Here is a 57,671-nt window from a genome sequence, read left to right on the forward strand (position 1 = left end):
GACCTATCCGGTCAGGCTGTATGTGAGAGCCAACGACCGGGTGGGGCTGCTGGCGGACATCACCGCCGCAGTCAGCCAATGCGACGCCAACATTACATCCATCAACACCCGTTTGGGGGAGGATCAGCAGGCCAATGTGTACCTGATTGTCCAGGTGGCTGGAAAGGATCGCCTGGATGTGGTAATGGCAAGTATCCGCAAGGTCAACTCGGTCACCCTTGTCAGAAGGCAGAGCAGGTAGTTTCTTTCCCGCCGTGTTTTACGGGAAAGGCTGTTTCCATAGTTTAAATACGATGCCGTTATCATTGGTCCCAACCCTCGCATCATGACTCAGTTTCATGCATTAAAGAGGATCGGAGCTTGTTTTCTTCTCAAAGCCAACCGGAAATGAATAACGATCGCCGCATAACCCCAAAAGATATTTTGGATAAGTTCCGTCTTTTGGAAAAGCGCGTCCTGAGAAGCCAGGAAGGTCTGGAGCAGCTTTCTGCGTTTATTGAAGAATTGCCCATCGGCATCCTGGATTTTGACCTGGAAACCAAAAGAGTGGTGGGCCTAAACCGCGCCTTGAGGGATCTTTCCGGGTATGAGGTCCACGAAGCAGCCTCCATGGCGCCCAAGGACTTTCTTGCGCCCGAATGCATGGACCTGATGAAAAACCGGGTGGCGCGAAGTCTGAAAGGCGAAAACATTTCCGAGCATTCCGAATACGCTTTTTATACCAAATCGGGAAAAAAGCTCTGGTGCCAGTTGGCGCAAAGGCTGATTCTGAAAAACGGCAAGCCCTGGCGTATTCTGGCGGTGGTTCAAGACATCACCTACCGGAAGCGTTTGGAAAAGGCCAGGCAGGAAGGGGAGGAGAAATTCCGCAATATCCTGGAAAACACTCAGGATTGCTTCTATCAGACCGATATCCATGGGAATTTGATATGGACAAGCCCCGCCACCGCCAAATTGCTGGATTATGCCTTGGATGAGGTGATAGGCAAGAATGTGGCCCGCACCTTTTACGCCAGACCGGAGGATAGGGAGAGGCTTTTGGAAACCATGCGCAGTTCCGGCAAGGTTTCCGATTATGAGGTGCTTTTGCAGCGCAAAGACGGGACCACCGTTTGGGTGAGCACCAATTCCCAGTATTACACCGACGAGAACGGCGTGATCCAGGGCGTGGAAGGCGTGTTCCGCGACATCTCCGCCCAAAGGCGCGCGGAAAAGCAATTGCGGGAGGCCCACGCCCAACTGGAGCAGAGGGTGGCCGAACGCACCAGGGATTTGGAGGAAATCAACCGGGACCTCAAAGAGGAAATCGCCCGTCGAAGAACCTCGGAAAAGGCGCTCAATGACTCGGAAAACAAATACCGCACCATCCTGGAAAACATAGAGGACGGGTATTACGAGGTGGATCTGAAGGGGAACTTTACCTTTTTCAATGCCGCCATGGCCAGGATTCTTGACTGCACGCCTGACGAACTGCAAAACCTGAATTATCGAAAATTGGCCGATAAGGAAACCGCCGGCAAGGTTTTCCAGGTATTCAGTAAAGTGTTTAAAACAGGCAAACCCTTCAAGTCGGCCGATTATCAACTGGTTAAAAAGGACGGAACCCGGGCCTTGTTAAACATCTCCGTTTCCCTGATTCGCGACATGGACGGCGGAAACACGGGCTTCCGGGGCGTGGTCCGCGACATCAGCGAACGCAATGCGGCCGAGGAGGAAAAAAGGGATTTGGAGCTCAAACTCCTCCAGGCCCAGAAAATGGAGGCCATGGGCACCCTGGCCGGCGGGGTGGCGCACGACTTCAACAACCTCCTCATGGGGCTTCAGGGCAATGTAAGCCTTATTCTGTTGGAGCTTGGCAAGGACCATCCCACCTACGAACGCCTCAAAAAACTGGAAGGCTTTATCAAGGACGCCACCGGCCTGACTCGCCAGCTGTTGGGCTTCGCCCGGGGCGGCAAGTACGAAGTCACCACCACGGACATCAATCAACTGATTGCCAAAACCCTGGAAATTTTCGGCAGAACCCGCAAAGGCATAAGGATTTCCAAAGCTCTCGGCGACGTATGTCCCGTGGACGTGGATCAGGGGCAGATCGAACAGGTGCTGCTTAACCTGTACGTCAACGCCGGGCAGGCCATGCCGAAGGGCGGCAATCTAAAGGTGTCCACCCGGAACGTGCACCTGGATGAAACCTTTGTGGCGCCGCACGGCCTGAAAAAAGGGCGCTTCGTCAAAACTTCGGTGACGGACACGGGCATCGGCATGGATCTGGCCACCCAGCAAAAGGTGTTCGACCCCTTTTTCACCACCAAAGACATTGGCAGGGGCACCGGACTCGGCCTGTCGTCAGCCTACGGCATCATGAAAAACCACGGAGGCGTCATCAACGTGGTCAGCAAGCCGGGCAAAGGCTCCACCTTCAATATCTACCTGCCGGCATCGGAAAGCAGCGTCCAGGAAGCGTCCCCGGAGGCGGAGGGCGTGGAGTACGGCGTTGGAACCGTGCTTTTAGTGGACGACGAAGAGGTGGTCCTGCGGGCCGGCCAGGAGATCTTGAAGATTTTGGGATACACGGCCCTGGTCGCCAACCGGGGGCGAAAGGCCATTGAAATCGTCAAGGCCATGCAAGGGAAGATCGATTTGGTGATCCTGGACCTCATCATGCCCGACCTCCACGGCGGCGAGGTCTTTGACGTCATCCGGGAGATCAACCCCAAAATTAAGGTGCTTCTTTCCAGCGGATACAGCCTGGACGGCCAGGCCGCGGAAATCATGGCCCGAGGCTGCGAAGCATTCATCCAAAAACCCTTCACCGTGGAGGCCCTGTCCCAAAAAATCAAAGCCGTCATTGGATCATAAAAAAAGCGGGTTTGAAGTCCACCAGAGCTCTTGCCCATGTGAAGGGCAAAGCCGGACTTCGCAACCCGGCCTACGGCCCAGCATCCGTGACATACAAGATCGGGTAGAGCCCCGCTAAACCCAACAAAATTAGTGGGATATCTTAATGCGGTTTCACCCGCACAACAACCTATTCAATGCATTAACCAAAAAGGATCGCCATCCCCGTACGGGGCTGCCGCCGGTGGATTTCAGGGACATGAAATGATTTCTGCAAGATCGGAAAAAGCCGCCGGTGAAGAAAGCTGCAATCAGCATCGTCCCTCAAAATCCGGGTTGCGGCTTGACAATGTCAGTCCTTTTTTTCCGTTTTGGAAACCAGAAAAAAACTGATGCTGAGGGCGACGATAACCACGCCTGTAGCCCATACATAAGCCGCCTCCAAATTTCCATAATCAAAAACAATCACCTTGCGGGCGGCGGCCATGAGCGCCGTGGCGACCACCAGTTTAACGTGTATTACCTCCTCCCTGAGATACAAGATGATGTTCATGAAGATTTCTATGGCGATCAAGACGGCGAGAAAACCGCCAAAGGTGTTCAGGATGTCATCCAGCTTGAGAATGCCGTAAGGCGGCGTGATAATATTATTAAAGAGTATCCAGACGACATCCAGAACACTCCAAAGGATCACCAAAGTCATGAGCACAGCCAATGCACGCACCAGGTACAGGATAACTTTGTGCAAAAGAACAACAGTGCGCTCCTCTTCATTAAAATGGTAGCAGAAACTGTTAAATTTATCCGAATGATTCAGTTTGCTGTCGTTGCTGTTGTCAGGCATGATTCCCCCTGGAGATGACGTGACGGGGTCTTTGTTTGACCGTTGACAGGTTCCAAAAGTCAACCAAAGACCTGAACTCTATAATATCATGGCAAAGCGCCGGCTGTGAACCGGCCTGCGTGAAGCTCAGCCAGGAGTTGGGCGTCGTCCTTGATGTCCTGTTCAAAAATGGTCACGTGAACGCCCAGATCCTGGATCAAATGGGCGTCGCTGCCTCCTGTTCCGGGCTTGCCCAGTTTATCCGCCACCTGTGCGGCCAGGGCGTTGTCGTTATCCGACACCTTGCCGTTACGGACCTCAATGGCGTGGACGTACTTGAACACCTTTTTGGCCGCGGCCTGGTCCAGGTTCATTTCCAACTGGCCCACGCCGAAGGTCTTGAAGCCCCGGAACGGATGAGCGGCGATGGCGAAAGCCCCGGCCTCTTCCACGTCCTTCCATAAGGCCCGGGCCGTGACCACGCCCTGGACGTCTTTTTCCAGGCCGAAAACCAGAATGTCGCCCTGGGCCGTGGTGATTTCGTTTCCCCGGAAAATTTTTACGCCATGGCCTGCGGCAAGCGCCTTGACGTCCTCCAGGTCCCAAAGCGCTTGGTGCTCGGTCAGGCAAAAGCCGTCCAGGCCGATCTCCTTGGCTTTCAACACCAGTTCAGCCGGTTCGATCTGACTGCATTGAGACTTGGGCCATGTATGGACGTGTAAGTCGATTATCACCGTTCGCTCCTTTTTCTTGAATGTTCACAGGCCCAACTGGCCGTCCCTCTCGTTCCCATGCTGTCAGCCAGTATCGCAGCAGTTTTTTTGCGATATGGGCTGTCGCGTGGGAATGCAAACGGGAGCCGCCAACTTCCTCAAACGTCAAACGTAGATTTGACCCCATTGCTTATGCGGGCTGCCAGTTTTCCAGGAACGCCTCCTGGTCCAGGCCGGGATCGGTGCACAAGGCCAGGTAAAGATCCCGGGACCTTAAGGCCTGCTCAAAACAGCGGCCGCATTCGATGACGATTTCCGCAAAATGTTCGCATCCCTTGCGGCCGATCTCCTTCATGATGGCTTTGTCCCAATCCTTGGTGCGCAAAGACATTCCCACGGCGGTCTGCAAGACGGGCACGGCCTGGGGGCACACAAAATTGGTGTAGCGCTTCATGTCGCCTTCGATCTTTACGATTTCGCCGTCCGAAATGCGGACGTCCATGTTGATTTCCATATTGTAAATATGGTCCGTCTGGCTTCCGTTGAACCGGATGGTATCGTCGTCTATGAATTCAGCCCCGATGATTTGGCTGCGATTGAATGATATCATGGATTCCTCCCCTGAATGATCATGGAAAGTCGCGTTTTAAAAAACAAGACGGATTACAGGTCCAGCCCTTTCATGATGGGGCTGTCGTCCTGGAACGAAATGCAGCTGCGCACCAGCCTGGGGCTGCTCTTGACCATAGCCCGCACGGCTTCCAGCCTTTCTTCGTCGGTTTCCAGGGCTTCCCCGATTTCCAGACCGGGCCGGGTGAAGTGCAAAATCACCGCGTTGCAGCATTCCAATACCGCTTCGGACAACAGGGACTGGCCTTCCGGGCCGCCCAATACGCCGCGTACGATCTTCCTGAGGCCCGCGCCGATGTTCACGCCTTCCACGTCTTCGATAATCTCGGAAGCGTCCTCCAGGCCCTTGGGAACGAACCTGCCAAGCTCCGCCGTCGCTTCGATGATCTCCAAAGCCGGGGGCTGCACCACCAGGTTGACTTCCATTTTCAGCAGATCATCCGTAAGCCTCCAGGAGACTCTCAGGGTTCCGTCTTTCCGCGGCTCCACTTCCACGACTTTATTTCTCAGGAATTTTACGATCATCTGTCCCTCCTGTGTTTTCAATGGGGTCAAGTCTACGTTTGACGTTTGAGACGTGAGATTGGCGCTCAAACGTCAAACGTAGACTTGACCCCAGTCCTTTTGGTTGGAATTAAGTCGGCCTTTGGGATAAGTCGTAGCAAAGGCCCGGTATGCTTGGCAATGAAAATAGGGTGATTCCCGCATCGAGCCGCAAAACAGGGAGAAATTCCAGCCTGGAAGAGGCGATATCCCCTGATTATCAGCGGGACAGGTGTGACTTTTCTGAATCTGAATTCCTGGGGAGAATATTCAGAATTCACGCCGTACGGCGCCAAGGCCGGTATGGGAAAGCCGAACTCAAGCGTCGTACCAGTCGGGCTTCCACAAGGTGTCGATGCCGGAGAATCCCTTGAAGCGTGTGCCTTGGGTCAGGGTTCCCTTCAGATCCTTCAGAATAACCCGCATAATGGCGAAGGCGAACCACCGGTGCAGGTCCCTTCGGATGGGATGGGGCGAAAACATGCGGCTGAAATATTGCAAAGGCTTTTTGGCCACAAAGTTTTTGTAGCACCATTGGGTGGCTTCGGCCACTTCCTCCCGGGAGCAATGATAGGTGCGCATGGAGGGGTAGAACATGTCGAATTTTTCGAAGTTGGTTTCTTCAACCAGGCCTTCCTTCAAGGCCCAGTCGTAAAACTGAGTGCCGGGAAAGGGCTGGATGGGATGAAAGGCGGCGAAATCCAGGTTGCAGGCGTGGGCGTGCTTTAACAGGCCTTTGATGGAATCCACGGTGTCGTCGGGAAGGCCGGTGATGTAGGTGGCCTGGCGAAACACCTCGGGGTGCTTCTCGGACAGGATTCTAAAGGCCTCCTGGGTCAGGTTGTAATCCTTCAGCCCCTTGTTAACATAGTCCAGGCTTTGCTGGGAGTCGTGCTCGGCGCCCAACAGGGTGTGGCGAAATCCGGCCTTGACCATAAGAGGCAAGATCCCTTTGGCGTCCTGCTCCACCAGTTTGTCGGCCCGCACAAAGGCCCACCAACCGTCCAGTTTGACGCCTCGCCGCAGGATCTCCTCGCAGAACTCCACCAGCCAGTCGTGATCGGCGTTCCAGGTGCCGTCCACCCAGAACAGATAGCGGACGCCGAAATCCCGGTACAGCCATTCAATTTCGTCGGCCATGCGCATGGGGCTTTTGGTCCGGTAGGCCTGATGGGAGACGTACTTGCCGTCCACCAGTTGGGGTCTGCCTTCCTGGATGCGCCAGGAGCAGAAGTTGCAGTTTGCAATGCAGCCTCGGCTGCGTTGCACGGTGATGGCTTTGGGCCACAAATGGCCGAAGGGCTTGTAATAATCCATGCCGGCCAGGTCGTAGGCGGGCATGGGCAGATCGTCCAGATTTTCTATGAGAGGGCGGGCCGGGGTGAGGGCCGGCTCTCCGTTTTCATCCCGGTAGGCGATTCCTTTCACGGACGCGGGCTCTCCGCCGTCCCGAAGGGTGGTCACCAGATCCCGCAGGGTCTCTTCGCCTTCGTACAGAACCACGTAGTCCACGGCCTTGCAGGTATCAAGGGTCCATTGGGGCAGGGCGGTGTACATGACTCCGCCTGCTATGGTCACGGCCCGGGGCGCTTCCTTTTTCACCAGTTCAAAGGCCCGGAACCCTTCATGGTAGAATACGGTTTTCTCTCCAATGGCCACAATATCAGGCTGGGCTTCCCGGATGTATTTTGCCAGGGACTTCCATCCCATTTGCCGCACGCAGCAATCCAGGATGGTGATGTCCACGTCCGGGACGTGCTCCCGCAGGTAGGCGGCCAGGGTCGGATAAGCCAGGGGCAGAAGAAAATTGTCGCTTTCGTTCACAATAGGCCACACGTGGCGCGGAGATCTGACAAACAGTATTTTTATGCGGGATTTTCCTTCGAGAAAATTGACCGGAATATTCATGTCACCTCTTTTTGCGCGGGAAATCAAGCCGTGGGCGGTCAAATAGGGGCGGCTGCAACAGCCTTATTTCATTGGATCATGTTACAACAAACTATGCAGGGAGGCCCCCCACCCATGGGTTCTTCATACAACACTAACGTAAGTTTTTAAACAGTAGAATTTTTTCTAAGGTGTGGAATTCAACGTTTCAGGCGCTTTCTTTAAAATGCGGAATCGTCCGATCTGCTTCACCGGGACAAAGTTTTCGTCCAGATAGCGGGCCATTATCGGAGCGTAATCCTCAAAATTCCGGCCGCTGATTTTTTCCTGCCCCTTCACCCAGACAACGATGTTCACGCCGGATTTTTTTAAAAGAACCACGGTTTCATCAATATAGGGAGGTTGGTTCCATTGCCCGGGCCAGATAATCCGGGACTTGGCCGGGTTGGGGCGCTCCGCCAGATAGTAAACCAAAGGCGCCCACGGGGCGACGAAGATGGGTTCCCCGGGATGGGTCCGGCTTTGGATTTCGGCAATCAGGGCGTTAATTTCCCGGGCGGCGGCGGGGTCGGCTGTCACACCTCCGGCCATATCAGAATCCAGGGGGGATTGGGGCGCAGGTCTGAGGGACGGCCCGGCCAAAAGCAGGCCGAACAGGGTCAGGGTGAAGGCCGCCGCCAGCATTGCTTTAAAAGGGCCAGAGAATTTTCTCAAAAGCTCCGGCAATAATAAGGCGATTCCCGGCGCAGCCAGGGGGATGAGCGGCCTTAAATGCCCTAAATCCGCTCTGGGAAACAATGTGCCGAAAAGGCATAAAGCCAGCAAGGCGTATAGGCGCAAGGCGCCGCCGTTTTTTCGTCCTTTGCCGAAGGACAAAAGAATACAGACAAGAAGCAATACCGGGGCTCCGTAAAAGGCCAGGCCAATGCCGGAAAAATCCGGTTGGGGAGGGGCCAGGGCCAGGCCTTGCACCACGCCGCGGGCTTTGAATGGATAAAGAATAGCCAGATTGAAAAAATCCGGCAGGCTCCCGGCAAAGGCGGAGTATATGATCCATCCCGCCAAAGGAGCGATCCAGCCGCCCAGCCAAATAAATGGGCTCAGGCCGGACCCGCTGTTTTTCCCGGCCTTGTCCATGGCCCAAAGGGCCGCCAATCCAACTAACAGCCACACTCCGAACACCTGTTTGGTTAAAAACGCAGCCCCTCCCAAAAAACCGGAAGCCGCCGTCCAGGAGCCCCGCCCTGTTTGCTCCGCTTGAATGGCACAGCACATCGCCGCCAAACAAAACAGGCTGACGCACCAGGAGTTATGCCAGCTTACGCGCTGGACGACCGCCATGGCGGCCAGCCCCCAGGCTGTCAATCCAGCCAGGGGCGCCTCCCATTTATTCGGATTCTCCCGCAGCATGGCAAGCCGCCGGGCGCAGGCGAAAACCAGAACCATCAGGATGGACAACAATGCCGCCCCGACTATGCGCGCCACAGCCAGGGATTCTCCGAAAATGGCAAAAATCCAACCCAGGCCGTAATAGGATAGGGGGCCTTTGAAGTACCACACGTCTTTGTATAAATGGTCGCCTTGCGCGATCCTGTGCGAAGCGTAAACAGCGGAGCCTTCGTCGTAAAAGGCGTGGTATCCCTCGGGCGTGGACATCCCCAACGGGAGAAGCACAGCCAGGGTCAGGACGAAAATCAGCCCATAGCCCGCCAGGCCTCCGGCGGCATTCTCCGTTCCTGTTCCGCTTTTTTTTAAGTTGCTGGGGTTCATCCCGTCTCGCCTTCGGCGCGCTTTTTAAAAATGAGAGTCAGGTTGCGAAAATAGATAATTAAGCCTCCGGCCTGGCCCACAATAAACACCGGGTCTTTTTTATGAATCGCATAGGCAAGCAGAAAAACGCCTCCTGCCAGGCTCAAAAACCAAAACGCGATGGGAACGGTGCTTTCTTTTTTGATTTCACTGACGATCCATTGGAGCAGAAACCGGCTTCCGAACAAGGCCTGGCCCAGAAAGCCCACCGTCAGCCAAAACCGCACGGATTCGGCGGAGGAAACAGCCAGTATCGAGACGTATTGCATAGCGCCGTCCATCGGGTTTCTCCGTAATATTTTTTGCATGGGAAAAATAGCGGAAGAAAGGCATCCCGCCCCGCACCCTCTTGATTTGTATACAATACTTATATATGTTTGAAAACAGGAGAATCCCGCCGCACCGGGCGCTCCTTTTCCTCTTTTTCACCACGGCCTTGACGCACGCATTCTTTTAAACCTGGGAGGGTTTTTTGCAAAAAATCAAGCTGTTGTCCATAGTCTCTCCCGCATTCAACGAGAGCGCCGCCCTGGCTCGTCTGATTCCGGAAATGGAGTCCGTCATTCCGGTTCTAAAAAAGCGGTGCGAGAAGGTGGAATGGATCGTGGCGGACGACGGCAGCACGGATAACTCGGCGAATATCCTGGATTCGGCCCCGGATTTTGTGCGGCGTTTGCCCCTGGAGCATCAAGGAATGAGCGCGGCTCTATACGCGGGGGTCATGGCTGCGCAAGGAGAGGTGATCGCCGCCATGGACGCGGATTGTCAGAACGATCCCGCCGACTTGCCCGCCATGGTCAGCCTGCTGGAGTCCACGGGGGCGGACATGGTTTGCGGCATTCGAAACCATCGGAAAGACACGCTGGTCAAACGCTTGTCATCCCAAATATCCAATCGAGTGCGGCGGGCGGTGTTAAAGGATACCATCCGGGATGCCGGATGCACGCTCAGGGTGTTCCGGGCGGACGTCCGCCGTCTGTGCTTCTGGCCTATTCATGGCGGGCACCGTTTTGTCGGGCCATTCGCCCAGCTTCAGGGTTTGCACGTGGTTCAGGTAAACGTGCGTCACAGGGAGCGCGTCGGAGGCCGCAGCCGCTTTGGCGTTATGGACCGGGCGCCCGCTGTGATAATGGACCTTGCCGGCGCAAAATGGCTTATGTCCCGGACTATGGCTCCCGAAGGGTCCGGCGAGGCCGGGAAAGGGGAGAACGCCCATGATTGATCTTCGATCCAAAGGCGCCTGGATTCCCCATGCCCTGATGCTTATCCTGGCAGGCGCGATTTTGACGAAAATGCTTGCCAGGCCTTACGCCTTTTGCGATGATCTGACTCACTATTTTCCCCTGCACCAGTATATAAACGGAGGGACGCCCGTTCAGACTCCGGGAGCGGAGGTCTGGGCCTCCCACTCCATGCTCGTCGGAATGAAGGTCATATTCGCCGGGCTCGCCGGTTTTTTTCAAATGCTGGGCGCAAAATACCCCTTTTTAGCCGCTTCCAAATTTTGGGCCATGCTCATGCTGATTTTGGGGTATGCGGTCTGGGTGATTTATTTAAAAAAGCCGTTAGGCGCCGCGCTTGGCGCCTGGGCTGCGCTTGCCATAGTCCTGTTCAACTGCATCAATCATATTATTACCGCCGGGCTGGTCCGCAGCAGCAACGTGGTTTTAATCGGGCTGTGGTGCATTGCGCTGCGAAAACGATCTCCCATGGGGATCGCCCTGGTATTGCTTGCAACGTCCTTTGTATATCCCGTGGTTTTGCCGGTTTTGGGGCTGAGCCTGTTCGCCGCAACAGCCTGGGCCTGGAAGCGGAAAGAAACACTCGTTTTCCGGGCGGGAGTCCTGATATTAGGATTTCTATGCTCCATAGCCTATGTGGCGGGCAAATCCCTTTTCGGATCGCGTCTGATGGATAACCGGCCCATGTCTTTGGCCGAAATGCAAGACATCCTAAATCAGGGGGCGTTTTCCCCCAATCTGGACGTTCCCAGGCTTATTGGGCGGTTGGGCGATCAGTCCATTTTGGAGTGGTTTCAGTTCAACCTGTTCAACCATTGGGAGCCTGTCAGCAATGCATTGACCATAGAGATAGGGTGTTGCTCTCTGGGCGTCCTGCTTGCAGGGGCTTTTTTTTTGAAAAAGCCCGCCCAGGGCCGAAGCCAGGGGGCGGCTTTAGCGCTCTGCCTGATTCCTTTTGCCGGCGGTTTTTTCGCCTTCCGGGAAATGGATTTTTTCCTGGCCGCCTGCTGGACGGCGGCCCTGGCGTCTCTGGGATACTTGTTCGCCGCCGGAGCTCAGGCGGAAAAAGCGCTTCCTTTGGAGCTTAAACTGCTCATCCCGGCTTCCGCCGTCGCGTTTTTACTGGTTCATGCCGCCTGTTACAAGTACTTCGCCCTGGTTCTGGATCCTGGCAGGCAATTGCAAAAGACCTTCGCGATCCTGGCCCCCATTTGTACGGTTTTGTTTGGGGCGGGGATGTTTGAATATTTGAGATTGCAACGAAAAAGAGAAGTTGCGACTATCGCCGGAATAGTTCTGGCCTTGTATTCCTTTTACTCTCTGGACCTGGGCTACCTGGAATATAATGACCAGCAGGCCATGAAAGCCCTGAAGGATCTGCCGCCCAAAGCCGAGATTTTATGTCACCCCCAGACGGCTGACATTGTGTTGATCATGGCCGGAAAGAGCGCCTCAACAGCCCATGAATTAGTGAGAATAGGGGCGCAGCCTTATACAAACAACCTGATTCAATCCTACGCCCGCGACGTGGACCTGGTATACTCCACCAGCCCGGATAAATTAAAGGCGTGGTGCCGCCAAAGGCCGAAGAACGGATACATTTTGGCGGAGCCGGAGATCTACACTCCCCAAGAAATTGCCAGGCTGTTCGGCCCCTATAACAAGACGATGGAACAACGCCGAGGCGAGGGGTATTATTTAAACGGCGAGCAAAACCCGTGCAAAGAACTAATCGGCGCAGAGGTCAGCCTGATCCCGTGCGATTGCCTGCTGCAGGAAAAGGAGGCGGCGAGCTTCCTGTCTGAGGAAAACCAATGAAGTGGCTGCTGGTGAACCCCAGGCCGGACGAGTTTTCGGTTATGGGGAAATTCGAAAAAGTCATGGTTCCATTTATCCCCATGGGGCTTGCCTATCTGGCCGCCTGCCTGGAAGAGGCCGGCGCCGAGGTATCGGTATACGACGGATTCGCCTCGCCTGGGCGTGCTTTATTGAAGACAGCTGTTGACTATCAGCCTCAGGTCATAGGGATTTCATGCCTTACGCCCACGGCCGACGCTTTAAAGAATATGGTTCCCGCTTTGCGGAAGGCCTGCCCCGGCGTGAAGATTGTTTTGGGAAACATCCACGCCACCTTATTCGCCAAGGAATTGCTGGAGCAGGGCCTGGCGGATTACGTGGTTCACGGAGAAGCGGAGCGAACCGTCCAGAGCCTGGACGCCTTTCTGGAAGGGAAAGGCGATTTGGAGGAGGTTCAAGGGCTGAGCTTCATCCAGGACGGCCGGGTTTGGACCAATCCCGAGCCTGAGCCGCTGCAGGACCTGGACTCTTTGCCCTTGCCGGCCTGGCGCCATTTTGACCTGGATCAATACATAGCGCCGCCTTTGTTTGCGTTCAAAAAAAGGCTGCTGCCCGTGCTGGCGTCTCGCGGATGCCCCTACAGGTGCTATTTTTGCGCTCAAAATGTCATGAGCCCGACCCTGCGCAGGCGAGACATGGTGAAGGTGGCGGACGAAATCGAGGCGGTTCATCATGAAACCGGGGTGGATTTATTCTGGTTTTGCGACGCCATTTTTCCTTTGACGCAAAAGGACGCTGAGGGTTTTTGCCGGGAGATGACCAAGCGGGGCCTGCATAAAAAAATCCAATGGATTACGGAAACCCGCGTGGATCTGGTGGATCGCCCCTTGCTGCGCATGCTCAAGCAGGCCGGGCTTTCCATGGTTTTGTTCGGCCTGGAGTCCGGGGACCAAGAGGTGCTTTCCCGGATCAAGCAGGGAGTCACCCTGGAGGCTGGCGCAAAAGCGGTGGCCGCGGCCAGGGCCGAGAGGGTAACCACCCTGGGCCTGTTCATGCTGGGCCTGCCTGGGGAAACCCGGCAAACCATGGAAAAAACCATAGCCTTCGCCCAACGCATCGGCCTGGATTTCGCCAAATTCAACCGGGCCGCGCCTTATCCTGGGTCGAAGTTTTTTGACGACGTCTATGCTGCGGGAGACCTGCCGCCCTGGGAAATGTTTTCGGCCAATTACGAGCCCAGGGATGGAGAGGGAATCGTATACTCGCCGGAAGGCGTTTCGGACGAAGAACTGGTCCGGCTGCATAAAAAGGCCTTTTTCCGGTTTTACGTGCGCCCCGGGCTGATTGCGCGGCATCTGGCATCAGGCAGGATTTCCCCCTGGAACATGGCTAAAGGAGGCGGGGTGATTGTTAAGAGTTTTTTGGAAGAGAATGCAAGGCGCTTGCTGTTCTCCAAATGAGCCGTCGCCTTCCGATAGTTGGAAAGGGCTTTCTGTATGAAGAATTCGCTCCTGAATTGCTGGTGGATGAAAATGCTCCTGTTCGGCGTTTGGATAGGGGGGCTTCTTATGGCGGCGGAGATCGTTGTGAGGGCGCTTTGCGATCCCATGCCCAGGATGAGCGAGTACATCCAGGCCGTGGACGACCCAAGGGGATACGCTTTGAAGCCGGATTCCCATGCGGTTTTCTCCGGCTTAAAGGAGACGTTGCCGGAACCGGTCCAATACAATATCAATATGCAAGGCCTAAGAGAGGACGGAGTAGCGCCTTTGGCTTCCCTGCCGGGAAAGTTGAGAATCGCTGCAATAGGGGACAGCGAGGTTTTTGGCTGGTCCGTGAATCAGCAGCAAACATTTCAAACCCTGATGGAGCAGATGGACGACCGGCTGGATGTCGTAAACATGGGGGTTCCGGGCTATAATGCGGAGAATGTAGGCTGCCACGCAGCAATCATGCTAAAAAGGATTCCCTGTCACGCCGTCTTATATTGGTTTAATCCCAACGATTTTTTTTCCAGGAAAAGCACCGCCTTTTTAAAGGCGCCTGGAAAAATCAAGTCTGAATTGTTGCTGCGAACAATTTTTTATTTTGATCGCTGCAAGGAAAGCAGGGAAAAAGAACGCCGGTACTCGCTGGAGCAAGTCAGCCGAGCAAAAAATGGGCTGCTTAAACTGCATCGGGTTTGCCAGGATGAACACCCCCCTCTATTTCTGGTGTTTTCCCGCCCGAAAGACTATGAGGTCCTGAAAAATGTTCCGGAACTCAAGCCGGTTTTTGTTTGCTGCAAGGTGTTATTCATTGATCAGGTGATAACCACGTTTCCACGATCTGACGGACACCTGTCCGCAGAAGGCCATAAGGCCTTGGCTAAGTTCCTGTACGAAAATGCGGCCCAGCCCCTTCTCGCTCAAGAGAATCTTTTGAGCAAATTTTAAAAGGCGAATGCCGACAATGCCTCCGCTAAGCCTCGGGGGGAAAGACGGCGTCTCGGGCCAGCATGATGGCGCCGTGGGCGAGGTTTTTGATCTCCCGCAGGCTTTTTGAAGCAAACAGCCTGGACGCCATGTACCTGGGATTCATATAAAAGGAGATATAGGCGTCCTTGACCCACCGGTTTATATCTTCCATGGGGATTTCCGTAAAAGAATCGGTTTCCAGGGGGGTTCCGGCTGCGTTGTTATTGTAGTAATAATTAAAGACGTCTTCCTGGCTCAATACGCCTTCACTGCTTTTTCGCCTGAGAAGGGCGGACAAGGGGTCGGGCATGAGCCCGGCGAACAAGGCGTAATCCGGGCGAATGCGTTCCAGCAGGTTCATGGTTTGCCTGACGGTTTGGTCCGTCTCTCCGGGCGCTCCGAACATGATGTAGACCAGGGAGCGTACGCCCGCCTTTTTTAAAGCCCGGACCGCACGTATGGATTGCTCCACGGTGACGGCTTTATTCATGGCGTTCAGCATTTTTTGCGACCCGGACTCCATTCCCAAAGAGACTATATGGCAGCCTGCCAGGGCCATGCGTCGGGCGGCTTCATAATCCAAAAGATCCACCCTGGACTTGCAGGACCAGGCCAGGCCGGGAAAGTCCTTTCCGAGCATGTCTGTCAGTTCAAACAGCCTTTTTCGGCCCGCCGTGAATGTGGGGTCTACAAAATGCACTTCGCGGGCTTTGAATATCCGTTTGGCCCATGCGATTTCCTCCCTGACCCGTTCCACGCTCTTTTGCCGAAGGTCCCTGGACAGGCTGCAGAAGTTGCACTGCCAACCGCATCCCCTGGCCGTTTCCACCAAACAGAGCGGGGGCTTGATATTGAACGGGGGGTGCATGGAGTAGGGCGCCCTGGGCAAAAGGTCCAGGGCCGGCAACGGAAGGGAATTGGGGTCAAGCGGAGAGCCTGGAGGATTTTGCCTGACCCGGCCGTTTTCCCGCCAGATGAGGCCGGGAACCTCTTCAAAGTCCGTTTTGCTTTGGATAGCGCAAACCAATTGCCAAAACGCCTCCTCCCCTTCCCCTTTGATGAAAAAGTCGATTTCCTCTAATTTGCTTCCCAGCATTTCCGGCGGAAACACGACTCCGTAACCGCCCATGATCGTTTTGATTTCCGGGCGAACTTCCTTTAAACGCCGTATGATGGCGTGGGTGTGGGCGATGTTGAATATGGTGGTGGAAAAGCCGACGATGCCAGGATTGCGCTTGAGAATCTCCCATAAGGTTTGATCGGTTGTATGCCGGAGCGCCACGCTGTCCAGAAGTTCGACGTCCAGCCCTTTTTCCCGCAGGTAGGCCGCCAGGGCCGCAATTCCCAAAGGCTGCATGGGCATGATTCCGCTCAGGTTGAAGCGGATGCGTGAAAGAGGGGGAGATACAATGAGAATTTTGCTGTCGCTGATCTTCGGTTTCATAATAATGACTGCGCCTGGAGACTGCAGAAAGATTTCAGGAACGAAAAAAGGAATCAAACATGCTAAGCATCATGGCTTTAAACCCTTTCCACATGACCTTGGGGGAAAGGGAGCCGTTTTTCAGATGATGGACTATCTTGGATGGCCGGATCCAGAAAACGGCCATGGCAAGATGCTGCAACTTAAGCAACTCCTTTTGGGTCATATTTTCCGGCACATGCAGCAGACTGTCCCCCTTTTTGGGGAAGAACCAGGCGCTGAACTTGTGGTATTCCAGGTCTTCCGTTTTTCCGTCCCACCAGGAGTCAAAGAACGGGGTTCCCGGATAAGGCACGGCTATGTTGAATTTGGCGAAGTCCGGGTCCAGTTCCTTGGCGAAGCGAATGGTGTCCCGGCAGGATGCCGCCGTTTCTCCCGGAAAGCCGAGCATAAAGAAGGCGCAAGTGGGAATGCCGGCCTTTTTTGTCAATGCAATGGCTCGCCTTGCATCTTCCAAATGGAATTTCTTTCCAATGTTTTTAAGCGTTTGCTCGTTTCCTGACTCCACGCCGTAGGCTATTTGTATAATGCCGGAGTCCTTCATGGCTTTCAATAGTTCCGGTTCCGCCATGTCCACGCGCATTTCCGTAATCCAGCAGGCTTTTTCCTGAAATCGTTTATCAATGAGGGCCTGGCAAAAATCCAGCCCCATTTTTTTGTTAAGCGGAAACATACAGTCCGCAAGTCCCGTCATGGTCACCCCAAAGCGGTCCACCAGATAACCCATCTCATCCACGACATTTTCGATGCTCCTGACGCGCACGTTCTGGAACGGGGAGGCCTGGGCGCAAAAAAAGCAGCTATAGGGGCAACCCCTGGATGCAATGACAGGAAGGGATATCCCCGATACCCCAAAGAGGGGATGTCATTCGTAAAGATGGTATGGCAATAAGTGCCAGGCTGGATACGGTAAATCATCCAGGTCCGCAATTTGTTCCACGGGTCCTGTCTGAACGCATTGACCGTGATCCGGAAAACTGAGTCCGGGAACGGCCTCCGGGGAAGCCCCGCACTCCAAGGCTTGGGCCAGGCTGGCCATGGCCGATTCCCCCTCCCCATGGACGATGAAATCGCCGATATTTTTGTTGAGCAGGTACTCATGAAAGGCCCATGCGTGGATATTGCCGAGCACAATTGCAGCCTGGGGGAGGTCTTCGCGTATGAGAGAACTTAAAATTTCCACCGAAGGCATGGCGGCGGTCAGGCAAGAAATTCCCACCATCCTGGGCCGGAAGTCTCGCAACAATGAAATGGTTTGCCGGGCAGTCAGTTTTTGGGCGAACTGATCAATGACCAACACCTCATGCTTGTCCCTTTCCAAAACCGCGGCGATATAGGCCACCCCAATGGTGGGAAAAGGCGTCATGGTGTCGGAGTATCGGCCCAAAAGATCCTTCCGGCCGCTTTCCGGTATAATGAGGGCAATTTTCAAAACAGGGACCCTGGCCAATGATTTGGATTGTTGAATCTCAGCAATTGTTCCACCCAATTCCCCTCTATAATACAATACAGGCTTGATTGAAAACCCAAATTCCGATAATTATTGTCTAACCGCTATTTTTCATTGCCTTAGATTGTGTAGCGATTCCCGGCCTAAAGAATTTTCCTGGAAAGGCGACTTAATGATTCTCTATGTTCATCCGGACTCCAAAATGATGCTGCGTTGTATCTTGCCTATGTCGCTTCCTGCGGTAATCAACAGGATTGATGCGCCTGTTTTGGGGCGCTATCATGACGAGTGGACCAAGTATGAGGTGCGGCGAGCGGACGTCATTATTATGGATATCCACTGGTTCACTGCCATGAAGTCCGCTATTGAACTTTCATGCCGATTTAAAAAGATTAATCCAGAGGCGGTGATTATTGCAGGCGGCGTCTCGGCGTCCGTGTTCAGGAAACAGTTGTTAAGGGATTCCAAAATCGACTACTTGATTAGAGGGGACGGGGAAATACCTTTGGCCGAGTTTGTCAGAATATATCAAGAGGGCGGGGACCTATCTTTGGTTCCCAATCTTGCATGTAAGGATTGGGAGTCTGAAAACCAATACTCCCTATCCAAGGAAGATTTCGACGCCAACGATTATCGCGACATTTCGTTTTTTCCATCTCTAAAAAAAATTTTGTTGAGATTGCATAAAACCTGTAATGGGAAGGCTTACCCTACTTATCCCCATTTGATGGTCTTCCGGGGATGTCCCCTGCATTGCCACTGTTGTTACGGGACCCCTGAAAATCAAAAAAGGGTGTTTGGCAGGTCCTGGGTGGTTCGTTCGCCTGAAAGGATTAGGGATGACCTCAGGGCATGGAGCAGAGCGCCTTCCATTCAATACCTGAATATTTTTCATGAGTTCACGGGAACCATGCCCATGGACTACACCAGAACCGTATTGAGTGAAAACTACAATCTTTTCATTGCATGGGACATAGTGGTCCCTCCATCTAAAGAGGCCTTGGAACTCCTGACCCAATCTTTCTTAGGAGGGGCGATCCAATTTTCCCTGGACGCCAGGCATACTACCTCGCAAAAGTTGGAATCCGTTGAATTGCTGATAGATAGGATTCGCCAGGTTCAAAAGACCAAAAGGTTCATGGTGCGTCTGTGCTATGCAAAGAGGTTTTTGGACGCCTCGCCTGAATACGCCCGAGCCCTGCAAAACGTGCATAAAGCCACCAATTGCGCTCTTTGCAGAACCGACTCCTGGTGGGGAGACGACCTGGAACCCAACCCAAACGGATTATGCTCCGAAATGCAGTATCAGCAATGTTTAAAGGATACGGGGAAATATTCACTATGGAATATGATGTACAGCACTGGCGTTGCGACGCATGCACGGCTTCCCAATTTCACCCAAAAAACATCGGAAATCATATACAACCATCTGGGAGATTCTTTTTTTCTCAAAAAACTGATTGCCGGGAAGCATCCTGATTAAAATAATAGTTTCAGCGAATTTATTTTGAAAAAATTTCCGGCGAGATTTCCAGAACGCCGGTCGAGCTTCCTGTGTAAATACGATCTGTTGCAGGGGAGTAGCACACACAGCGCAGCAAAGGGCCTACCTCCAACTCCCCAATTTTTTCCCCGCTGCCTAAATCGTAGACTTCCAACTCCCCTGAAAAATATTTGGCTACGTATATCCAGTTTCGCATGGGGTCATAGTCCAGGCACCGAATCCCAAACCCGGTGTATATTTTTCTTTTTGTCTCCAGGGTTTCAGAATCCAGGATCAATACGCTGAACGCGCCGTTAGTCGCAACCTCGTTTTGCTTGACAATGGGAACCGTCCACATTCCCAACAACAGGAACCTTTCAGCCTTCAATTCCAACGGCCTCATGCTTATGGAGTATAGGCGCCATGGAAAGGAAGGCGCGTAAATTCTGTTTAGCTCCTGGCTAAAGGAAAAGTGGTTATAAATTCCCCATGAAGCTGAGGTGAAACTATTCTCAACCTTATTGCCCTCCCCAAGTGTGAATATGTCGCCTTGAAAGGTGCAAACATATTTTTGCTCCCCTATGGCGCTTCCTATCCTGAATCCATTAAAAACCGGACTCTTTTCCCCATTCAGAGCATTGCCGAAAGGAATCTCTCTTTGCATGCTCATATCTTCAACGCGTACTTCAAACATTTTTCTGTTTGGAGGGCTATCGTAAAAACTGCCGGTATAGAGTTTTTTATTGTCCGGCGAGAGAAAAAAGAAAGGGCGGCGCCCTCCTTCTCGAAAGAAATATTGAAGCGAGTGCGTTTTCAAATTAATCTTATCAATTCGCTTACGGCGTTCGTACGAGATGAGAACGGCATCGTTTTCTATAACGTGAATCATATAGGGATCAAATCGTTTAACAAGTTCCGTTTCACCCATTGGGTAGATGGCCTGAAAACCATCTTCCATTGGAAGGCTCTTTGCCAACCAATTTACTCCAGGACGTTCCAGGCCCGCTCTGTCCCATTTTTCCCGGTCCATATCGTCGTAGGACAAATGCCCCAGGTTAGGGAAAGAAAACAAAGCAATCAGGAAAACAGCAAAATTTATTAAGGAAAAAACATTGAAGCCGATGCGTTTCCCTTTTCGTCTCATGACCGCTTTCAAGAAGATAAAAACGCTGATGGAAGCCGCCAGGAATACGGCTCCCCAAAGCGGGGAGCCTATGAACAGAAAGGCCATTATCGAGTAGGAGAAAAACGCACATGAAAAATATGCTATTGCTGGAATTTCTTTAATAATGAGTATTTTGCTGAGTTTGGATTGATGCACGACAAACGCTAACACTAACAAAAAAATCAGATCTAAAACTGTTTCCTCCCAACCGGCAGCAGCCATCTCCTTTAAGACGAATAGAAAAACTGCTGTAGAAGCGGTAAGGATGAAAAGATATCTGATGATGGATTTAACTATCCTCATTCCCCTGCGCTCCTCCAACCTATAGTTGCTTGTCTCAAGGCGTCATAAATGGGGAGCAGTTTTCCCGAAAGAAGGTTGCTGAGCTCCACATAGGGATAGATAAAGCACCCTTGGCAATCCGTCATGGGCATTCGCCGGAACGCTTCAACAAATCCCAAATCTCTCCCCGAGGGCGCGGCGTCCACGCCCAGGTTGACATGACACCGGCAGACCTGGCCCGAAGGAGTGACGAATCCTCCGTACAAGCCTAATTTGCATTGGGCCTTTTCAATGGTTGCGTTGGGGTATCGCATTAAGGATTCCAGGTAAGATCTTGAGCAGCAAACGGGCTTGCCCCGCCTTTTGGCCGCCTGTAAAAAACGCACGCCCCTTTTGAACTCGTCCAAATCAGGAAGCATGCTTGCCGCCTTTCCGGAACTGACAGCGCAGGGAGTAACGGGCTGAAAAAAGCATTGGGCGCCCATGTCTTCCGACAGGCGAAGTACATGCGGGATTTGATTTGTATTGTCTTTGGTCACGACCATGGCGAAGATCAGCTTCTTCCCAGCCTTGAGCACGGCCTCTCCCCCCTGGACGGCCCCGGCATAGGCTCCTTGCCCCCTGAGACCGTCATGAACCTCTTGGTTTCCATCCAGGCTGATCACCGCCGCGTCCACCCATTTTAAAAGATCCTTCCTTTCCGGAAGAAGCAGGCCGTTGGTGTTCAAAGTGACCAGGGCGTTGCCATGGGCCGCCTTAAGCAGCCGGTCAAGGTCCTGCCGCAAAAGAGGCTCGCCTCCGCTGAACCCCATGCGCAGAGTTCCCGCCTGTAAAAAAGCATGGATGGCTTCCAGCCATTGGTCTGCGTCCATTTCGTCGGAGGGCAGATCCGGAAAGCCGCAATAGGCGCAACGCAGGTTGCATCGATGGGTGACGATCATGCCAATGGAGGCGGGGAAGCGCCTTCCAAGAACTCTGGCTGTCATCAGCCTGGCAAGCGAAATGGGCGTCCGCCTTTTCACATCACCCCCTCAAGCCCGCCTCGAAGCACCCACAACACCAGGAGCCCAAGGCCCAGAATAATGTTCGAAAACCGGAAGAAAAGGCGCATTTGTGCAAGGTCCCTCTCTCGGGAGTACAAGCTCATCAACCCTATTTCAAAAACTGAAATCGCCGAGATTAAAAGCGCATCCCCCGCCATGAGATATCCGGGCCAAAAACCAATCCATCCAAGCAAAGCGCGAAACAGGGCCAAAAGCCTCATGCACCCGATGGTTTTATTCTTTCCCGCTTTCACGGCCACTGTTTTAACGCCAGCCTTTAGGTCGCTATCCCTGTCCTGAATTTCGTGGGCCAATTGGGGTATCAATATGCTGGGGCAAAAAACAAGAGCCATAAAAAGGCCGCCATTAGCCGTCCCCCCTGAAGCCACCATGCCCAGCGTAAAAATGGGTATGAAGATCAGACAGTTCGTCAGACTTCCGGCGATGAAAATCCGTTTAACCTGAACCGGGCCGGAATATAGCCAGGAAGCCAGGTACATGCCCGTTGCAAGCAGGCCCGCGGGAACGGATACCAGCCAGGAAAGGACCCAGCCTGCAAGGCCCGCCGACAGCGCCAAACAACGGGCTTGGTTTAAGGGAATGCGGCCTGCCGTAATCGGGTTTTTCGCCGGAGCGTCCAGTTCTCTGTCAAATAAATTGTTGTAGCCGTATGTGAAAGAAAGGTAGGCGCAGCAACAGCCGAACCCTGCGTAAAAGGCAGCGGTCATGGGAATTTTTCCGGCGGCGTACACCGCTCCCAGCAGGTAAAGCCCCAGAAAATGGACCCAACCTCCCACTCTAAAAAGGTTCAATACACTGAAGAGCGCTTGCATGGCATTCCCCAGGCGGGAGCCCAAAGCAGGGCTTTGGGCGGGCGCGGCGTGTGCTGGCATGTTTCCCCCTCCAAGACGCTTTAACTTCGCTTGAAAAAGATATAACAGCGGCATGAATGCAAGTCAATGGATCTCATGGACGCATGGATCGGCATGCTCGCAGGCGGGGGCGGCAAAACACTGCTTTTGCCTGTGCATTCTAAGATTATACAATCGTAAAACTTCATCGGCCGGAATTATTTTATGGACTTTTAGAACCAAAGGGGCGTATAATTCCGTTACTTTTCACAAGGCAAATTTTTAGGCCCATTTTTTCCCAACACAAGACCTATTCCCCAAAAATTTCTTACAATAAGGAGCAATGGTAATGGAACTTATCAAAGGCTTTCCCGCCACTAGTCAGGACAGGTATCCCTTAAATGTAACCAACATTATTAAACATTCCGTTAGAAATTACGGTCCCCAGGAAATCGCCAGCAGAAGGCTGGACGGCAGCATGTTCCGCTACACCTATAACGACGCTTACGAACGCATGCAGCGCTTGGCCAACGGCCTGACCAAGCTGGGCGTCAAGGTGGGCGACCGGGTGGGCGTGCTGGCCTGGAACTCCAACGAAAATTATGAAGTGTATTTCGGCGTGCCCGGAATGGGCGCCGTCATGCTGCTTTTGAATCTGCGGTTGACTCCCCAGGATCTGGCCTATGTGGTGGAGCACAGCGGCTGCGAATACATCATTGTGGACGAAACCCTGCTGCCCATCGCCCACGCCCTGGCCCCGCTCTGCCCGCAGATCAAAGGCTACGTGGTGATTACCATGCCGGGCAAAAAAATGTCCGACGTGGAAACGCCCCTGGAAAACACCCACTCCTATGAAGAACTGCTGGCCGAATCCGACCCGGTTTTCGACTGGCCCATGATGGAGGAAACCTCGGCCTACGCCGCATGCTACACCACGGGCACCACGGGCAAGCCCAAGGGCGTGTATTACTCCCACCGCGACGTCTACCTGCATTCCATGTGCATCGGCATGAACACGGGCATGAACGTTAAGGACACCTGCTGCCAGATCGTCCCCATGTTCCACGCTCTGGGCTGGGGCCTTCCCCAGGCGGCCACCCTGGTGGGATCGCGCATCATCCTGCCCGGCATGTACACCCTGGAAACCCTGGACTCCCTGAGCAAGCTCATCGTGGATGAAGGCGTGACCATGAGCGCCGGGGCCCCGGCCATTTTCATGCCCTTGCTTGAGTACATCAGAAACCTGGAGAAAAAACCCGACCTCACCGGCGTGCGTCTGCTTTCCGGCGCCACCGAACCCCCGGTCTCCATGATGAAGGGATTCTGGGACATGACCGGCGCGGAAATCATCCATGCCTACGGCGCCACGGAAACCACCCCGCTGGTGACCATCAACCGCCTCATGCCCTGGCTGGAGGAATCCCTTTCCGAAGACGAAAGATGGAGCCTGAAAAAGAAGCAGGGCTACGCAGTGGGAGGCCTGGACGTCAAAGTGGTGGACGCCACTCTCAAGGAAGTGGCCCACGACGGCAAGACGCCCGGCGAAATCCTCATTCGCGGCCCCTGGATCACGGGCGCCTATCACAACGCTCCAGGCTCCGAAACCTCGTTTACTGAAGACGGCTTCTGGCGCTCCGGCGACGTGGGAACCATGGACGAAAACGGCTACCTGAAGATTACGGACCGGGTCAAGGACGTGATCAAGTCCGGCGGCGAATGGATCAGCTCCGTGGATATGGAAAACGAAATCATCTCCCACAACGACGTACTGGACGCCGCCGTCGTTGGCGTGGAGCATCCCAAATGGCAGGAAAGGCCCCTGGCCCTGGTGGTCCTCCGGGATGACGCCAAAGGCAAGGTCAACGCGGACGACATCCGGGCGCATTTAAGCAATGTGTTCGCCAAATGGCAGTTGCCCGACGACGTTTTGTTTGTGGATGAAATCCCCAAGACCAGCGTGGGCAAAACCGACAAAAAGGTCATCCGCGCCGAGCACAAGGACATGTATACTTCCTGATGTTAACGTAAAACCAATCGCTTACAAAAGGGTGCCCCGCCAAAGCAGGGCGCCCTTTTTGCCCCTCATGCCGGTGCCCGCCGCTGAAGTAAACAAACGCAGGCTTTGCGTCTTGAAATTCAAAGCGAGCGCTCGAAAAATTTTCTTCATTATTTCAAATAGGATGGAGCACTTCCTCAAAAATCTGCGATTTTGTCGCTTGACTCCATTCAAAAATCCAAAATATGATGCCCGAACTCTGGTTGAATCTCCTCCCCAAGTAGTTTATTTGAAGGGATGGGAGTATTTCGCCGTCACCTTTTTCGGTTACGCGCCGACTTAATTCAAAAGGGCTTGCTCGAAGGCCTTATTTGAACCTGAAGAAGCCGGCGCTGCAATTCCACCGGAGATCCGGTTTGGAAGCATGGAAAGCAAAAAAGCGGAGAAGGAATAATGAATGTCCAGTCACACGACATTGCAGATAAGCAACGCATCCTCATAGTCGACGATGAACCCCAGGTCTTGAAGGTCATGAAGCGCATGCTGGAGTTTTCCGGCTATACGGTGACGGCCATGGACGACAGCGTGGAGGCCCTCCAAACCTTTGGCGAAGCCCCGGACTCTTTCAACGCGGTGTTTACGGATATGTGCATGCCCCAGATGAACGGGGATGTGCTGTCTTCGCGCATGAAGGAAATCCGCCCGGACATCCCCATCATTATGTGTACGGGGTATTCCGAGCTGTTTTCCGAGGATAAAGCCCGGGAAGCCGGTTTAGCCGGTTATCTGCAAAAACCCATCTATCACAAGCAAATGGTCGAAACGCTGCGTCAGGTGTTGAATTATCCGAAATAACTTGAGACTTAGCCTTAATGAATGTAAGGTTGGGCCATAGTAAATCATAACCCGAGGATGGGCTGAAAACGCCCTGGAGGAGGATACTGCATGGCCTTGAAACTGAGTCTGGAACTGAACGAAACAATCGACCTGCCTTGCAGCTTTGATAAGGCTTTCGATTTTTTCATGGACGTGAATGCAACCGGAAAATGCTTCACCAAGGTGGAGGAAATCAAAGACCTGGGGGACGACAAATACCATTACATCATGGCGAAGGAAGGCGTGGGCAAGTATTCCGTCCAGGTGGAATACGCCGCCAAATATTCCTTTGACCGGGATAAAGGCATTGTGGAATGGACGCCCGTCAAAGGCATAGGAAACGGCGTGTGCAGCGGCAAGTCCGTGGTAACGGAAAGCGGCGGCAAAGTGAAGGTGGATTTTTCCACCACCATGAATCTGGAGCTTCCCCTGCCGGGCCTGGCCAAGCCCATCATCAAGCCTTTCGTCAACCGGGAATTTGAAAAATCCATGGAGCAGTTCCGGGATAATGTCGTGAAAGCGCTAAGCTGATTTTACGGACTTGAGTCCGGCAAATAACAACGCCCGCAAGAATAATTTCTTGCGGGCGTTGTTAGCTGGCCGGGTTATTTGCCGACAAAAAGCCCCAAGGCTTAAAGCCTTGGGGCGTATATTCTCAGGCGCCGGAGGTGAACCGCCGGGCGCCGTTGTGTGTAGATGGGACGCGGTATATTTTACGCGCGGGCTTTTTTCTTGGCCGGAGCTTTTTCCTTTTCCCCCGGAGCGCCTTCCTTCTGCAACTCCTCCACCTGTTTGGTAAGCGCGGTCACCTGTTTTTCCAACTCCTCCACTTGCTCGGCGGAAACCAGGTTCATCATGCCTAAAACTTCGTTCACCCGCTGGTCGATTTTTTCGGATATCCAACCCTTGAGATTGGAAGCGTAACCCATGACTTCGCTTTTAAACCGGCTGCCTTCGGACTCGGATAATTCGTTGTTTTTCACCATGCGGGAGACGACTTTGTCCAACTCTCCCTCCGCCATGCTCATGGCGCCCTGCCACAAAGAAACGAACTTGCGAGCCGACAACAGGGTTCCCTGTCCTTTTTGCAAAAGCTGCATAAGCACCCCCGAGGGCACGCCCTTGTCCCTGGCTAAAAGCTGAGACATGGTTGCGGCGGTCAGGTCTTCGCCTGTCTTGGAGTCCTGAATGAACACCTCCTCGCCGGCGCGGACCAATTCGGAGACCCGGGCCAGAGATATATATTGCTTGTCTTCGGTGTCATAGAGTTTGCGGTTAGAGTATTTTTTTATCCTGCGCATGGAGTGCCTTTTATGCTCGGAGTGGTTGTCAAAGGCGGCCCAGCCCCCTTTCAAGGGGACTGGGCTGCGGCCTGTGCCTTTCCCTGCTCCGGGCGGCGGTTGTCTGCGCACTATTTGGAGGCCAGGGCCGTCACTTTGGAAGTCAGAGATTTCACTTTGCCGGGTATAGGAAGCCGTGCGGCGATTTTCTTGCCGTTTTCAGCCATAACGCCAAAGGTCTCCAAAGCGACCATCCCCATATCTTCAACTAGATCGGTTCCGGTTTCAAGGGTTTTTTTGCCCGACTCCAGAGCTTTCTTGACGTATTTCTCGTTGTACTCAAGCGCGGTAAGGGTCGCCGTGTCCGCCGCGGTCTTCACTTTGCCCTGAATTTTAGCCTTGCGTTCGTTGACCAAAGCCTTGCCGAGGTCCACGTAAGCGGAGGCGGTCGTTGCGGCGTTCTTGGACATTTCCTCAACAAAATCCACGCCCGTGGTCACAGCGGCCAGGATCTTGTCATTGTATCCGGAAACCGGAGCAGGCAGGCTGTCCGCAACCTTTTTGGCGGTGTTGATGACATAAATCGCCTTGGGGTTCTTTTCCGGCGCCTTGGGAGCTGCAGCCTTGGGAGCCGCTTTCTTGGGAGCCGCTTTCTTTGCAGCAGTCGTTTTGGCTGCGGCGGCTTTCTTGGCCGGAGCTTTCTTCGCCGCGGCTTTCGCTTCAGTCTTCTTGGCGGCCGCTTTGGGCGCCGCTTTTTTGGCCGGAGCCTTCTTGGCGGCGGTCTTTTTAGCAGCGGTTTTCTTGGCGGGCGCTTTTTTCGCCGCAGCCTTTTTGGGGGCGGCCTTGGCTTTTACTTCCTTGGCCTCCTCAGCTTTTGCTTCCACTTTTTCAGCCGCCGCTGCGGGCGCTTCTTTGGCGGTTTCGGGTTTTTCCTCCACTGCCGCTTCAGGCGTTTTGCCGTCTACTTCACTCATTGTTCTTCTCCTCTTCATATGGCGATGTTAAAAGATGTAAAAAAAGTTGAAACCCTAAAAAATAAATCCCGGAGATAATTCCCAGGGCCATGCATGCTCAGTATGTCAACCACAATATGACGCAGCGCGTCAATTTGTCAAGGCTTTTTTTTCACAACAAAAAATTCATGCTGTTCAAACACGATTCAAACACCGTCCTAAAGGGCTGGAGTCTTTTTTACTTTGCTCGATAGGGCTTTATCTTGACGGAAAAGAATGATAATCTTGACGGAGAAAAATAGAGGGGCAGGGCGGGGTTAATTTATTTTTTACAAAGCAGGGTCAAAATGGTCTCCCGAACCGGCAAAAAGCGTGATAAAGACAGTTTTACTCCTCCTGAGCCTCGGGTTTTCAGGTACGAACTCCCCGGGGGCTGGGAGGTGCTTGCCGGCAAAACCGATGAGGACAACGACCTTTTGAGCCTCAAGACGGCCAGGCCCAACGACTGGTGGTTTCACGTGCGCGGCATGCCGGGCAGCCATGTGGTTTTACGGGGCAGGGAAGGGGAGAAGCCGGACTCCCAGGTTAAAAAGCAGGCTGCGGCCATTGCCGCCTATCACAGCAAGGCCCGGAACGGCGGGATTGTGCCTGTGTCGTGCACTCAGGCGTGTAATGTGACCAAACCCCGGGGCGCCAAGCCCGGGACCGTGCATATAAAAAAAGAAGTGGTTTATAAAGTCAGGCCCTCAACCGGAGAGGAATAACGCCGGATGATTCAAGATACTTTTTGCGGAGGCGCTATGAAGGCAATCAGGGTTCTTTGCGTGGTGTTGGCTGTTTTATTGAGCCTGGGGGCGTGCACCCCCAAAGATGAAAAAGCCGGAGAAGCGGCGAAAGCGGATGCGGCGGTCAAGTCAGAGGAGGCAGCCCCCGCCCAAGCGGCGCCAGCGGGGCCTTCGCCCGAAGTCCTGGTAAAAACCTCCATGGGCGAATTCGTCGTGGAGTTGAGGCCCGACCTGACCCCCGTCACCGTGGAGAACTTTCTCAGCTACGTGGACGAAGGCTTTTACGATGGTAAGATTTTTCATCGGGTGATTGACGGGTTTATGATCCAGGGCGGCGGCTTTGATGCGGACATGAAACAGGATGCGACCCGCGCACCCATAGTCAATGAGGCGCCCAAGGGGCTGGAAAACCTGGCCGGAACCATCGCCATGGCCCGGACCGGCGAGATCGACAGCGCCACGGCCCAGTTTTTCATCAACGTGAAGGACAATTATTTCTTGAATCATGTGCCCGGCAATCAGAAGAAGTTCGGCTATGTCGCGTTTGGCAGGGTGGTTCAAGGAATGGATGTAGTCTACCGAATAGCCAAGGTGGAGACCGGGGTCAAAGGATATTATAGAGACGTGCCCCAGACTCCCGTAATCATTGAAAGCGTCACGCGGGTCGGCGCAGCCGATTAAATCATATTGCAGTTTATGTTTTGTCCATGGTCGGGACCAATTTCGACATGACTGAATCCACCACGCAAAACCCTGAAAAAAAATGCTCCGCCCCGGCGGGGCGCGATCCGTCCTCTCCGGAAGACTTTTCCTCCGGGGAAGACGACTGCGGTCTTAGCGACCACGATATTGAACAGGATTTTTACAAGCATTATCTGCCGAAGTCCGCAGGCCTGAAAGGCTTTCTCAAGCGGGCTTTCCATCGTTTTCTCGCCATTCGGGGAACCCCCCGGGAGTTGGCCCTTGGCCTGGCTTTGGGCGTTTTTGTGGGGATGAGCCCTTATATGGGGGTGCATACGGCCGTGGCCGTATTGTTTGCGGCCATCTTTAAGTGGAGCAAGATTTCCGCCGCCGTGGGCGTGCAGATTTCCAACTTCGGAACCGCGCCCTTCGTCTATTGGTTCACCTATCACGTGGGCAAGTTTTTTTATACGGCCCGGGTGCCCTTCCAGCTTCCCTCGGAATTCAGCTTCCACGGCTTCATGGAAATGCTGAAACAAACTCCGGAAATGCTATGGATTCTCACCATCGGAGGGGTGGTTGCGGGAATCCCCCTGGCCTTCATTACGTACTGGATCGCGTTTAAAGCCGTGACCAAATACCGGGAGGACATCAAGGAAAAGATTGCAGCTCATAAGCGCAAGCTGTTAAGAAAAGCCAGACGCAAACGATGATCCATGGGTTTGACAAAACTGGTAAATCTGATAAACGACCTGATATTGAATTGCTCGCAGATTGCCGCATTGCGGCTTTCAGGACGCCGGATCGGGCCGGAGCCTTGGCCCGGGACGTAATTGCCGCCCAAAAGGAGGGGACATGCGCAGAGTGGTTTTTAATCAAAAAGGGGGGGTGGGAAAATCCACCATAGCAAGCAATCTGGCCGCCATGGGCGCCAGCAAGGGAAAGCGCACCCTGCTGGTGGACCTGGATCCTCAAGGCAACGCCACCCAGTATCTGCTGGGAAACGGAGACCTGGACTCCCGGGAGACTCTGGCCGAGTTCTTCCAGGACATGCTTAGGATCAGCCTCAGGCGAAAAGGCGTGGAAGCATACATCCACCATACGCCTTTTGACAACCTGGACGTTCTGCCCGCCCATGGGGAAATGGCGGACCTGAGCTCCAAGCTGGAGGCCCGGTACAAAATTTACAAGCTCAAGGAGGCCCTGGACCAGATACCTTATTACGACGCGGTATTCATGGACACGCCTCCGGCCCTGAACTTTTTCACCCTGTCGGCCCTGATAGCCGCGGACTCATGCCTGATTCCCTTTGACTGCGACGATTTTTCCCGCCGCGCCCTGTACACCCTCATGGGAAGCGTGCAGGAAATCAGGGAGGATCACAATCCCAAGCTGCGGGTGGAAGGCATTATCGTCAACCAGTTTCAGGCCAGGGCCAAGCTGCCCAACAAAATAGTCAACGAGCTGAAAAGCGAAAATCTGCCGGTGCTGGACGCCTTTTTGTCCCAGTCCATCAAGGTGCGGGAGTCTCACGACAAAGCAACGCCCCTTGTGCACCTGGCGCCCAAACATAAACTGTCCCAGGAATACCTGGCTTTGTACGAGATGCTGAACCCATGACCCAAGAAGTGGACAACAAGCTGGTTCCCGTGCTCACCGAAGCGGTGGGCGTGGTGAAAATGGCCGTATTCAAAAAGCTCAAAGAGCATTTTTCAAAAAACTACCCGGATTGGGAGGACGCCTTCGCCAATATGATGGCCGGCGCCATCATCAACGACCTGTTCTGCACCCCCAATCTGGACCCCCATTTCGTGGATTTCGTGCGCACAAATCGCCCGGTGATCGCCCAGTACGTGCGATCCCTGGCGACGCATGAGGATTTCACCCCCTTGCTGCCCCATATCACGGACGCCCTGCGCGTCTCCTTCATGTGCGATCACAACCAGGGGACGGATACGTCCTTTATCCTCACCCGAGCCTTGCAAATGGGAATCCTCATGGAAGAGCGCACCATACCCCTGCCCAGGCATTTTATCGATTCGGTCAAAATCCTGGGAGACTCCCTTGGTCTGGTCTCCCCGCCCGTCCTGCCGCCTGAGCAAGAAGACGGAGAGGCGGAAAAGAAACAAAAAAGGCAAGAAAAAACAAACTGCTGATCACAGATTAAAAAAATATGCCTCCGGCGGCAAACTTTTGAAAAAGTTTGATCAAAACTTTAAAATGGCGCTGCGCGCAAAAGCAGATGAGGATGAACCGGAGTATCATCCTTGTTGTTGATCTGCGTCGGCAAGGCGGTGTCTTGGCGGAGATGTAGGTTGGGTTGAGCTTGAGAAACCCAACATTATCAGTTTGTTATAGCCTTTTCTTATACCTTGCGCGGAAGTGCGTCCCGGCGCATAATCCGTCATTCCCGAATGACCTCATCGGGAATCCCAAATGCCTGCTCTTGGGTGGCCCAGGCATGAAATGCCTGGGGCCGGAGGCCAAAAGGTGCGGCCTCAGAAGCGTCTCGAAATCTTAAAAGTCGGGCGGACGACATATTATAATCGAGGCCTTGCCCCAAGCCGTCATTCCCGAACGTCCGTGTCGGGAATCCAACGTCCTCCGCCCGATATCCAAGAATATCTCCATGGGCGTTTCCTCAGAATCCTCATAAGGCCTTTCAAAATATATTGACATAAAACAGCCATTTGATATCAAAAATATTGAGATGTTTTTATTGGTTTGCTTGCCTTTTCCTCACTCAGGTCTAATTGCAAAATATTGGAGGCCTATGCGTTTACTCGGCGCCGGATTGTTCGTATGGTTTGGAATGATGGGCCTGGTTGGGCTTATTGGGGGCCTGGGCTGGTTTGAGTCCGGCCCTGTCTGGATCGCCCCATTGGGCATTGCCGCGGGAATGCCTTTGTTAATTGGCGTTGCCGTAAAGTTGTTTAATCCCAAAGGGGTAGACTTGTTCGGGGCAAAATCTTCTGGAAAATATCCCTCAAAATATTTTCGTGATTTGGAGGAGCAGGGTTTATTGGAAACGGAGGATTTTACGGCATCCAGGGCCTTCGGGGTGGAAGAATATGACGATGAAGGCCTGCATTATTATCTTGAGCTGGCGGACGGCGGCGTCCTTTTTTTAACGGGACAGTATTTGTATGACTATGAACCCACGTTTGACGATTCCGAGATAAATCAACCGAGATATTTTCCATGCACGGAGTTCTCGGTGCTGAGGCATAAAGCGGAAGGATATGTGGTGGATATTGTCTGCAGAGGCGATGTTTTAGAACCGGAGCTTGTGGCGCCGCCTTTCGATTTTAAGGATTTTGATAATGATCTGGTTCCCGAAGACGGCCAAATCATTTCGGATGTCTCCTATGACGAGTTGAAGCGTCAAAGGACGAACCCAAAGACTAAGCAAACCACTTCTTCGTGGTGGGCGAAATTGTTTGGATCATAGCCGGCGTCTCGCCAAAACGCTCGTTCCCATGCTTCGTGCGGCCTGCAAACCAAAACACTTGATGACGCGGCTCCGCGAGTTGCAAGGGTGTCAGTCTTCCAGGGCTTGGCGCCTTCCAAAGTCGCCGCGGCATTTTTCCTCCCATCTTGGCATTTGGGATTGCCAAGCGCCCGCCCGGATATTAAGAAATCCAAAGCAAGCCCGATTCTCCATTACCTTTTTTCCAAGCCATTCATCAAGCCCGGGAGTGAAGCCTCATGTCCATCGGATTTCTTGCAATCGCCGCCTGCGTTCCCATACTCGTCGCCCTTGTTCTGATGGTCTGGATGCACTGGCCCGCGGTCCGCGCCATGCCCATGGCCTGGGCCGTCTGCGCCGTCCTGGCCGTGGTGGTTTGGAAAATGCCCGTGGGATTCGTCCTGGCTGCCACGCTGGGGGGATTCGGCAACACCCTGAACATCCTGATCATCATATTCGGCGCGATCGTGCTTTTGTTTTCGCTGCAGGAAAGCGGAGGCATGGAGACCATCAAGCAGGGCATCGGAGGCCTGTCCGACGACAAACGGGTGCAGATATTGCTCATCGCCTTTTTGTTCAGCGCGTTTTTGGAAGGTGCGGCCGGATTCGGAACGCCTGCGGCCATTGCCGCGCCCCTTTTGATCAGCCTGGGCTTTCCGGCCCTGGCGGCCGTCATGGCCTGTTTGATTTTGAACTCCTTTCCCGTAACCTTCGGCGTGATCGGCGCGGTAGTCTGGTTCGGGCTGAAAAATCTGACGCCCCTTGTCAACAGCGCCGCGGCCCAGGGAATCGCCCCCGCCTCCATCCCGGACGCCTGGGCTTTTTTTGGGGTTGTGGGAAAATGGGGTGCGGTCCTTAATACGCTTCCCATCTTCATCCTGCCCTTGTTCGTGATTTGCTTTGTCACCCGGTATTTCGGCGTGAACCGCTCCTGGAGGGAGGGGCTGGGGGCCTGGAAAATTTCCTTGTTCGCCTCGGCCTGCTTTGCGGCGGCCTACCTGTTTTTCGCCTATGTCATGGGCATAGAGTTTCCCAGCCTCATGGGCGGATTGATCGCATTGGCCATGACCGTGTTCGCGGTAAAGAAAAAATGGTTCCTGCCCGCCCAAACCTGGACCTTTGGGCCGAAGGAGCAATGGGCGCCGGATTGGATCGGCTCCATTGACATGAGCGGGGACAGCCAAAGCGGCGCCAATATGAGCCAGATGCGGGCCTGGGCGCCCTATATCCTCATTGGAGCGCTGCTCATGCTGACCAGGCTGTCCAGCCTTCCGTTCAAAGCCTGGGTCATGGGCCTGGAAATTCGTATACCTGCCATCCTGGGGTACGAATCGGTCCAGTTCAGCATGAAGCCCTTATACCTGCCGGGGATCATGCCTTTTATGCTGACGGCCTTGCTCATCGTTCCTATGCACGGAATGTCTTGGAAAAAGGCGGGCGTCGCGTGGTCCAACGCTTTAAAAAGAATCACCGGCCCGGCCCTGGCCTTGATGTTCGCCGTGGCTTTGGTGGAGATTTTCAAGCAGTCCGCGCACAACGCCCTGGACTACCCGTCCATGCCCCTGGCCATGGCAAAGGGGGCGGCCGCCCTGGCCGGCGGCGCATGGCCGCTTTTCGCATCCTTTGTGGGAGCGCTGGGAGCGTTCATCACCGGCAGCAACACGGTTTCCAACCTTTTATTCAGCGAGTTTCAATACGGCTTGGCCGAGCAGATGCATCTGCCGCGGCAGATCATAGTGGCCTTGCAGTTAGTGGGAGGGTCCATGGGGAATATGGTCTGCATTCACAATATTGTGGCGGCCTCCGCCGTGGTGGGCCTGACCGGGGCGGAAGGCGCCATCATCAAACGGAACTCCGTCCCCTTGCTGATTTACGGCCTGTGCACGGGCCTTTTGGGCATGCTGTTCTGCTATGTTTTATTTCCGGGGATTTTTTGAGATTACCTGATGTTGAATTGCCGCCGTTCAAACGTTTGATTTTGTTGGTTTTCACAAGCTCAACCCAACCTGCGCCGCGTCAAACAGGCGCTGATTGCGTTAAGTGAAACCCCTTGCCCTCCTTTTCAGGATCGCCCGCAAGGGGGAATCGAGAGTCCGTTCTACATGTTCTCGAATGAAGACTTTCGTCCCAAAAGCAGCCACAGGCAGAATGATAGCTCCGCTATTAAGGGGATGATGTAAATAGCCTCGATTTGGGGATAAAGGCTGGGATGCATAAATCGCACGCTGCTTCCGAACAGATAAACCAGCCCGGCGGCGGCAAGGCCGTATCCAAGCAGTTTGGGGATGTCGGCTTTTAAAATCAAGCACCCTAAAATCAGATTGGAAACGCCGAAGAAAATCAAGCCCAGGTCGTAGCCGTGGCTGTGCAAATCCAGAAACAGCATGGTGAGGGCGTTGACTTGCTCCGCCGTCAGGGGCGACGTAAAGGCTGGACTGGTCAGCGTCAGAATGGCCGCGTGATAGTTTAACAGATTAAAGCCCAGGATTGCGGCCTGAATCAACCGGAAGACCGCGGCGGCCATGGACAGTTTTTTATGAACTGGCTCAAAAAGGATGAATAAAAAAAGCGACAGGGCGGCGTCCGCCATGACCATTAAAGCATCGGCCAAAAAGCCCATACGAAACAGGGTTGAGAAGTTCAGGATATTTTCTGCCGTGGCGGCGGGATCTTCGGCGACAATCAACTTGGCCCGGATAAAGAACTCAGCGGAAATCCCCAATATGATGATGAGAAGATAAAGAAATCCGGCGAATCGGGCGTAAAATATGGGCGACGCTGCTTTTTGGTCATCCATGAACTCCGGCTCCCGATTGTTGGAAACAGACTGATTTTTTTGGGTTTCCCAAGCTCAACCCAACCTACATCGCTCCATGCAGAGCCGTAGGTTAGGTAGAGAGCGTGTAGATGAATCTAATTGCAAAAAAAATTCGCGTCGATAGCGAAAGTCGGGATTCAAGAGTATATCTCGAAACCCAACAATCGGATCTGTTAGGCCGCCTGGCCGGGGTTGGGCGTCCAGGCCCAGCAGGCGTCGGCGCCGCCGTTTACGATGCGAATATGCCCGTTTTTGTAAAAGGGAACCACAATGGACTCCACCAAATCATGATCCCGTCCCGTGCGTCCGGCGATGGCGTCCACCAGTGCGTTGAGGGCCTTTTCCGGGATTTTGGCCAGATCCGCCGGGATGACGCCGCATTTTTCCACCAGATCCTCTTCCAGGATTTGGAAAGTGCCGCCCACCTTGCGGGTGCCTTCCACGCGCAGATCGTCCTCAGGCGAATTCACGCCTTTGCCGTAACCTTCCTCCAGGCGCTTCCATTCTTCCTCGCATTCCTTCTCAAACCGGCCCACAAACTCGATGGCGTCCTGGGGCGACACCTGGGACGTACGCACCACCGGCCGGTTGGCGTCGTACAGGCTCCAGTCGTCGGTGAGGATTTCCAGATCGTATTCATCCAGGTTTTCCAGGACCGTGGTTCCGGGAAAGGGCGCCAGAAAATGGTATCCGTAAATGGCGTCCAGCTTTTTGGCGAAGCGCGCCGAATCGGCCATGGTTTCGTGGGTTTCGCCCGGAAGCCCGACCATGAACGAAGCATGGGGCAGGATGCCCACTTCCTTGCATATCTTTACGGCTTTTTCCGCCTGCGCCAGGGTGATGCCTTTTTTCACGCGTTTCAGCATTTCCTGGTTGCCGGACTCAATGCCGAAGCTCACGCAATCGCAGCCGGTCTCCCGCATGAGGGCGAAGGTTTCCTTATCCGCGGTGTTGACCCGGGAGAAGGCGCTCCATCCGAATTTCAGGCCCCGATTTTTGATTTCGTTACAAACCTCGCGCACCCGTTTTTTGTTGGAGGTGAACAAATCATCAGCTACGTTGATGCGGTTGAACCCCATTTCCAGCAGGGTTTCGATTTCGTCCACCACCTTTTTGACGCTGCGATACCGCACCTTATGCCCCACCATGCGCCTGCCCAGGCAAAAGATGCACTGGTTGGGGCATCCCCGGCTGGTGATGATGGAAACGGGGAATCCCAAGGCTTTGTACCGGGACAAAGGCAGCAAATGCCTGGCCGGCATGGGCAGGGAATCCAGATCCTGGATAAAATCCCGCCAGCCTGTGTTTACAATGTCGCCGTTATGCCTGAGGATCAGGCCGGTCACGTTTTCCAGGGTTTCGCCTTTGGCCAGAAGCGGGGTGATTTCCGCAATGGTCTGCTCGCCCTCTCCAACCACAATGCAGTCCACGGCGGGAAATATTTCCAGGGTCTCGGGCGCCCAGAACGACACATGAGGGCCGCCCATGATGGTGTACACCGCAGGATCGATTTCCTTGACGTCCGTGATGATTTGCGCGGCCTGGGGAAAGCTCATGGTCACCGAGGTGGAGCCCACCACGTGGGGCTTGAACTCGTCCATGGCTTTTTGGAGCTTTTCCTTGCTGTAACCGGACACTACAAAGTCGAAAATCCTGACTTCCGCACCCGCCTGTTCAAAGGCGGCGGCCACATAACACACTCCCAAGGGGGGAGCGGGCGCCTCTTCCAAGGGATAAGGCGGGGCAATTACTGCAACACGCATATAGTTCTCCATTGCCTCTTCCATCAAAATACTTGTGGAGAGGATACGTTTATATTGAGGCGCAGACGCCTTGCAAAAAGCCTGTTAGCAGGCGGCGCGGAATTCCACCCTGTATTAAAACGGAATGGTCAGCGACGCGCCTTGGCCCGTTCCGTCCGGCAAGGCGCCCGCCGAGACCCGAACCTTAACCTGTTCCAGGCTTTTGGTAAAGGCGGCTTTTTGTCTCCTGTTATATTTGTGCGCGCTGGACGCGGCGCTGTATATATTTCCGGCGTAAAAGCCGAAACCCACCACTCCTATGACAGATCCCAGAGCTTCCTGGTCATTGTCGAAACTTTCGTAAGCCGCTATAATCAGGCCTGCATTCAGCAAAAATGCAATGGCTGCGTCCTGATAGCGATTCGTATACACATGCCCAAGGCCCGGGACCACGGCCAGCACCCCGGCCGTTCCAGGGCTCTTATACTGCAAGTCGCCGGCTTTGTCGATTTCGGCGACAAGGGCCGGTATCCGGTATTTGTCCCAAACAGACCTGTCCATGCTCTTAAAAACGCCTGCGGCCGCACTAAAATCCCCTTCCAGAACATACACCCATCCGGCGTCGTACCGGGCTTTTTGCGCCAGTTCGCCAGGTCCTGCGTTTTGGACCACGTCGCTTAGGCAGGAGCGGGCCTGCTCATAATCCTGGATTTTAACGCTGCACTGGCAGATTAAAAGCGAGGCCTGGGCGGCCAGGGGGCTTTGGGGATATTGGGCCGCCATGGATTCCAGGGCTTTTTGGGCTTCTTCGTAATCCTGCCCCAAATAGTAGGACTGGCCTATCCGCAAGGCAGCTTGGGGAGCGCGGCCGTCATTCGGGAAAAAGTACAGAAAACGGCGATATTCCGAAACGGCCCGGTAATATTCGCCCTGGCTGAAATAGCTTTCGGCGAAGGCCAGTTGGCTGTCGGCGTCGATGGTAAGAGTCTGGTTGGCCAAAGCAGGGGCGCACACGATGGCCAGGAAAACAATCAGGGCCGGGACCATAAAACATCCCCTTGGCAATCCCTTGTACGCCGCGCCTATCACTGTTGAGTCACCCGGAAGACTTCTTCGATGGAGGTTACGCCCGCCAGCACTTTATTGACGCCGTCCTGCCGTAAGGTGATCATGCCGTTTTCCACGGCCTTGGCCTTGATGGTGTTGGCGTCTGACGTGCTTAATAGCAGGGACTTGATGTCCTGGTCCATTAGCATGATTTCAAAGATGCCCTTTCGGCCGTGGTAGCCGGTCTGGAGGCATTCGGGACAGCCCACGGGCTTGAATATCTGGCCGTGCGCCAAATCCTCGGGCGTCATTTTTAAGAAAGCCATGGAGGCCTCGTCCGGCGTGTGGGGCTCCTTGCAATGAGGGCAGAGCACGCGCACCAGGCGTTGGGCCATGACCGCCAGGACCGACGATGAAATGAGAAAAGGCTCCACGTTCATGTCGATCAAACGGGTGATGGCGCTTGCCGAGTCGTTGGTATGCAGGGTGGAGAAAACCAAGTGGCCTGTCAGGGAGGATTGCACGGCGATTTCCGCGGTTTCCATATCGCGGATTTCACCCACCAGTATGACGTCCGGGTCCTGACGCACAATAGACCTGAGCCCGCGGGCGAAGGTCAGGTCGATTTTCGGATTGACCTGAATCTGGCCGATGCCCGAAATCTGGTATTCCACCGGATCTTCAATGGTGATGATATTGATGTCTTCGGTGTTGATGGTGGAAAGGACCGCATAAAGGCTGGTGGTCTTGCCGCTGCCCGTGGGGCCCGTAACCAGGATAATGCCGTGGGGCTGATGGATCAGGCTATGGATGATTCTCAACTGTTCGCCGGTGAAGCCCACGTCCGTCAGTTTCAGGATGGTCGTGGATTTGTCCAACAAACGCAAGACGATGCGCTCCCCGAATGTGGTGGGGATGGTGGAAACGCGGATGTCCACGTTGCGGTCGCCGATGCGGATTTCGATCCTGCCGTCCTGGGGCAGCCGCTTTTCAGCGATGTTCAGCTTGGCCATAACCTTGATGCGGGAAACCAAAGCCGATTGAATGCGTTTGGGCGGCTTGATGAGATCATACAGCACGCCGTCCACGCGATACCGCACCTTGAGGATGGTCTGATAAGGCTCGATATGGATATCGCTGGCCCTGGCCTTGACCGCCTGGGACAGGATGTGGTTCACCAGTTTGATGATGGGGGCGTCGCTGGTCTCCTCCAAAAGGTCGGCGGTTTTTTCGATCTCCGAAATAATGGAGTCCGCGCCTTCCTCCATGTCCGCAACCAACTGCTCGGCGCTGTCCCGCGCCATGTCGTATGCCATGTTGATGGCCGAGGTAATCGCGGCGCTGGGCGCCAGGATCGTGGTGACAGGCCCCGTGTTCAAAAGGGCGGCCAGGTCGTCCACCGCATCGAAGTCCGAAGGATCGGCCACGGCCACAAATACCTGCCGCGCCCGTTCCTCGTCCGAATCCGGTTCTTGTTCCTCTTCGGACTCTTCGGCCAAAAACAGGGGAACCATTTTGTGCTTTTTCAAAAACTGGATGGGCGTTTGCTGGGTATAGTCGGCCGGCCCCGCGTCCAGGGGCAGTTCGTTCCACACCTCCAGGCCGTAATATTCACCCACGGCCTGAAGCCAGGCGTTTTCCTGCAACAGGTTCTTTTGGGCCAGGACGTCGCCCAGGGAGACGCCTTTTTCCGCGGAAACCCGCCTTGCATCTTCCAAAGCCTCCGGCGGCAGCCCGTGGTCTCTGACCAGTATTTCGTCCAGTGACGGAAGCATTATTCGGGCGTCTCCTCCTCTGCCGGTTCCTGAAATTCGTCTACCTTCTCGGGAGAATTGGGCAGGTAATCCTCTACATTGATAACCTGTTCCGGCTTGCGCTTATACAATTCAATGACGTTTTTCTCCACTTCCTTGATGGATTCGATCTTCTTATCGGATATTTCCTTGGCCTCGGTGGGCGTCTGGATAATCCGGGGAGTGAGGAAGACGTACAAATTGGTTTTTTCCCGCTTTTCGGTCTTGCTTCTAAAGGCCCAACCCAGCCAGGGGATATCGCCCAGACAAGGCACCTTATAAGTGCCGCCCTCGGTGCTTTCGTCTATCAGGCCGCCGATGACGATGGTGTTTCCGTCCTTGACGATAACCGTGGTGTCGGCCTTGCGTTTATAAGTGGTGGGCTGGGTGGTGGTTCCGGCCGTCTCAATAAGCCGGGTGACTTCCTGAAACACGTCCAGCCTGACCAAACGCTCCTGGCTGATCTGGGGGGTGATTTTCAGGGTGACGCCCACGTCGCGGTATTCGTAGCTTGTGTAGTCCACGCTGGAGCTGGATGTGTCCTGGCGGGTGACGTAAGGCACGTTTTTGCCAACGTAGATTTCAGATTCTTCGTTGTTCGTGGCCAGAATGTGGGGCGCGGACAGAATGTGGACGTCCGAGTCGTTTTTATAGGCCCGCATGACGGCGCCCAGGGTGGGAAAGTAAATGTCGCCGATTTTGATGTTCTCGCCGATCACGCCCATGGAAAAGGCCGTGGGAAAGCCAGCCACGCCGGAAGCGATTTCCGCCGTAGTGGGAAAGAGCGTATAAGCGCCTTCGCTTCCTGCGCCGCCCGATCCGGCCCAGCCCACCGCCTGATCGCCGTTGACCTCAAAGTTGTCGCCCAGACGCCATTCCACGCCCAGTTCAAAGGCCTTGTCCGTGGAGACTTCCATGATCAGGGCTTCGATATAAACCATGGACCTGGGAATATCCAGTTTTTCGATCACGTCCTTAAGAACCTTGAAGTCCTCTTTATCCGCCACGATGATGATGCTGTTCGTCGCCTTATCCGCAGAGATCTGCACATCCTTGGAAACCACCGGAGCTTCGGCTTTGTTCTTGGTGTCGGTCTGCTTGCCGGGCAGAGCCTGGAGCACCTTCACCACCTCTTCGGCCGTGGCGTTTTGCAGATAAACCACCTGAATTTTGCCTTCGCCTGTGGGCTGCTCTTTATCCAGCAAATCAACAAAGGAGAGGATGGCCTCGGTATCGTCTTTGGAGGCCAGGATAATCAGGCTGTTGGTGCGTTCGTCCGCCACGATTTTAACCACGTCCCCGGAGTCCGCCACGGTCTGTGCATTTTTTGACTTGGTTCTGACGCGGGGGCGCCGGGCAGTGTCGCCTTTGCTTTCAAACAGCGTGGTGGCCAGCTTGGCCATTTCGGCCGCCCCGGCGTGATGGAGCGGAACGACAGTCAGTTCTTCTCCAACGCCGTGGACGTCAATGGCGTTAAGAATTTTGACAAGACGCTGGATGTTGGATTCCACGTCCGTGACAATCAAAGTGTTGGTGGGGCTGTAAGCCACCAGCAGGCTGCCCTTGGAAACCATGGGCTGAAACAGCTTGACCACGTCCTCCACCTGGGCGTAGTCCATGGAAATCAATTGGGTGACCACTTTGTCGGTCTCGGAAATGCGATGATTGAAAAGCCGGGTTTCCGGGTTTTTCGTCTTGGCGTCGGGCGCAGGAACGACCTTGGTGAGAGAGCCCACCTGAACCGTGGCGTATCCGTATACTTCCAGTACGGACAGGAACACCTGATAGGCTTCATCGGGCGTGACTTTTTTGGGCGACATGATGGTGATTTTGCCCCGCACCTTGCTGTCCAGAACAAAGTTATGCCCGGTTACTTCGCTGATGTATTTTACGAATTCCGCAATCTCGGCATCCTCGAAGTCAATCTGGATCAGGCCTTCCTCTTCCTGGTCGACCCCGGAATCGGAGGGCTCGAGGACTTCTTCCACGCCGTTGGAAGAGTCTGCACCCGTCACCCGGGCGGCCTGGACGTTCGTCCCCAGCAGGATCGCAACTGCGAGGAGCGCCAGCATAAAGCGCAGGGATTTCGCCATGTGAGTCATCATTCGCCTCTTGTGAGTCGCCTTAATCATTCATTACCTCTTTAAACTCGTCCATATCCTTGAGGACAGCCAGGTCTTGATCTTCTTCGGCCCAGTCCAGGACAGCCTTATCCATGTTCACAGCCATTTTCAAATACTTGACGGCCTCTTGCAGGGCGCCCTCACGGGCGTACAGACACGCCAGGTTGTAGCAGGGGTCCACATAGGCCGAGTCGGCGGTCATGGCCTGGATGAAGCCGTCTTTGGCTTCCTCCATTCGGCCGTTTTCCATGTCTATGACAGCCCTGTTATTCAAGCTGGGGGCATAGGTGGGATCTTCTATCAAACTTCTGGTGTAATAAGCCCGCGCTTCGTCCATCCTTCCCAGCATTTGGCTGTCCAGGCCCTTGGAATACCACCGGGACGCCACAATGGCCGGAGGATCTTCATTCACTTCAGGCTCTACAGGGGCGGCCGGCTCAACGGGCTCTTCCCGCAAGTTGTCCTCTTGAAAACTTCCCCTCCGGCGGGGAGTATTTTTAAATTCCATCTTGTCGAAACCCGGCAAGGAGGCGAACCGTTCATTCTCCTTGGCCATGGTCCAGGCGTTTTCGCGCCGGTATCTGGGCCTGCGTCCTTCCTCCATACCCTCCGGCCTGCGCCGCTTGGGTGCAAAGGGCTCCTGGTTTTCCGACCACAGAGCCTGAGATTCCACCAGCGCCCTGGCCCTGGCTTCGGTTTCCTTGGCCGCTTCCGTCTTCGGCTGCTCTTCCGCCCTGGCCACCAGTTGGCCTCTGACCGGCCTTTGGCTTCCTGAATAAGGGCGCCCGTTTCGGTCCAGAATATTTGCAGGCGCTTCCTCTTGCTCCTCCAATTCGAACTGCTTTTCCTGCTCCTGCAAAAAGTCGTCTTCCATTTCTTCTTCCGGAGCCTGGACTTCATTCTTCACCGGGGGAGTTGCATCAGCCCGCATCTTGCCGGAGTCCGGTCCGTGAAGACGGCCGGCGATCAGGAATCCCGAGTATCCGACCAGAAAAATGAGAACAACTCCAACCACGATCCAAATAAGGCGTTTGCCTTTGCCCCGGCCCGGCCCTTCTTGGGGCCCGCCGCTTCCGGGAAACGGCCCTTTTCGGGCGTCCTGCTCTTTTTGAGCTTTTTCAAGTGCGCTGTGTATAGTACTCATTTAGTCAGACAATTCCGGTAAATGTTGTGCCAGCTGATACATCAGGCCAATGGTGGTGGGCCCAGCCACCCCGTCAGCCCGAATGCCAAAATCCGTTTGAAAACTTTTGATCGCTTGGGATGTCCTGGGACCGTAAACTCCGTCCTTGCTCAGGCTGTATCCCCCGTGAATCAGCACGTCCTGTATCCAGTTGACCAAGGGGCCTTTGTCGCCCAGGCCAATCCTGTTTATCCATAATTTTTCCGGAATCAGCCACACGAGGCCGCCGGAAAAACGCTTTTCAAAATCATCCAGGGAAACCTCCACCGGATTCCCCGCCGCGTCCGACACCACAAAGCCGCCGGAGAAAGAACCCACCACCACGGCGTGCCCGCCCTGGGAGTCTTCCAAGCCTTTGAGACTGGCGCGGAAAGGCCTTTGGAAAAACTTGACGACCTCGGCCCGGGCTCGAAAGGAGACAATTCCCGCCTGCTCATCCCCGTACAGCGCCTTGATTCCGGCGTTGGACTCATACAGGCTGAACAATTTCGCAAGGCTGGTTTCCGTATCCAAAGCCCAGGCGCCAACCGTCCGGACGGGCTCCGGCTCCGGGGTTTTTTCTTCCATTTGAACTACAGGCTGCGCTGCAGGAGGTTCAGGCTCTGAAGCCTCGACCATGGGCGCTTCTTGGGCGGGCGGGGGGGCCTCTTTATTTTCTTTCGGCTCAGCAACAGGCGCCAAGGCTTCCGTAACGGCCATGGACTCCGGTTCAGCCGGGCTCTCCACAACAGGTTCGGCCGGCGCCGCCGGAGGGGCGGCGGTCCCGGGAGCGGCGAGCCGGGGCGCTTTCGGCGCCTGAGGCGCCGGGGCCTCCAGTGCTTTGGGCGCCTCCACGGTTGGGGGCGCGGGGGCGGCGACCTGGGTTTGAGCCTCTGGTTGAACTTCGGCTGTATTATTCTGGCCCTGCCAGAATCCGTAGGCGACTCCCAGCACGGCGGCGGCCGCAAAAACAGCCATGAGCGACACGTATGCCCAGGAAGCCTTTTTTTCCGGCATGGCGGCGGGCGTATGCCCCGTGACTTCCTTTGCCGCTTGCAAAATGAGGTCTTTGTCAATCTGCTTTAAATTGCGCGAATACGCAGCCAGCAAGGACCGGTCGCAAACCGCGTTGATTCGGCGGGGAATGCCCCGGCACGAAGCGTATAAGGCCTTATACGCGCCGTTGGTGAACGGAATGCGGCCTTTGCAGCCGGCCACCATCATGCGATGCTGAATGTACGCTTTTACATCCTCAAAATCCAGGGCGTCCAGGCTGTATCGAACCACGATGCGCTCATTTAGCTGGCGCAATTCGTTCATGCTCAGCACATGCACCAGCTCCTCCTGGCCCACCAGCACGATTTGCAAAAGTTTTTCCTTATCCGTTTCCAGGTTGGAAAGGATGCGCACCTGCTCCAGGACGTCCCGGGAGAGGTTTTGCGCTTCGTCCAAAAGCAAAACCACGTTTCGCCCGGAGGAGAAGCTATCCAGCAAAAAAGCATTGATGGCGTCCAGGTATCCCTTTTTTCCCCGGGTTTCAGGCGCGTCAATGCCGAACTCGTCGCAAATGGTGGGCAGCAGGTCATCCGCCGTTAAAAACGGATTGATGACAAGCGCCGTTTTGACGTTCTGGTCCAAATCCGACAGCAGCGATCTCAGCAAGGTGGTCTTGCCCGTGCCCACGCCGCCGGTGATCATCACAAACCCCTTGCGTTGCGTGATGCCGTACACAAGGTGGTCCATGGCCTCCTGGTGCCCCCGGCTTAAATACAAATAGCGGGGATCGGGCGTGGTGTGAAACGGATTTTCTTTAAGGCCGAAATGTTCGTAATACATGGACCTTGCCGCCGGTTTTATTCAAAGCTGTAATTCAAACTTGTGGGGTTTCCGCCGCGCTTGATCTGCAGGGAGACCTCTTCCGCATTTTTAAGACTCTGATATAAAGACAAGATGTCTTCCGTATCCTGAATTTCCCTATCGTTGATTCCCTGGATGACGTCTCCGTCTTCCAGCCCCATTTCCTTGAAGATGGAATTGGGCTTGATTCGCCTGAGCATAAGCCCCGCCGGCTTGCCGTCTTCAAATACAGGCCGGACGTTGATCTGGGTCATTAATTGATTGATATTCTGCAGGGCGTTGTTAATCTGCTCCTTGCCCACTTTAAAATCGCGGCCCGAAGAGTCCCGGACCGGGGCGGGCCCGCTGGAGGGCCCTCTTCTGCGAGCCTTTTTCTCGTCGTCGTCCATGACAAGAAGCTCGTCCCGGCCGTTTACGTGCAAAACCACCTTGCCGCGCATGATCTGCCGAAGCTGCGCTCCCTGTACGTCGTCGCCGATCCGGTACAAATCGGAAGATCTCGCCTTGGCGTCTTCAATAAATGCGCAGGCGTATTTTTCCGGGCCTGTGATGGTGCCCAAAAGGCTCAGTTTGAGGGACGTGAGGTCAATGTCCTCCACAGGTTTGGGAGGAGGCGCAACCGCGGGCTCCTTGGGTTTTATGGTGTGAAACAGATCCCTTTGCACCACGGACCTCTTGTATTCGCTGTAAGGAGAGGTCTTTTGGGGCGTCTGGGAGGCTTGGGGGCTAACCTCCGTCAAAACCACGGGCATTGCGCCGACTTTGGACTCCGCCACCTGATAAAAGGCGTCCACGGCCAGGTATGCAACCAGCGTTATAACTAACAAATTCAAGGCTATTGGCGCAAATTTCTTCATGTTTTCATCCTGCCCAGGCCAGGCCCTGCCTTGGGCTTCCAATTCATTTGGGGGCAAACTGCATATCGCCCAGGGTTCCGGTTACGGTAAAGGGAATGGCGTCGCCGGGTTTTTTATTCCTGAAAACCGTTTGGGCGATTTTTCCCAGGTCGGACTCGTAAAAGGTCCGCGTGGGTTCCATGCTGCCTTTTAAGTTGACCCTGCTTCTGGCAATGTCCTTGTTCAGACGAATGGCGCCGGAAAAGCGCCCCCGGACCAAATCCCCTTTCAGCACAAAATCCTTTACGTCAATTTTTCCGTTTTTCATGGAAATTTGAGCGGTGATTTCGTCGTACGGGATATTCATGCCCGCGCCTATGCCGGTCCACATGACCATATTGCCGGAGGAGATGGAAAAGTCTCCCTCTCCCTCCATATCCATCCATCTTTCCGTCAGGTTGGAGAAGGTGAACTCGCCGCTTAAAGAACCTGTCACCAGCCCGGGTTCGGGAATGCGCGAGACCGCATCCATAACGCTGAGGTCAATGCGCTGGAAGCCTATAAATCCTTGGTAAGGGCCTCTGACGCTCTTGGCGTTATCCGAGGCCTTTACTTTGCCGTCCACTTCTCCGCCGTAGATGGATGCCGCTATGTCTACGTTGGGCTTTTTGCGTATCAAGGAAATGATGGACGGCGAAAACACGACCTCTTCAGCCTGTAAAAGAACCCCGGTCCGGTCGCTTACGCCAGGGCGTTCCAGGCGGACGCTGGTCAGCCCCGCCGGGGCGATTCCGCCGATAAAGACGTCCTTTTTGAGTTCTTTGGTCAGGCGCATTTCCACGAAACGCCCCGCTTGATCGGCGGGAAACAAAATCGCCAAAAAGAAAACCAGGGAGCACAAGGTATATGCTGTATATCCGAAAAACTTCTTCATTTTTCCTTCTCAGCTTCGATGGTGGTCACCTGGAAAGTGGCGCTGACGCCGTAATCGTCCTCCCGTTGGGAGCGCGTGACGGTAATGCGGCGCACGGACAAAAAGTTGGGGGAGGTTTCAATCTTGTGCAAGTAATTGAGCAACTCCTCCGTGGTTACGTCGTCCAGCTTGATGTCTGCGATGGTTTGCACGAAATCGCTGTTGGCGATGGGTTTTTTGCTGGACTTGATGTACTTGGTCTTGCCCATGACGCCGGCCTGGCGCGCCAGCTGCCCCAGGTAATTATCCAGGGAGAAGTCCTTGCGGTTGATCAGTTTGTCCCAGTCGCCGTTTGTATTCATCTTGGCCTTTTTATATTCCTCGGCCAATTCCATGATGGATACAAGGTTGCTTTCCATCTTTCGGAGCTCCGCCTGCCTCTTCCGGCTTCCTTCCAGGGCCGGGGTGATGATGAAGGCGTGGACCAGAATCGCGAACGCCACAAAGATTCCCGCAGCCAGGATTAATTTTTCTCTATTTCCAAGCCTGTTCATGAGTTGGTCCCCGACTCCTTTTGCACCTGGGCCTTAATACGGAACTTCCACACCCCCGGATCTTTGCCCGCCGTAACGGACTGCAGGCTGACGTCCTCGAACAACGGCTGCCTCTCCAGGCCGGTTTTTATTTCCGTGGCGGACTCATAGGCATCGGTTTCGCCGTTTATTTCAACCCGCTCCGGGTTGACGGAAAAACTGGTGATTTTCACATTAAGCGCGGGAGGAATTCCGTCGCTGATGGCTTTAAGCACATCCACCACCTGGACGTTGGCGCCCTCGGCGCCCGGGAATATGGGGGCCTGACTCAGGGCCTCCATTTCAGACATCATGGCGGCCAGGGGATCTCCCGAGGAAGCCCGCCCTTCCATGGCGGTTTGATAAACCTCTTCAATCTGGCTTTTCAGGCTGGCTATTTTAGCTTCCTGCACGCTTTTTTTTGCAAAATAACGCACGCCGAAAGCCGCCAGAAGCACGGCAAGCAGGATACTGACGTGTATGACCCAGCCTTTGTACTGCTCCCAACGCCTTCGCACGGCGAAAGGCCCCTGGCGCATGTTAAAGCCGGTGCTCTCCGTGGGATGATACAAAGCCAGGGCCAAAGCCCCGTCCATGGCGCTGGAGTCCCAGTTCCCGGCCACGCGGCCTTCCATGGGCAGTTGGATGTCCCGGGTCAGGTCGACTTCCTTCAGGGGAAGCCCGGTTTGCTCCTGAACCGCATCCTGCAAGTTTTCCCAATGCATGCCTGCTCCGGCGCAGTAAATGGCTTTGGGGTTGAATGCGGGGTTGTTCTTTTCCGTAAAGGCCCTGATGGTCAGGTTGATCTGGCCGGCCAGTGCTTTTAGATTGCCTTCGAAATTCTGCCTGAGGTTGCGCAGCAGAATCAATTCCTTGCCCGAAAACAAACCGAGCAGGACCCTGTCGCGCTCCACGTCCAGGAACACGCCGTCTTCCTTTGGCTGGACCCACGCCAGGTAGCCCAACACCTTGGAAGCGCCGCTGGGCGCAAGGATGTCCGCGTTAAGCCCGGCGTCGGCCATAATCTCCAGAGCGCCGCCCACCTCAAAAGCCGTGTTCACGGCGGCCAGGCAGTCCGTATGGTCGCCTTTGCGGATTACGTGGTAATCGGGAATCGCCTCCTCCACCTTGTAAGGAATGAGGCTTTCCAGTTCAAAGGGCAGCACCTGGCGGATTTTTTTAGCTTCGGAAAAGGGAATGACGACGTTTTTGAAAGAGGTGTTGGCGTCTCCAAAAGAAACGCTGCACGGAATCCTGTCCACGTCTGTTTGGCCGCCAAGGTCTTCCAGGACTTTATTCAAGGCCAGGGCAAGGCCGCCCTGACCGTTAACCTCGACCTGGGCGTGGGCCGCCACCCTGGGCTTAAGCCCGCCTCCGATGACCACAGCCCGCACCGAATCAGATTGTATGTCCAACCCAAGCCTATTTTCCGGCATTGTCTATTTTCGCCTTCCAACCTGTGGTAAAAATGGTTTCAAAACCCTTAATAACAAATAATTTATAAAAATACCATATCTGTGTCACAGGCTTTGCCAGGCCAGAATTTCGCATATATAATCCTGGCTGTTGTTCGCCTTTTTCCGAAGCACGACCGCCTTCACGGTTTTGACGAATTCCTGCTGTTTGGCCGTGCACGTTATTTCAAAATAGTCGCTGACGCTGGTCAAAAGGTTGGCGTCGATTTCAAGGTCCGCGCATCCAGGCGCGTTTAAGAACCAATTGGCGTCGTTGATGGGATTGAGAAAATAGTCCTCCTCCCGCTCCTCCCTGTATTCCAGGATGGACTCCGCCAGATCCTCGCTGCCTACAGGCATAAGCGCCCGGATGACTTCCAGGGGGGCGCTGCCCATATTGATTTTCCCCGGATACTCCACGGGATTTTTTTTGGCCGGGTCGGCTCCGTATACGGTGAAGGACTCCGCTATTCCGGGAATCTCCTCCGATCCGTAAAACAATTCCTGGGTCATGCCCTTGACGCGGAGCAGTTCGGACTCGCTGTTGAAGTAGCTGTTTCTGGCCGAATACGGAGGGTCCAGGGACAGGTAATAGTCGGATTCCGCCCCGTTCAAGCCGGTAATGGCTTCGTCGTCCCCGTTATCCATCCAGTCCTTCATGGAATTGATGATGTCCGTGGTGGCGTTCAGGTCCAGGCCATCATACAAGGTGGCGATGGGGCGCAGAAAGCGGTCCCACAACTCCTGCTGAGGCGCATTGAATTTTTGCCCGCTGGGCGGCGCCACCAGGGCGTTAATCTGGATCAGGCCCGTCAGGTCCTTGATTTCCAGCTTTAACGATTCCGGCGATATGTCAAAATCCAGCATCATTTCGGCGATTTCATTCGGGTCGGCCCACGGGTCCTGGATCGAATCCATGGTGTTGGCTTTTTTATCCAGCACCAGCATGGCCATGCCCAGGGCCACGCCGCTGCGGGCCGTCCAATCCAGTTGGCGCCGCTGGCGCGAGGCTTCGGTGGAAAACACGGCGGCCCGCACCCGGTGGTGCAGTTCCGCGGACACCCCGACGAGCAGGGCGATGACCGCGAGAACCATAAGCAAAGCCACTCCGCGCTGGCTTCCGTCCTCATCGCGCCTGAAATAAGCCCTTATTCTTGAGAATAGCCTTACCATTCCTGCTCCTCTCTATAGAAAGGCAGGTTGACGGTGGTCTCGAACCGGAAAGGAAGCGCGTCCTCTTCGTCAAAGGCCTCCAACTCCAGGATGATGTCCACGGCCATGGGGGTGGCGAATTCCGTCTCCTCCGAGTCGGAGTCCCAGGACTCGGTCGTATCTCCGTCCTGATCGTAAAAAAGGTACTCGATGTTGCGCACCCTTTCGCACAAGATGGGGTCGGAACCAAGCTCCCGGCCTTCTTCCCCAAAAATCTCCCAATCCAGGATATCCCGGCGCCGCAGCACCTTGCGCGTTTCGTCCGAGGGATCGGGGGTGAGGTAGTAGGTGATCTCCGCCAATCCCATTTTACCCGCCCCGGTAAGGTCCACATGGGCCTGGGACACGAAGCGCAGAGTGGATACGGAGGAGCCGCTGGTGTAATCCTTGGTTCCCACAAAGCGCAACGGATCGTAGTCCTCGGCTTCGGCGGGCTTGTTGTATGTGTTGGCCATAGCCACCCGCGCCGATTCCAGATCCATGACCATGCGGTCCATGGCGCCTTTTGCGGATTCGTACACGGTGATGGATTTTTGCACGCCCTCGGCGCTGGACATGGCGCCGGAGAACGAAACCAGCACAATGGTCATGATGATGGAGAACAAGGCCATGGCAATGAGGACTTCCAGCAAGGTGAATCCCTTGTCATTAAATAGAGTATGGATGACGTTCCGGGAAGTTCTCATTGCTGGGGGTCCAGAAAACGGTAGGTCTTGATGTCATAGGAATAGGTGGATTCCGACGCCGTAACGGACACGGCGACAGCACGAAGCCTTTCGCCGGTGGCGTCCAGGTATTCGGATTCCATCTCGTCAACGGTGGCCGACCAGGAATAGTTGGGGTATTCGTCTCCAAAATCGCCGGAGTCCGATGCAAGCTCATCAGGCTCCGTCATCATGTATTCGGCCATCTTCTTCTGGGCGAGCATGGGGGCTACGGTTTCAAACTGGACGTTGCCGGCCATCATAATGGACATGGATTGGAGCCGGAATATGGTGGAAAGAGCCACTCCCAGGATAAGCAGGGAGATGATCATCTCCAAGAGGGTGAATCCGGCCGGGCTATTGACAGCCCTATTCCTCGTCCAATGACACATATCCCTTATAAAACCTTGCCTTGCCCAAAAAGGGTTCAAAAACCATGGTGGCGGGGCCGTCCTGATCTTCCAGGTGCAACGCCGCATGGGCGATGTAGCCCATTTGGTTGATGGGCAGTTGCGCCACCCCGTCGGTTTGAAGGATTCCCCCGGGCCATTCCACGTCCAGGAGTGTGACGGCCTCGGAAATTTTTGTTCCCTGCCGCTCCTTTTCCATGAGCTCTTCTTCGGTCAGGGGAGGCCCGTCCGTGCCGTAGGTCCTCTCCTCAAAGTCGATGTACAGGCTTCTTAAGGACTGGTTGGCGAGGGCGGTCTCCCGCTCTTTCGCCACGTTGGCCGACATAAGGCGGACCAACTCATCCATGTCTCCTGCGCTGGCTGCGTCTTCAAAACGAGGCACAATCACAAAAAACAGGATGCCCATCAGGGAGATCACGGCCATGAGCTCCATGAGGGAAAAGCCCTCCTGGCGGCCTTTAGTGCTTTGGTTTACCCGATCAGCCATGGTCGTCGCTTCCGGCGCGGATGCAGCCTTTAATCCAACTCCCAGGAATTGATGTCCGCGGCGAAATCCACGCCCCCCATCTGTCCGTCTTCTCCCAGGGAAATGATGTCGTAGTCGCCGTTTTCGCCGGGGCATCTGTACAGGTATTCATTTTTCCAGGGATCCAGCGGCACTTTTCCCTTGGCGAGATATCCGCCCGGCTGGTAGCGGGTTGCCGCCTGGCCCGTGGTGGGCTTTTCCACCAAAGCCTGCAGGCCCTGGTCCGTGGAAGGGTAGAAGCCGTTATGGAGCTTGAACATTTTGAGGGCGGTTTCAAAGGTCTGGATTTGCATTTTGGCCATGTCCACCTTGGCCTGATCGCTGGCGCCCATGACGCGCACGCCGACATAAGCGAACAACATGCCCAAAATCACAATCACAACCATAACTTCAAGAAGGGTGAAGCCCGCATCGCCCTTGTTCACTCTTTTATTCATCTTTCAATTGTCCTCATTGCTAAACTGCCCGGAATAAGAGCGGTTTACCGCAAGGTTGTGGTAAGCTCCATCATGGGCATCAATATGGAGAAAACGATAAATCCCACGCCGCCGGCCATGGCCACGATGAGGATGGGCTCCAGGCTGGCGGTAAGGGCGTCGATGGTGTTCTCCGTCTCCGTTTCATACATGTCGGCCATTTTTTCCAGCATGGCCTCCAACTCGCCGCTCTGCTCCCCCACTTCCATCATCTGGATGGTGATGGGCGGAAATCCGGGCTTGGCTGCCAGGGATTCCCCCAGGCCGCGGCCTTCGCCGATTTCTCCGGCGGCGTCTCCAATCCCCTCGGCGATATGCACGTTTTCCACCACGTTTTGCACAATGCCCATGGCCGGCACCAAAGGCACGCCGTTGGTCAAAAGGCTGGCCAGGGTTCTGGCGAACCGCGCCAAAGACAGGTTTTGCGCCAAGGGGCCTAAAATGGGGATGCGCAGGTATTTTGCATCCCACCATTTGCGGCCTCGCTTGGAATTCTTGAACTGGCGAAAAGCCAGGGCGGCGCCAAATATCAGAACGAAAAGCACAACCCAATAGTCGACGAGAAAATCGCTGGCGGCTATCAAAACCCGGGTAGGCAACGGAAGGGCCTGCTGCACGTCGTCAAAGAGAGAGACGATGCTGGGCACCACCTTGACCATCAGGGCGGTCAAAACCACAATAGCCACGATGACCATGATTACGGGATAGGCCAGGGCGGCCCGGATTTTACCCTTGGTGTTCTCATTGCGTTCGGTCAAATCGGAAAGACGCGCCAGGACGATTTCCATGGCGCCGGAAGCCTCGCCGGCCCGGACCATGTTCACGTACAAGGGGGAAAACACCTTGGGGTGGGAGGACAAAGCGTCGGCCAGGCTTTTGCCTTCCACGATGTCGTCCTTTACATGGGCCAAAACTTTTTGCAGGGCCGGATGGGGCGACTGGGGAATCAGAGATTCCAGGGCGCTCACAATGGGCAGCCCCGCGCCCACCAGGGTGGAAAGCTGGCGCGTGGTGATGGACAGATATTTGGACGGAATCCTGCCTTCCAAAAAGGGCAGGGAAAAGCGTTTTTCGTCCTGGTTGGCCGACGCCTCGGGCGCTTCCGTGATTTCCACCGGATAGGATCCGGCCTCCCGAAGTTTGGCCCGGGCGACCGAAGGGCTGTCTGCATCCAGGATGCCTGTCCGCTTTTTGCCCTTGGAGTCCAGGGCTACGTATTCATAAACCGGCATAAGCCTCTATTCTCTTGGCGCGGCAGGCGCCCGCCGTTTTTGCGCCTTTAATAGACCGGCTTTTCAATGCGATACCCGGCCAGATAAATGCGCACAAAGCGTTTGTGACTGTCAAAAGCAAGCTCGGGAAGGTCATCCGGCGGAAAAAACGCTACCTCCTGGGCGTCGTCTCCAGGGGCGGGTTCTCCGCTGTATTCCCGGACCAGATAGCCCATGAGCAGGACGGTTCCGTAGTCTGAATTGGAACTGCTGGTAAGGCCCAGGAGGCCTTCGATCCTGCCTGTCAAAGCGGTTTCTTCGGCAAGCTCGCGCAGGGCGCATTCTTCGGGCTGCTCGCCGATTTCCATGAATCCCCCGGGCAGGCACCACATGCCGATTTTGGGCTCCACATTGCGCTTGACTAACAGCAATCGGCCCCGGGAGTCCACCACAACCAGGGCGCTGGCAGGGACTGGGTTTCGGTAGTTGGTGAGTCCGCATTCATCGCAATGCAGGCGGAGCCTGCCTTCCACATGTTTTTCACCAAGCAGGCTTCCGCAAAAACGGCAAAAGGCTTTTTTGACCATGCTAATCGTCAAAATCCCCTTCCGGCCCGTCTTCCTTTTCCAGGGAGGCGGCGCGCGCTTGGTATTTCTCCGGGGTCCAATCCGCCGGGTCTTCGATGCGTTCGGCTTTGGGGCCGGGATCGTGGGATCCCGCCTTGAGTATGGCTTCGATGGCCAGGGGCGCGGTGTCTCCGGCGTTGAATACGTCCGTCAGGAGCGTATAGACGAAGTCTTCCACTCGTTTGGCCATGCGTGCCCGCACTTCCTGGGGCTGGCCCATGATCTTGTTTTCAAAGGGCAGATTGAGCTTTTTGTAATTGCCGCCCTTCCAATCCTGCTTGGCGGCGTAGGCTTTCATTTCCTCCCAAAGCTCTTCGGTCAGGCCTTGGCCCTTCACCTTGATGAAATTGCCGTCGGCGTCCAGTTGCGCGTTGCCGTAATCGTTGACTTCCAGGCCCCAGGAAATCATCTGCAGGGCCGTGGCCACGTTGGCTTTGGTGGTGTGCGTTTCGGCGGCGATGCGGCGGAGGCGGTCCGAGTTGTTGCCCGAGGTGCCGTGCTGGGCGCCGGAGGTGGCGTAAGGCTCCAGGGCCTTATGGATTTCCGTGGTCAATTCCACCTGGATTCCCTGATCGCTGGCCTCAATGCCGTGGGTGGTCCCGTTGTTCAGGGCGATCCAGTCAGCCACGATGCCGTGGGCGTTGAGCCCGGCGATGAGGAATTTAGCCTCGTCCACCGTGGAAAGGCCGGATTTTCCTTTGATCTCGCCTACTTCCGTTTCCAATCCGGCCCAGTCCGGCACAAATTCGTTAAGCGCCAGGTTGGCGGCCAGGTTCTGGGCGTCAGGCATATGGGAAGCGTCAATGGCGATGGAGGTGATTCCCGCTTCAAACAAGGTGGGGATTTCCACGGCGGCCGGCGCCACGTCTTCGGGCTTTTTAATGCCGTAATGGTCGGCGTGGATGGCCACGGGCGCGGTCACGCCCATTTCATTGCACAAAGCGTCCACCTGCCGGGCGATGTTCCAGTAATTGGTGGCGCAATAGGAGCTGGCGCCGCCTTCGGAACGGGCGATTTCGATAATGATTGCGGCATTGGCCCGCTGCGCGGCGGCCAAAGAGCCCCGGATGACCAGGTTGCTTCTGCCGTTGGCTGCGATGGTCATGGCGCCGCCTTTGGCGAGCATGGCCCTGTCTATGTATTTTCCGCTCACAATGAGCGCCCGGGAATTGGGAAACAGTTTTTTGATATTGGGCGGGCGTCCGATTTCCAAGGCTTTCAAGAAATCCTGGGAATATACTGCGGTCGATTGTGTCATGGCATCACCTCTATATATTCATGCTAAAAACCGCGTTAAAGCCGCAAACCCCTTGCGGGCTCCGGCGAAACACAACGATGATAACCGATCTTTTCGCACGGACGATATCACTTCCCCCTTGGGAATTCAAGACGCCGAAGAATAAAATTTGGTGACGTTCCGGCGGAAAAAAGCCCGCGTCCCCAAAGGATTCCGCAGCATGGATCCGCGCTTTTTTTACGACCCAAAAACATCCGATAATCGCATGCCGCCAACATAAGAACAAGAGAGTCGCTGCGTCGCCCCTCTTTCACCTCAATCCAGCCAGGCGCATTGAATGCGGCGGAGTTGAAAAAGCCTAGCTATTCCTCTTCCTCCTCGCCGCCGCCGGATTCGGGCATATCCACCATGCCCTCGCCCGAACGCAAATCATCGAGAATGGCCCTGATCTCTTGCTTATATTCCTGCTCGGCCCGCACTACGCCCCAGCCCTTTTGGACCTGGTACATGCCGTCATAGGCCGTATCGTGATAGGACAATATAGTGTGGACGATTTCCTTCTCGTCCAGAATCGCCCCTAACAGCCTTGCTTCGATTTCGTTTTCCAGGGTTGCAACGTTAATGATTTCCGCTTCACTCATCTATGTCTCCTCGCCGGGCGGGTTTCTTTTATCCTTGACGGGCTCGCCTTGCATTTTCAGTTCAATTCCAGACTGTTCCGTTGGCTCCAGCCGTTGCTCTTTTCGTTGGGTTTAGATTAGCAAATATTCCTTGGCAGGCAAAGCAAAAGAAATGCAAAAAAGCAACGGGGAGGCCGGCTGGCCTCCCCGTTTGTTTATGGTTGCTTATAAAGTTTTCTCAGCTTGCGCCAGGGCGCCTCCCCCTTATTGCGGAACAGGGAAGTCCCGGGGCGAGAACACGTCATAGTAAGGCGTAAGCGAAAAATAATACGGATCAAAGTTCTGGCTCGTATCAATGAAGCCGCTGGGGCCTAAGGGGAACATGCTTTCCACCCGGACGGGGCCGGAGGGGCCGTATTCCACGCAATGGGCGTAGGTGGAGCGGGCGGAGAACGGCGTTTCCCAAACCTTAACGCCAAGAACAGGATGCCAGTACTCGATGACGCCGCGCTCTCCGACTCCCCAGGGTTGAGCGCCCAGGTCATCCAAGACGTTGTCCAGAGCCGCGACCACGATGTCGTCAAAGGTCTGGGGCGCCGAGGGGTCGGCGTTCTGGAACCAGTCGTAGTTATTCTGGATGGCGGAGCCTGGGAAGGAGTGGAGGATGACGTTGAAGAGCAGCTGCGTGTTCTGGGCGTCGTAAATGGCCGCCGAGAACTCGTCTTCAAAGGTCAGACGAACCACTTCCCGGGTCCAGGCGTCCATGAGGATCCAGGCGTCGGCCCTGTCTTCGCCTTCGGCCCAAAAGGATTCGCCGCCGTCCACAAAGTGGCCGTCCCAGTTCTGGAGCAGGGTGAGTGCGTCGGTGAAAGCCTGGGTGGGCGTAATGGCGTTATAGGCGTTTACGGCTGCGGTGAACTCGTCATCCACAAAGGCCCAGGGGTTGCCGCCGCCGCCAAAGGAGTAGGTGGCGGCGATGTTCAAAGCCAGGTCGCGGACTTCCTCAAAGGTCAGGTCGTCATTGGCGGCCAGGTACTCGTCCACCACGTGGGCGCGATGGAAGGGTCCGAAGAAATAGCCGAAGTTGTTGTAGGTGTTATCGTAGTCGATGTTGGATTTGTTGTTCCAGCCGCAGTAGTAATGCTGGTCCGTGTTGCGGTCCGTGGAGCGGGCCTGCAAGACGGCGGCGTCCCATTCCAACTGCGGGGCTGCGGCGCCTTGCGGGAATCTCCATTCGCCGGCGGGCCGGACCGGGTTGCGGCCGGACATCCAGTAGGCGATGTTGCCGTCCTTGTCTGCGTAACAGAAATGCTGGGACAGGGCCATATTTTCAATGCCGGCTCCAAACTCGTCCATGCTGGTCGCCGTATCCACCTGGTAGACGGGCTCCACCAGATTCAGTTCATATCCCCAATGGGAGTACTTGGTGGAGAGAATGGGGTTGGTTCCGTCGAAGGAATAGGTCGCCGGATCGAAAGGCATGGGGTTGACGATGGGGCCGTGCTCCGTGCGGTACAGGGTGTATTCATGCGGACAATCGCCGGCCACGTTGATGGTCACGGTCCGGGACATGACGATGTCGCACGCGCTGTCCCAATAATAATCCAGGGTGTGGGCGTGGCCCACCTGCATGGACCATGCATGGTGCGGAGTCCGGCCGATGACGATGCCGGGGATGCCGGGAACGTACATGCCGGAGACGTTCAGGCCTGCGCCCTTCATGCTGGCTTCGCCGATGATGGAAGGCACGGAAAAGCCCATTTGGGGCCCGGAGTAGATGATGGGATTGCCGCTTTCG

Annotated in this window: 53 protein-coding genes (2 of these 53 cut by a window edge); 17 read left to right on the top strand and 36 right to left on the bottom strand. The window is 54.8% G+C overall.

The features are described 5' to 3' along the window. Both BUE18_RS00225 and BUE18_RS00230 read left to right on the top strand, forming a co-directional pair. Positions 1–241, top strand: the 3' portion of a protein-coding gene (locus tag BUE18_RS00225; RefSeq protein WP_073471748.1) for a RelA/SpoT family protein. The gene continues 1,901 nt to the left of window position 1, outside the view; the window shows 241 of its 2,142 coding nt (coding positions 1,902–2,142); its start codon lies off the left edge, out of view; its stop codon occupies positions 239–241. A 182-nt stretch (positions 242–423) separates the two neighbouring features. Then, positions 424–2,859: a hybrid sensor histidine kinase/response regulator gene (locus BUE18_RS00230; RefSeq protein WP_211482765.1), complete on the top strand. Its 2,436-nt coding sequence runs from the start codon at positions 424–426 to the stop codon at positions 2,857–2,859. A gap of 331 nt (positions 2,860–3,190) precedes the next feature. On the opposite strand, the gene BUE18_RS00235 is transcribed toward BUE18_RS00230, so the two are convergent. The 7 genes from BUE18_RS00235 to BUE18_RS00265 form a co-directional block, all read right to left on the bottom strand. Next, the gene (locus tag BUE18_RS00235; protein WP_139264559.1) at positions 3,191–3,682 is read right to left on the bottom strand and encodes a phosphate-starvation-inducible PsiE family protein; all 492 of its coding nucleotides are present in this window, start codon (positions 3,680–3,682) and stop codon (positions 3,191–3,193) included. An 86-nt stretch (positions 3,683–3,768) separates the two neighbouring features. Beyond that, positions 3,769–4,395 (bottom strand): PHP-associated domain-containing protein, encoded by a 627-nt coding sequence (locus tag BUE18_RS00240; RefSeq protein WP_073471752.1) that lies wholly within the window; start codon positions 4,393–4,395, stop codon positions 3,769–3,771. 169 nt (positions 4,396–4,564) lie between these two features. Continuing rightward, on the bottom strand, positions 4,565–4,984 hold the full coding sequence (locus BUE18_RS00245) for a DUF2889 domain-containing protein (RefSeq protein WP_073471754.1): 420 nt from the start codon (positions 4,982–4,984) through the stop codon (positions 4,565–4,567). 53 nt (positions 4,985–5,037) lie between these two features. Then, entirely contained in the window at positions 5,038–5,529 is a 492-nt protein-coding gene (locus BUE18_RS00250) for a DUF2889 domain-containing protein (protein ID WP_073471756.1), read from the bottom strand. Between the two features lie 336 nt (positions 5,530–5,865). Then, complete coding sequence (locus BUE18_RS00255; protein ID WP_073471758.1) at positions 5,866–7,455, bottom strand: B12-binding domain-containing radical SAM protein; 1,590 nt, start codon at positions 7,453–7,455, stop codon at positions 5,866–5,868. 165 nt (positions 7,456–7,620) lie between these two features. After that, positions 7,621–9,204: an ArnT family glycosyltransferase gene (locus BUE18_RS00260; RefSeq protein WP_073471759.1), complete on the bottom strand. Its 1,584-nt coding sequence runs from the start codon at positions 9,202–9,204 to the stop codon at positions 7,621–7,623. After that, positions 9,201–9,524: a lipid-A-disaccharide synthase N-terminal domain-containing protein gene (locus tag BUE18_RS00265; RefSeq protein ID WP_083610667.1), complete on the bottom strand. Its 324-nt coding sequence runs from the start codon at positions 9,522–9,524 to the stop codon at positions 9,201–9,203. The genes BUE18_RS00260 and BUE18_RS00265 overlap by 4 nt, the downstream gene beginning before the upstream one ends. 191 nt (positions 9,525–9,715) lie before the next feature. Between BUE18_RS00265 and BUE18_RS00270 the strand changes: the two genes are divergently transcribed. Genes BUE18_RS00270 through BUE18_RS00285 form a run of 4 tightly spaced genes read left to right on the top strand, consistent with a single transcriptional unit; the run spans position 9,716 to position 14,716 of the window. Next, positions 9,716–10,465 (top strand): glycosyltransferase family 2 protein, encoded by a 750-nt coding sequence (locus tag BUE18_RS00270; RefSeq protein ID WP_073471761.1) that lies wholly within the window; start codon positions 9,716–9,718, stop codon positions 10,463–10,465. Continuing rightward, positions 10,458–12,302, top strand: a complete 1,845-nt coding sequence (locus tag BUE18_RS00275) for a hypothetical protein (RefSeq protein ID WP_073471763.1) — start codon at positions 10,458–10,460, stop codon at positions 12,300–12,302. Before BUE18_RS00270 ends, BUE18_RS00275 begins: the two co-directional genes overlap by 8 nt. Then, positions 12,299–13,741, top strand: coding sequence for a B12-binding domain-containing radical SAM protein (locus BUE18_RS00280; RefSeq protein ID WP_073471765.1), 1,443 nt, complete (start codon positions 12,299–12,301; stop codon positions 13,739–13,741). Before BUE18_RS00275 ends, BUE18_RS00280 begins: the two co-directional genes overlap by 4 nt. 36 nt (positions 13,742–13,777) lie before the next feature. Continuing rightward, positions 13,778–14,716, top strand: a complete 939-nt coding sequence (locus tag BUE18_RS00285) for an SGNH/GDSL hydrolase family protein (protein WP_139264560.1) — start codon at positions 13,778–13,780, stop codon at positions 14,714–14,716. Positions 14,717–14,741: 25 nt separating this feature from the next. Here the strand turns inward: BUE18_RS00285 and BUE18_RS00290 are convergent, their stop codons facing one another. The 3 genes from BUE18_RS00290 to BUE18_RS00300 are packed head-to-tail and all read right to left on the bottom strand — an operon-like array spanning position 14,742 to position 17,652. After that, complete coding sequence (locus BUE18_RS00290; protein WP_139264561.1) at positions 14,742–16,181, bottom strand: B12-binding domain-containing radical SAM protein; 1,440 nt, start codon at positions 16,179–16,181, stop codon at positions 14,742–14,744. Between the two features lie 34 nt (positions 16,182–16,215). After that, positions 16,216–17,061, bottom strand: coding sequence for a radical SAM protein (locus BUE18_RS00295; RefSeq protein WP_083610668.1), 846 nt, complete (start codon positions 17,059–17,061; stop codon positions 16,216–16,218). 24 nt (positions 17,062–17,085) lie between these two features. Beyond that, entirely contained in the window at positions 17,086–17,652 is a 567-nt protein-coding gene (locus BUE18_RS00300) for a B12-binding domain-containing radical SAM protein (RefSeq protein ID WP_139264562.1), read from the bottom strand. A 190-nt stretch (positions 17,653–17,842) separates the two neighbouring features. Here BUE18_RS00300 and BUE18_RS00305 point away from each other — a divergent pair, with 190 nt between their 5' ends. Beyond that, the gene (locus BUE18_RS00305) at positions 17,843–19,153 is read left to right on the top strand and encodes a B12-binding domain-containing radical SAM protein (protein ID WP_073471774.1); all 1,311 of its coding nucleotides are present in this window, start codon (positions 17,843–17,845) and stop codon (positions 19,151–19,153) included. A gap of 19 nt (positions 19,154–19,172) precedes the next feature. Here BUE18_RS00305 and BUE18_RS00310 read toward each other — a convergent pair whose 3' ends face one another. Genes BUE18_RS00310 through BUE18_RS00320 form a run of 3 tightly spaced genes read right to left on the bottom strand, consistent with a single transcriptional unit; the run spans position 19,173 to position 22,536 of the window. Next, positions 19,173–20,621, bottom strand: a complete 1,449-nt coding sequence (locus BUE18_RS00310; protein ID WP_073471776.1) for a YncE family protein — start codon at positions 20,619–20,621, stop codon at positions 19,173–19,175. Then, a complete protein-coding gene (locus BUE18_RS00315; protein ID WP_073471777.1) occupies positions 20,618–21,622 on the bottom strand; it encodes a radical SAM protein in 1,005 nt (334 codons plus the stop codon). The genes BUE18_RS00310 and BUE18_RS00315 overlap by 4 nt, the downstream gene beginning before the upstream one ends. Further along, positions 21,619–22,536: a UbiA family prenyltransferase gene (locus BUE18_RS00320; RefSeq protein ID WP_073471779.1), complete on the bottom strand. Its 918-nt coding sequence runs from the start codon at positions 22,534–22,536 to the stop codon at positions 21,619–21,621. The genes BUE18_RS00315 and BUE18_RS00320 overlap by 4 nt, the downstream gene beginning before the upstream one ends. Before the next feature lie 307 nt (positions 22,537–22,843). Here BUE18_RS00320 and BUE18_RS00325 point away from each other — a divergent pair, with 307 nt between their 5' ends. From BUE18_RS00325 to BUE18_RS00335, 3 genes are all read left to right on the top strand, one after another. Then, positions 22,844–24,511 carry a long-chain-fatty-acid--CoA ligase gene (locus BUE18_RS00325; RefSeq protein WP_073471780.1) on the top strand — a complete coding sequence of 556 codons (1,668 nt, stop codon included), beginning with the start codon at positions 22,844–22,846 and terminating at the stop codon, positions 24,509–24,511. Positions 24,512–24,943: 432 nt separating this feature from the next. Further along, positions 24,944–25,345 (top strand): response regulator, encoded by a 402-nt coding sequence (locus BUE18_RS00330; protein ID WP_073471782.1) that lies wholly within the window; start codon positions 24,944–24,946, stop codon positions 25,343–25,345. Between the two features lie 90 nt (positions 25,346–25,435). Beyond that, positions 25,436–25,897 carry an SRPBCC family protein gene (locus tag BUE18_RS00335; protein WP_073471784.1) on the top strand — a complete coding sequence of 154 codons (462 nt, stop codon included), beginning with the start codon at positions 25,436–25,438 and terminating at the stop codon, positions 25,895–25,897. Positions 25,898–26,079: 182 nt separating this feature from the next. Here the strand turns inward: BUE18_RS00335 and BUE18_RS00340 are convergent, their stop codons facing one another. Both BUE18_RS00340 and BUE18_RS28230 read right to left on the bottom strand, forming a co-directional pair. Further along, on the bottom strand, positions 26,080–26,667 hold the full coding sequence (locus BUE18_RS00340; RefSeq protein WP_170868221.1) for a polyhydroxyalkanoate synthesis regulator DNA-binding domain-containing protein: 588 nt from the start codon (positions 26,665–26,667) through the stop codon (positions 26,080–26,082). Positions 26,668–26,777: 110 nt separating this feature from the next. Further along, positions 26,778–27,620, bottom strand: coding sequence for a hypothetical protein (locus BUE18_RS28230; protein ID WP_211482766.1), 843 nt, complete (start codon positions 27,618–27,620; stop codon positions 26,778–26,780). A 326-nt stretch (positions 27,621–27,946) separates the two neighbouring features. Here BUE18_RS28230 and BUE18_RS00355 point away from each other — a divergent pair, with 326 nt between their 5' ends. The 7 genes from BUE18_RS00355 to BUE18_RS00385 all read left to right on the top strand — a co-directional run bounded on the left by BUE18_RS00355 (position 27,947) and on the right by BUE18_RS00385 (position 34,471). Beyond that, entirely contained in the window at positions 27,947–28,363 is a 417-nt protein-coding gene (locus BUE18_RS00355; RefSeq protein WP_083610670.1) for an NFACT RNA binding domain-containing protein, read from the top strand. Between the two features lie 36 nt (positions 28,364–28,399). Continuing rightward, positions 28,400–29,065 (top strand): peptidylprolyl isomerase, encoded by a 666-nt coding sequence (locus BUE18_RS00360; RefSeq protein ID WP_280173688.1) that lies wholly within the window; start codon positions 28,400–28,402, stop codon positions 29,063–29,065. Positions 29,066–29,112: 47 nt separating this feature from the next. Continuing rightward, positions 29,113–29,778, top strand: a complete 666-nt coding sequence (locus BUE18_RS00365) for a DUF2062 domain-containing protein (protein ID WP_170868222.1) — start codon at positions 29,113–29,115, stop codon at positions 29,776–29,778. Between the two features lie 142 nt (positions 29,779–29,920). Then, a complete protein-coding gene (locus tag BUE18_RS00370; protein WP_073471793.1) occupies positions 29,921–30,685 on the top strand; it encodes a ParA family protein in 765 nt (254 codons plus the stop codon). Further along, entirely contained in the window at positions 30,682–31,221 is a 540-nt protein-coding gene (locus BUE18_RS00375) for a hypothetical protein (RefSeq protein WP_073471795.1), read from the top strand. The genes BUE18_RS00370 and BUE18_RS00375 overlap by 4 nt, the downstream gene beginning before the upstream one ends. 554 nt (positions 31,222–31,775) lie before the next feature. Beyond that, positions 31,776–32,516: a hypothetical protein gene (locus BUE18_RS00380; protein ID WP_211482768.1), complete on the top strand. Its 741-nt coding sequence runs from the start codon at positions 31,776–31,778 to the stop codon at positions 32,514–32,516. Positions 32,517–32,773: 257 nt separating this feature from the next. Then, positions 32,774–34,471, top strand: coding sequence for an L-lactate permease (locus tag BUE18_RS00385; protein ID WP_073471799.1), 1,698 nt, complete (start codon positions 32,774–32,776; stop codon positions 34,469–34,471). Between the two features lie 161 nt (positions 34,472–34,632). Here BUE18_RS00385 and BUE18_RS00390 read toward each other — a convergent pair whose 3' ends face one another. The 21 genes from BUE18_RS00390 to BUE18_RS00490 all read right to left on the bottom strand — a co-directional run. Further along, on the bottom strand, positions 34,633–35,331 hold the full coding sequence (locus BUE18_RS00390; protein WP_073471801.1) for a DUF4386 domain-containing protein: 699 nt from the start codon (positions 35,329–35,331) through the stop codon (positions 34,633–34,635). A 194-nt stretch (positions 35,332–35,525) separates the two neighbouring features. Beyond that, positions 35,526–37,115, bottom strand: a complete 1,590-nt coding sequence (locus BUE18_RS00395) for a B12-binding domain-containing radical SAM protein (RefSeq protein ID WP_073471802.1) — start codon at positions 37,113–37,115, stop codon at positions 35,526–35,528. A gap of 114 nt (positions 37,116–37,229) precedes the next feature. Continuing rightward, positions 37,230–38,141, bottom strand: coding sequence for a tetratricopeptide repeat protein (locus BUE18_RS00400; RefSeq protein ID WP_073471804.1), 912 nt, complete (start codon positions 38,139–38,141; stop codon positions 37,230–37,232). 38 nt (positions 38,142–38,179) lie between these two features. After that, entirely contained in the window at positions 38,180–39,916 is a 1,737-nt protein-coding gene (gspE, locus tag BUE18_RS00405) for a type II secretion system ATPase GspE (protein WP_073471806.1), read from the bottom strand. After that, complete coding sequence (gene gspD, locus BUE18_RS00410; protein WP_244549253.1) at positions 39,916–42,027, bottom strand: type II secretion system secretin GspD; 2,112 nt, start codon at positions 42,025–42,027, stop codon at positions 39,916–39,918. The genes gspE and gspD overlap by 1 nt, the downstream gene beginning before the upstream one ends. Positions 42,028–42,058: 31 nt before the next feature. Continuing rightward, positions 42,059–43,201 (bottom strand): tetratricopeptide repeat protein, encoded by a 1,143-nt coding sequence (locus BUE18_RS00415; protein WP_073471809.1) that lies wholly within the window; start codon positions 43,199–43,201, stop codon positions 42,059–42,061. Continuing rightward, on the bottom strand, positions 43,202–45,055 hold the full coding sequence (locus BUE18_RS00420) for an ExeA family protein (protein ID WP_073471811.1): 1,854 nt from the start codon (positions 45,053–45,055) through the stop codon (positions 43,202–43,204). 17 nt (positions 45,056–45,072) lie between these two features. Continuing rightward, entirely contained in the window at positions 45,073–45,933 is an 861-nt protein-coding gene (gspC, locus tag BUE18_RS00425) for a type II secretion system protein GspC (RefSeq protein WP_139264564.1), read from the bottom strand. 43 nt (positions 45,934–45,976) lie between these two features. Further along, positions 45,977–46,846, bottom strand: coding sequence for a type II secretion system protein GspN (gene gspN, locus BUE18_RS00430; protein WP_073471814.1), 870 nt, complete (start codon positions 46,844–46,846; stop codon positions 45,977–45,979). Then, positions 46,843–47,379: a type II secretion system protein GspM gene (gspM, locus tag BUE18_RS00435; protein WP_015949857.1), complete on the bottom strand. Its 537-nt coding sequence runs from the start codon at positions 47,377–47,379 to the stop codon at positions 46,843–46,845. The genes gspN and gspM overlap by 4 nt, the downstream gene beginning before the upstream one ends. Continuing rightward, positions 47,376–48,833 (bottom strand): PilN domain-containing protein, encoded by a 1,458-nt coding sequence (locus BUE18_RS00440; RefSeq protein WP_073471816.1) that lies wholly within the window; start codon positions 48,831–48,833, stop codon positions 47,376–47,378. Before BUE18_RS00440 ends, gspM begins: the two co-directional genes overlap by 4 nt. 84 nt (positions 48,834–48,917) lie before the next feature. Next, entirely contained in the window at positions 48,918–50,024 is a 1,107-nt protein-coding gene (gene gspK, locus BUE18_RS00445) for a type II secretion system minor pseudopilin GspK (protein WP_073471818.1), read from the bottom strand. Continuing rightward, positions 50,018–50,749, bottom strand: a complete 732-nt coding sequence (locus BUE18_RS00450) for a PulJ/GspJ family protein (RefSeq protein WP_073471820.1) — start codon at positions 50,747–50,749, stop codon at positions 50,018–50,020. The genes gspK and BUE18_RS00450 overlap by 7 nt, the downstream gene beginning before the upstream one ends. Next, positions 50,746–51,246 (bottom strand): prepilin-type N-terminal cleavage/methylation domain-containing protein, encoded by a 501-nt coding sequence (locus tag BUE18_RS00455; protein WP_083610672.1) that lies wholly within the window; start codon positions 51,244–51,246, stop codon positions 50,746–50,748. Before BUE18_RS00455 ends, BUE18_RS00450 begins: the two co-directional genes overlap by 4 nt. Next, positions 51,137–51,664 (bottom strand): pilus assembly FimT family protein, encoded by a 528-nt coding sequence (locus BUE18_RS00460; protein WP_073471823.1) that lies wholly within the window; start codon positions 51,662–51,664, stop codon positions 51,137–51,139. Before BUE18_RS00460 ends, BUE18_RS00455 begins: the two co-directional genes overlap by 110 nt. A 29-nt stretch (positions 51,665–51,693) precedes the next feature. After that, entirely contained in the window at positions 51,694–52,140 is a 447-nt protein-coding gene (gene gspG, locus BUE18_RS00465) for a type II secretion system major pseudopilin GspG (RefSeq protein ID WP_073471825.1), read from the bottom strand. A gap of 44 nt (positions 52,141–52,184) precedes the next feature. Beyond that, positions 52,185–53,411, bottom strand: a complete 1,227-nt coding sequence (gspF, locus tag BUE18_RS00470) for a type II secretion system inner membrane protein GspF (RefSeq protein WP_073471827.1) — start codon at positions 53,409–53,411, stop codon at positions 52,185–52,187. Positions 53,412–53,458: 47 nt separating this feature from the next. Further along, positions 53,459–53,989, bottom strand: coding sequence for an NUDIX hydrolase (locus BUE18_RS00475; protein ID WP_244549254.1), 531 nt, complete (start codon positions 53,987–53,989; stop codon positions 53,459–53,461). After that, on the bottom strand, positions 53,979–55,274 hold the full coding sequence (locus tag BUE18_RS00480; protein WP_073471831.1) for a class II fructose-bisphosphate aldolase: 1,296 nt from the start codon (positions 55,272–55,274) through the stop codon (positions 53,979–53,981). Before BUE18_RS00480 ends, BUE18_RS00475 begins: the two co-directional genes overlap by 11 nt. A 341-nt stretch (positions 55,275–55,615) precedes the next feature. Further along, positions 55,616–55,894 (bottom strand): hypothetical protein, encoded by a 279-nt coding sequence (locus tag BUE18_RS00485; RefSeq protein ID WP_073471833.1) that lies wholly within the window; start codon positions 55,892–55,894, stop codon positions 55,616–55,618. 243 nt (positions 55,895–56,137) lie between these two features. After that, positions 56,138–57,671, bottom strand: partial view of a penicillin acylase family protein gene (locus BUE18_RS00490; protein WP_073471835.1) — the 3' portion only. 1,367 nt of this gene lie beyond the right edge of the window; the window shows 1,534 of its 2,901 coding nt (coding positions 1,368–2,901); the start codon falls outside the window, past its right edge; it ends in the stop codon at positions 56,138–56,140.

It is taken from the genome of Desulfatibacillum alkenivorans DSM 16219 (assembly GCF_900142135.1).
In the GTDB taxonomy this organism is placed as follows: domain Bacteria; phylum Desulfobacterota; class Desulfobacteria; order Desulfobacterales; family Desulfatibacillaceae; genus Desulfatibacillum; species Desulfatibacillum alkenivorans.

Coding starts and splice junctions, on each gene's coding strand:
- gspC (WP_139264564.1), bottom strand. CDS start 45,933: ATGAAGAAATTTGCGCCAATAGCCTTGAATTTGTTAGTTATAACGCTG.
- BUE18_RS00485 (WP_073471833.1), bottom strand. CDS start 55,894: ATGAGTGAAGCGGAAATCATTAACGTTGCAACCCTGGAAAACGAAATC.
- BUE18_RS00340 (WP_170868221.1), bottom strand. CDS start 26,667: ATGCGCAGGATAAAAAAATACTCTAACCGCAAACTCTATGACACCGAA.
- BUE18_RS00370 (WP_073471793.1), top strand. CDS start 29,921: ATGCGCAGAGTGGTTTTTAATCAAAAAGGGGGGGTGGGAAAATCCACC.
- BUE18_RS00375 (WP_073471795.1), top strand. CDS start 30,682: ATGACCCAAGAAGTGGACAACAAGCTGGTTCCCGTGCTCACCGAAGCG.
- BUE18_RS00455 (WP_083610672.1), bottom strand. CDS start 51,246: ATGCGGCGTTGCACCTGGAAGATCAGGACGGCCCCGCCACCATGGTTT.
- gspD (WP_244549253.1), bottom strand. CDS start 42,027: ATGGCGAAATCCCTGCGCTTTATGCTGGCGCTCCTCGCAGTTGCGATC.
- BUE18_RS00255 (WP_073471758.1), bottom strand. CDS start 7,455: ATGAATATTCCGGTCAATTTTCTCGAAGGAAAATCCCGCATAAAAATA.
- BUE18_RS00305 (WP_073471774.1), top strand. CDS start 17,843: ATGATTCTCTATGTTCATCCGGACTCCAAAATGATGCTGCGTTGTATC.
- BUE18_RS00260 (WP_073471759.1), bottom strand. CDS start 9,204: ATGAACCCCAGCAACTTAAAAAAAAGCGGAACAGGAACGGAGAATGCC.
- BUE18_RS00275 (WP_073471763.1), top strand. CDS start 10,458: ATGATTGATCTTCGATCCAAAGGCGCCTGGATTCCCCATGCCCTGATG.
- BUE18_RS00235 (WP_139264559.1), bottom strand. CDS start 3,682: ATGCCTGACAACAGCAACGACAGCAAACTGAATCATTCGGATAAATTT.
- BUE18_RS00420 (WP_073471811.1), bottom strand. CDS start 45,055: ATGTATTACGAACATTTCGGCCTTAAAGAAAATCCGTTTCACACCACG.
- gspM (WP_015949857.1), bottom strand. CDS start 47,379: ATGAACAGGCTTGGAAATAGAGAAAAATTAATCCTGGCTGCGGGAATC.
- BUE18_RS00385 (WP_073471799.1), top strand. CDS start 32,774: ATGTCCATCGGATTTCTTGCAATCGCCGCCTGCGTTCCCATACTCGTC.
- BUE18_RS00365 (WP_170868222.1), top strand. CDS start 29,113: ATGACTGAATCCACCACGCAAAACCCTGAAAAAAAATGCTCCGCCCCG.
- gspF (WP_073471827.1), bottom strand. CDS start 53,411: ATGCCGGTTTATGAATACGTAGCCCTGGACTCCAAGGGCAAAAAGCGG.
- BUE18_RS00335 (WP_073471784.1), top strand. CDS start 25,436: ATGGCCTTGAAACTGAGTCTGGAACTGAACGAAACAATCGACCTGCCT.
- BUE18_RS00280 (WP_073471765.1), top strand. CDS start 12,299: ATGAAGTGGCTGCTGGTGAACCCCAGGCCGGACGAGTTTTCGGTTATG.
- BUE18_RS00460 (WP_073471823.1), bottom strand. CDS start 51,664: ATGGCTGATCGGGTAAACCAAAGCACTAAAGGCCGCCAGGAGGGCTTT.
- gspN (WP_073471814.1), bottom strand. CDS start 46,846: ATGAAGAAGTTTTTCGGATATACAGCATATACCTTGTGCTCCCTGGTT.
- BUE18_RS00440 (WP_073471816.1), bottom strand. CDS start 48,833: ATGCCGGAAAATAGGCTTGGGTTGGACATACAATCTGATTCGGTGCGG.
- BUE18_RS00330 (WP_073471782.1), top strand. CDS start 24,944: ATGAATGTCCAGTCACACGACATTGCAGATAAGCAACGCATCCTCATA.
- BUE18_RS00390 (WP_073471801.1), bottom strand. CDS start 35,331: ATGGATGACCAAAAAGCAGCGTCGCCCATATTTTACGCCCGATTCGCC.
- BUE18_RS00450 (WP_073471820.1), bottom strand. CDS start 50,749: ATGAGAACTTCCCGGAACGTCATCCATACTCTATTTAATGACAAGGGA.
- BUE18_RS00265 (WP_083610667.1), bottom strand. CDS start 9,524: ATGGACGGCGCTATGCAATACGTCTCGATACTGGCTGTTTCCTCCGCC.
- gspG (WP_073471825.1), bottom strand. CDS start 52,140: ATGAATAAAAGAGTGAACAAGGGCGATGCGGGCTTCACCCTTCTTGAA.
- BUE18_RS00320 (WP_073471779.1), bottom strand. CDS start 22,536: ATGCCAGCACACGCCGCGCCCGCCCAAAGCCCTGCTTTGGGCTCCCGC.
- BUE18_RS00380 (WP_211482768.1), top strand. CDS start 31,776: ATGTTTTTATTGGTTTGCTTGCCTTTTCCTCACTCAGGTCTAATTGCA.
- BUE18_RS00355 (WP_083610670.1), top strand. CDS start 27,947: ATGGTCTCCCGAACCGGCAAAAAGCGTGATAAAGACAGTTTTACTCCT.
- BUE18_RS00325 (WP_073471780.1), top strand. CDS start 22,844: ATGGAACTTATCAAAGGCTTTCCCGCCACTAGTCAGGACAGGTATCCC.
- BUE18_RS28230 (WP_211482766.1), bottom strand. CDS start 27,620: ATGAGTGAAGTAGACGGCAAAACGCCTGAAGCGGCAGTGGAGGAAAAA.
- BUE18_RS00290 (WP_139264561.1), bottom strand. CDS start 16,181: ATGAAACCGAAGATCAGCGACAGCAAAATTCTCATTGTATCTCCCCCT.
- gspK (WP_073471818.1), bottom strand. CDS start 50,024: ATGGTAAGGCTATTCTCAAGAATAAGGGCTTATTTCAGGCGCGATGAG.
- BUE18_RS00310 (WP_073471776.1), bottom strand. CDS start 20,621: ATGAGGATAGTTAAATCCATCATCAGATATCTTTTCATCCTTACCGCT.
- BUE18_RS00285 (WP_139264560.1), top strand. CDS start 13,778: ATGAAGAATTCGCTCCTGAATTGCTGGTGGATGAAAATGCTCCTGTTC.
- BUE18_RS00480 (WP_073471831.1), bottom strand. CDS start 55,274: ATGACACAATCGACCGCAGTATATTCCCAGGATTTCTTGAAAGCCTTG.
- BUE18_RS00400 (WP_073471804.1), bottom strand. CDS start 38,141: ATGGTCCCGGCCCTGATTGTTTTCCTGGCCATCGTGTGCGCCCCTGCT.
- BUE18_RS00250 (WP_073471756.1), bottom strand. CDS start 5,529: ATGATCGTAAAATTCCTGAGAAATAAAGTCGTGGAAGTGGAGCCGCGG.
- BUE18_RS00415 (WP_073471809.1), bottom strand. CDS start 43,201: ATGAGTACTATACACAGCGCACTTGAAAAAGCTCAAAAAGAGCAGGAC.
- BUE18_RS00245 (WP_073471754.1), bottom strand. CDS start 4,984: ATGATATCATTCAATCGCAGCCAAATCATCGGGGCTGAATTCATAGAC.
- BUE18_RS00395 (WP_073471802.1), bottom strand. CDS start 37,115: ATGCGTGTTGCAGTAATTGCCCCGCCTTATCCCTTGGAAGAGGCGCCC.
- BUE18_RS00360 (WP_280173688.1), top strand. CDS start 28,400: ATGAAGGCAATCAGGGTTCTTTGCGTGGTGTTGGCTGTTTTATTGAGC.
- gspE (WP_073471806.1), bottom strand. CDS start 39,916: ATGCTTCCGTCACTGGACGAAATACTGGTCAGAGACCACGGGCTGCCG.